At 71.9% G+C, this 57,671-nt stretch carries 47 protein-coding genes and 1 tRNA gene (2 of these 48 running past the window's edge); 28 read left to right on the forward strand and 20 right to left on the reverse strand.

Going from position 1 to position 57,671, the window contains the following annotated elements; genetic code table 11:
- A protein-coding gene (locus ACWIX3_RS12050; protein WP_448612302.1) for a DinB family protein crosses the window boundary here: on the reverse strand, nucleotides 1-482 show its 5' portion. The gene continues 91 nt to the left of window position 1, outside the view; 482 of the gene's 573 nt are visible here — the first part of the coding sequence; it begins with the start codon at nucleotides 480-482; its stop codon lies off the left edge, out of view.
- Nucleotides 483-650: 168 nt separating this feature from the next.
- On the reverse strand, nucleotides 651-1,301 hold the full coding sequence (locus ACWIX3_RS12055) for a class I SAM-dependent methyltransferase (protein ID WP_448612303.1): 651 nt from the start codon (nucleotides 1,299-1,301) through the stop codon (nucleotides 651-653).
- Between the two features lie 57 nt (nucleotides 1,302-1,358).
- On the opposite strand from ACWIX3_RS12055, the gene dusB reads away from it, so the two are divergent.
- The 7 genes from dusB to ACWIX3_RS12090 all read left to right on the forward strand — a co-directional run bounded on the left by dusB (nucleotide 1,359) and on the right by ACWIX3_RS12090 (nucleotide 9,669).
- On the forward strand, nucleotides 1,359-2,531 hold the full coding sequence (gene dusB / locus ACWIX3_RS12060) for a tRNA dihydrouridine synthase DusB (protein ID WP_448612304.1): 1,173 nt from the start codon (nucleotides 1,359-1,361) through the stop codon (nucleotides 2,529-2,531).
- A 5-nt stretch (nucleotides 2,532-2,536) separates the two neighbouring features.
- Complete coding sequence (locus ACWIX3_RS12065) at nucleotides 2,537-2,983, forward strand: hypothetical protein (RefSeq protein WP_448612305.1); 447 nt, start codon at nucleotides 2,537-2,539, stop codon at nucleotides 2,981-2,983.
- 326 nt (nucleotides 2,984-3,309) lie between these two features.
- Nucleotides 3,310-6,021, forward strand: coding sequence for a pyruvate, phosphate dikinase (ppdK, locus tag ACWIX3_RS12070; protein ID WP_448612306.1), 2,712 nt, complete (start codon nucleotides 3,310-3,312; stop codon nucleotides 6,019-6,021).
- Between the two features lie 66 nt (nucleotides 6,022-6,087).
- Nucleotides 6,088-6,717, forward strand: coding sequence for a YdcF family protein (locus tag ACWIX3_RS12075; RefSeq protein ID WP_448612307.1), 630 nt, complete (start codon nucleotides 6,088-6,090; stop codon nucleotides 6,715-6,717).
- A gap of 5 nt (nucleotides 6,718-6,722) precedes the next feature.
- Nucleotides 6,723-7,205: a hypothetical protein gene (locus ACWIX3_RS12080; RefSeq protein ID WP_448612308.1), complete on the forward strand. Its 483-nt coding sequence runs from the start codon at nucleotides 6,723-6,725 to the stop codon at nucleotides 7,203-7,205.
- Nucleotides 7,205-9,091: a DNA primase gene (gene dnaG / locus ACWIX3_RS12085; RefSeq protein WP_448612309.1), complete on the forward strand. Its 1,887-nt coding sequence runs from the start codon at nucleotides 7,205-7,207 to the stop codon at nucleotides 9,089-9,091. Before ACWIX3_RS12080 ends, dnaG begins: the two co-directional genes overlap by 1 nt.
- The gene (locus ACWIX3_RS12090; RefSeq protein WP_448612310.1) at nucleotides 9,088-9,669 is read left to right on the forward strand and encodes a hypothetical protein; all 582 of its coding nucleotides are present in this window, start codon (nucleotides 9,088-9,090) and stop codon (nucleotides 9,667-9,669) included. The genes dnaG and ACWIX3_RS12090 overlap by 4 nt, the downstream gene beginning before the upstream one ends.
- 22 nt (nucleotides 9,670-9,691) lie before the next feature.
- Here ACWIX3_RS12090 and ACWIX3_RS12095 read toward each other — a convergent pair whose 3' ends face one another.
- Entirely contained in the window at nucleotides 9,692-10,012 is a 321-nt protein-coding gene (locus ACWIX3_RS12095; protein WP_448612311.1) for a hypothetical protein, read from the reverse strand.
- Nucleotides 10,013-10,151: 139 nt separating this feature from the next.
- On the opposite strand from ACWIX3_RS12095, the gene ACWIX3_RS12100 reads away from it, so the two are divergent.
- Nucleotides 10,152-10,224 (forward strand) — tRNA-Asn (locus ACWIX3_RS12100).
- 249 nt (nucleotides 10,225-10,473) lie between these two features.
- Here ACWIX3_RS12100 and ACWIX3_RS12105 read toward each other — a convergent pair.
- The gene (locus tag ACWIX3_RS12105) at nucleotides 10,474-11,616 is read right to left on the reverse strand and encodes a site-specific integrase (RefSeq protein WP_448612312.1); all 1,143 of its coding nucleotides are present in this window, start codon (nucleotides 11,614-11,616) and stop codon (nucleotides 10,474-10,476) included.
- 487 nt (nucleotides 11,617-12,103) lie between these two features.
- Nucleotides 12,104-12,487, reverse strand: a complete 384-nt coding sequence (locus tag ACWIX3_RS12110; protein WP_448612313.1) for a PIN domain-containing protein — start codon at nucleotides 12,485-12,487, stop codon at nucleotides 12,104-12,106.
- A gap of 1,017 nt (nucleotides 12,488-13,504) precedes the next feature.
- Between ACWIX3_RS12110 and ACWIX3_RS12115 the strand changes: the two genes are divergently transcribed.
- The 5 genes from ACWIX3_RS12115 to ACWIX3_RS12135 all read left to right on the forward strand — a co-directional run bounded on the left by ACWIX3_RS12115 (nucleotide 13,505) and on the right by ACWIX3_RS12135 (nucleotide 20,003).
- Nucleotides 13,505-14,110: a transposase gene (locus tag ACWIX3_RS12115; RefSeq protein ID WP_448612314.1), complete on the forward strand. Its 606-nt coding sequence runs from the start codon at nucleotides 13,505-13,507 to the stop codon at nucleotides 14,108-14,110.
- A gap of 448 nt (nucleotides 14,111-14,558) precedes the next feature.
- Nucleotides 14,559-15,980, forward strand: a complete 1,422-nt coding sequence (locus ACWIX3_RS12120; RefSeq protein ID WP_448612315.1) for an N-6 DNA methylase — start codon at nucleotides 14,559-14,561, stop codon at nucleotides 15,978-15,980.
- A gap of 524 nt (nucleotides 15,981-16,504) precedes the next feature.
- Nucleotides 16,505-17,515, forward strand: a complete 1,011-nt coding sequence (locus tag ACWIX3_RS12125; RefSeq protein ID WP_448612465.1) for a restriction endonuclease subunit S — start codon at nucleotides 16,505-16,507, stop codon at nucleotides 17,513-17,515.
- A complete protein-coding gene (locus ACWIX3_RS12130; protein ID WP_448612316.1) occupies nucleotides 17,512-19,116 on the forward strand; it encodes an AAA family ATPase in 1,605 nt (534 codons plus the stop codon). Before ACWIX3_RS12125 ends, ACWIX3_RS12130 begins: the two co-directional genes overlap by 4 nt.
- On the forward strand, nucleotides 19,113-20,003 hold the full coding sequence (locus ACWIX3_RS12135; protein ID WP_448612317.1) for a hypothetical protein: 891 nt from the start codon (nucleotides 19,113-19,115) through the stop codon (nucleotides 20,001-20,003). The genes ACWIX3_RS12130 and ACWIX3_RS12135 overlap by 4 nt, the downstream gene beginning before the upstream one ends.
- Before the next feature lie 328 nt (nucleotides 20,004-20,331).
- Here the strand turns inward: ACWIX3_RS12135 and ACWIX3_RS12140 are convergent, their stop codons facing one another.
- From ACWIX3_RS12140 to ACWIX3_RS12150, 3 genes are all read right to left on the reverse strand, one after another.
- Entirely contained in the window at nucleotides 20,332-20,571 is a 240-nt protein-coding gene (locus tag ACWIX3_RS12140; RefSeq protein WP_448612318.1) for an excisionase family DNA-binding protein, read from the reverse strand.
- Nucleotides 20,572-20,850: 279 nt separating this feature from the next.
- Complete coding sequence (locus ACWIX3_RS12145) at nucleotides 20,851-22,032, reverse strand: site-specific integrase (RefSeq protein ID WP_448612319.1); 1,182 nt, start codon at nucleotides 22,030-22,032, stop codon at nucleotides 20,851-20,853.
- An 81-nt stretch (nucleotides 22,033-22,113) separates the two neighbouring features.
- On the reverse strand, nucleotides 22,114-23,394 hold the full coding sequence (locus ACWIX3_RS12150; protein WP_448612320.1) for a site-specific integrase: 1,281 nt from the start codon (nucleotides 23,392-23,394) through the stop codon (nucleotides 22,114-22,116).
- Between the two features lie 260 nt (nucleotides 23,395-23,654).
- On the opposite strand from ACWIX3_RS12150, the gene ACWIX3_RS12155 reads away from it, so the two are divergent.
- The 9 genes from ACWIX3_RS12155 to ACWIX3_RS12195 all read left to right on the forward strand — a co-directional run bounded on the left by ACWIX3_RS12155 (nucleotide 23,655) and on the right by ACWIX3_RS12195 (nucleotide 33,151).
- Nucleotides 23,655-25,136, forward strand: coding sequence for an epoxide hydrolase family protein (locus ACWIX3_RS12155; RefSeq protein ID WP_448612321.1), 1,482 nt, complete (start codon nucleotides 23,655-23,657; stop codon nucleotides 25,134-25,136).
- 25 nt (nucleotides 25,137-25,161) lie between these two features.
- Nucleotides 25,162-25,905: an SDR family oxidoreductase gene (locus tag ACWIX3_RS12160; RefSeq protein ID WP_448612322.1), complete on the forward strand. Its 744-nt coding sequence runs from the start codon at nucleotides 25,162-25,164 to the stop codon at nucleotides 25,903-25,905.
- A 14-nt stretch (nucleotides 25,906-25,919) separates the two neighbouring features.
- The gene (locus ACWIX3_RS12165) at nucleotides 25,920-26,258 is read left to right on the forward strand and encodes a PhzF family phenazine biosynthesis protein (protein ID WP_448612323.1); all 339 of its coding nucleotides are present in this window, start codon (nucleotides 25,920-25,922) and stop codon (nucleotides 26,256-26,258) included.
- Nucleotides 26,259-26,454: 196 nt separating this feature from the next.
- Nucleotides 26,455-27,582 carry a YihY/virulence factor BrkB family protein gene (locus tag ACWIX3_RS12170; RefSeq protein ID WP_448612324.1) on the forward strand — a complete coding sequence of 376 codons (1,128 nt, stop codon included), beginning with the start codon at nucleotides 26,455-26,457 and terminating at the stop codon, nucleotides 27,580-27,582.
- A 224-nt stretch (nucleotides 27,583-27,806) separates the two neighbouring features.
- Complete coding sequence (locus ACWIX3_RS12175; protein ID WP_448612325.1) at nucleotides 27,807-27,965, forward strand: RGCVC family protein; 159 nt, start codon at nucleotides 27,807-27,809, stop codon at nucleotides 27,963-27,965.
- Nucleotides 27,966-28,170: 205 nt separating this feature from the next.
- On the forward strand, nucleotides 28,171-28,560 hold the full coding sequence (locus ACWIX3_RS12180) for a hypothetical protein (protein WP_448612326.1): 390 nt from the start codon (nucleotides 28,171-28,173) through the stop codon (nucleotides 28,558-28,560).
- Nucleotides 28,561-29,067: 507 nt separating this feature from the next.
- The gene (locus ACWIX3_RS12185) at nucleotides 29,068-31,062 is read left to right on the forward strand and encodes a S8 family peptidase (protein WP_448612327.1); all 1,995 of its coding nucleotides are present in this window, start codon (nucleotides 29,068-29,070) and stop codon (nucleotides 31,060-31,062) included.
- Entirely contained in the window at nucleotides 31,059-31,589 is a 531-nt protein-coding gene (locus tag ACWIX3_RS12190) for a dioxygenase family protein (RefSeq protein WP_448612328.1), read from the forward strand. The genes ACWIX3_RS12185 and ACWIX3_RS12190 overlap by 4 nt, the downstream gene beginning before the upstream one ends.
- The gene (locus tag ACWIX3_RS12195; protein WP_448612329.1) at nucleotides 31,586-33,151 is read left to right on the forward strand and encodes a hypothetical protein; all 1,566 of its coding nucleotides are present in this window, start codon (nucleotides 31,586-31,588) and stop codon (nucleotides 33,149-33,151) included. The genes ACWIX3_RS12190 and ACWIX3_RS12195 overlap by 4 nt, the downstream gene beginning before the upstream one ends.
- Before the next feature lie 327 nt (nucleotides 33,152-33,478).
- On the opposite strand, the gene ACWIX3_RS12200 is transcribed toward ACWIX3_RS12195, so the two are convergent.
- The gene (locus ACWIX3_RS12200) at nucleotides 33,479-34,369 is read right to left on the reverse strand and encodes an SMP-30/gluconolactonase/LRE family protein (protein WP_448612330.1); all 891 of its coding nucleotides are present in this window, start codon (nucleotides 34,367-34,369) and stop codon (nucleotides 33,479-33,481) included.
- Nucleotides 34,366-35,382, reverse strand: a complete 1,017-nt coding sequence (locus ACWIX3_RS12205) for an LLM class flavin-dependent oxidoreductase (RefSeq protein ID WP_448612331.1) — start codon at nucleotides 35,380-35,382, stop codon at nucleotides 34,366-34,368. The genes ACWIX3_RS12200 and ACWIX3_RS12205 overlap by 4 nt, the downstream gene beginning before the upstream one ends.
- 860 nt (nucleotides 35,383-36,242) lie before the next feature.
- On the opposite strand from ACWIX3_RS12205, the gene ACWIX3_RS12210 reads away from it, so the two are divergent.
- The gene (locus ACWIX3_RS12210) at nucleotides 36,243-36,866 is read left to right on the forward strand and encodes a hypothetical protein (RefSeq protein ID WP_448612332.1); all 624 of its coding nucleotides are present in this window, start codon (nucleotides 36,243-36,245) and stop codon (nucleotides 36,864-36,866) included.
- Between the two features lie 163 nt (nucleotides 36,867-37,029).
- Here ACWIX3_RS12210 and ACWIX3_RS12215 read toward each other — a convergent pair whose 3' ends face one another.
- From ACWIX3_RS12215 to ACWIX3_RS12225, 3 genes are all read right to left on the reverse strand, one after another.
- Nucleotides 37,030-39,510, reverse strand: coding sequence for a heavy metal translocating P-type ATPase (locus ACWIX3_RS12215; protein ID WP_448612333.1), 2,481 nt, complete (start codon nucleotides 39,508-39,510; stop codon nucleotides 37,030-37,032).
- A 236-nt stretch (nucleotides 39,511-39,746) separates the two neighbouring features.
- A complete protein-coding gene (locus ACWIX3_RS12220) occupies nucleotides 39,747-42,365 on the reverse strand; it encodes a PEP/pyruvate-binding domain-containing protein (RefSeq protein ID WP_448612334.1) in 2,619 nt (872 codons plus the stop codon).
- 263 nt (nucleotides 42,366-42,628) lie between these two features.
- Nucleotides 42,629-44,230: a flavodoxin domain-containing protein gene (locus tag ACWIX3_RS12225; RefSeq protein ID WP_448612335.1), complete on the reverse strand. Its 1,602-nt coding sequence runs from the start codon at nucleotides 44,228-44,230 to the stop codon at nucleotides 42,629-42,631.
- A 129-nt stretch (nucleotides 44,231-44,359) separates the two neighbouring features.
- On the opposite strand from ACWIX3_RS12225, the gene ACWIX3_RS12230 reads away from it, so the two are divergent.
- The 3 genes from ACWIX3_RS12230 (at nucleotide 44,360) to ACWIX3_RS12240 (ending at nucleotide 47,594) form a co-directional block, all read left to right on the forward strand.
- A complete protein-coding gene (locus ACWIX3_RS12230) occupies nucleotides 44,360-44,626 on the forward strand; it encodes a hypothetical protein (RefSeq protein WP_448612336.1) in 267 nt (88 codons plus the stop codon).
- Nucleotides 44,627-44,866: 240 nt separating this feature from the next.
- On the forward strand, nucleotides 44,867-46,435 hold the full coding sequence (locus ACWIX3_RS12235; RefSeq protein ID WP_448612337.1) for a DUF4389 domain-containing protein: 1,569 nt from the start codon (nucleotides 44,867-44,869) through the stop codon (nucleotides 46,433-46,435).
- A 487-nt stretch (nucleotides 46,436-46,922) separates the two neighbouring features.
- Nucleotides 46,923-47,594 carry a response regulator gene (locus ACWIX3_RS12240; RefSeq protein WP_448612338.1) on the forward strand — a complete coding sequence of 224 codons (672 nt, stop codon included), beginning with the start codon at nucleotides 46,923-46,925 and terminating at the stop codon, nucleotides 47,592-47,594.
- Nucleotides 47,595-47,607: 13 nt separating this feature from the next.
- Here ACWIX3_RS12240 and ACWIX3_RS12245 read toward each other — a convergent pair whose 3' ends face one another.
- The 4 genes from ACWIX3_RS12245 to ACWIX3_RS12260 all read right to left on the reverse strand — a co-directional run bounded on the left by ACWIX3_RS12245 (nucleotide 47,608) and on the right by ACWIX3_RS12260 (nucleotide 50,923).
- A complete protein-coding gene (locus ACWIX3_RS12245) occupies nucleotides 47,608-49,341 on the reverse strand; it encodes a GAF domain-containing protein (protein ID WP_448612339.1) in 1,734 nt (577 codons plus the stop codon).
- A gap of 109 nt (nucleotides 49,342-49,450) precedes the next feature.
- The gene (locus ACWIX3_RS12250) at nucleotides 49,451-49,873 is read right to left on the reverse strand and encodes a pyridoxamine 5'-phosphate oxidase family protein (RefSeq protein ID WP_448612340.1); all 423 of its coding nucleotides are present in this window, start codon (nucleotides 49,871-49,873) and stop codon (nucleotides 49,451-49,453) included.
- A 20-nt stretch (nucleotides 49,874-49,893) separates the two neighbouring features.
- Nucleotides 49,894-50,244, reverse strand: coding sequence for a universal stress protein (locus ACWIX3_RS12255; RefSeq protein ID WP_448612341.1), 351 nt, complete (start codon nucleotides 50,242-50,244; stop codon nucleotides 49,894-49,896).
- Nucleotides 50,245-50,254: 10 nt separating this feature from the next.
- Nucleotides 50,255-50,923, reverse strand: a complete 669-nt coding sequence (locus tag ACWIX3_RS12260; RefSeq protein ID WP_448612342.1) for a CBS domain-containing protein — start codon at nucleotides 50,921-50,923, stop codon at nucleotides 50,255-50,257.
- Between the two features lie 225 nt (nucleotides 50,924-51,148).
- Here ACWIX3_RS12260 and ACWIX3_RS12265 point away from each other — a divergent pair, with 225 nt between their 5' ends.
- Together ACWIX3_RS12265 and ACWIX3_RS12270 are read left to right on the forward strand one after the other, a co-directional pair.
- Complete coding sequence (locus ACWIX3_RS12265) at nucleotides 51,149-51,685, forward strand: universal stress protein (protein ID WP_448612343.1); 537 nt, start codon at nucleotides 51,149-51,151, stop codon at nucleotides 51,683-51,685.
- A 20-nt stretch (nucleotides 51,686-51,705) separates the two neighbouring features.
- A complete protein-coding gene (locus ACWIX3_RS12270) occupies nucleotides 51,706-52,704 on the forward strand; it encodes a zinc-dependent alcohol dehydrogenase family protein (RefSeq protein WP_448612344.1) in 999 nt (332 codons plus the stop codon).
- A gap of 345 nt (nucleotides 52,705-53,049) precedes the next feature.
- Here ACWIX3_RS12270 and ACWIX3_RS12275 read toward each other — a convergent pair whose 3' ends face one another.
- The 3 genes from ACWIX3_RS12275 to ACWIX3_RS12285 all read right to left on the reverse strand — a co-directional run.
- On the reverse strand, nucleotides 53,050-54,222 hold the full coding sequence (locus ACWIX3_RS12275) for a heparan-alpha-glucosaminide N-acetyltransferase domain-containing protein (RefSeq protein WP_448612345.1): 1,173 nt from the start codon (nucleotides 54,220-54,222) through the stop codon (nucleotides 53,050-53,052).
- Nucleotides 54,223-54,360: 138 nt separating this feature from the next.
- On the reverse strand, nucleotides 54,361-55,320 hold the full coding sequence (locus tag ACWIX3_RS12280) for an aldo/keto reductase (RefSeq protein ID WP_448612346.1): 960 nt from the start codon (nucleotides 55,318-55,320) through the stop codon (nucleotides 54,361-54,363).
- Nucleotides 55,321-55,340: 20 nt separating this feature from the next.
- A protein-coding gene (locus ACWIX3_RS12285) for a beta-glucosidase (RefSeq protein ID WP_448612347.1) crosses the window boundary here: on the reverse strand, nucleotides 55,341-57,671 show its 3' portion. Its footprint extends 138 nt past the window's final position; only the last 2,331 of its 2,469 coding nucleotides appear in the window; its start codon lies beyond the right edge, outside the window — the gene reads right to left on this strand; the stop codon is at nucleotides 55,341-55,343.

Here is a 57,671-nt window from a genome sequence, read left to right on the forward strand (position 1 = left end):
ACGGGAGCGTCGGCCCAGGGCCCCTCGGCCGGCCCGCACCGCCGCCGCAGGCCCTCCTCGTCCAACCCGCGGACCCCGGTGGTCCAGGCGGCGTAGGCAGTGTCGAGCTGGGCCAGCGCGGTGGCCGCGTCGCCGGGGTACTCGTGGCTGTCGTAGTCCATCGGGGGCGCGCCGAAGTGGCTGGCCGCCCGGGCGCCGAGGACGCCGACGACCAGGTGCCCGATCCGCCAGGCGATGGTGGTGACCGGTGCCGGGTCGGGCTCGGGCACCGCGAAGTCGATCGTGAAGTCGCCCCGTCCCGCCTGGATCGGCGCCGAGCCGGTGCCTCGCGGGCGGACGTTCCACGCGCCGCGGACCGGCTCCCACCGGTACTCCTCGTCGGTGAGCCCGTCCAGCCGCGGGCGCAGCTGCGTGCGCCAGTGCCGGTCCAGCTGCTCGACCAGTTCGTGCGTCCAGTCCACCGTGGTCCGTGTCGTCTCCATGCCAGCACGCTAGGGACAGATGCGGTCAAATCCGGTCCGCATGGGGGCCACCGTCCGCACCGTGCGCCGTGACGTCGAGCGGCTGCGCGTGGTGGATCCGGCCGCCTGACGGCGCTCGGTCCGGGACCGGGCCGAAGGTGGGCCGGGCGGGCCGCTGCTGCCCGGCCGTCACGGAGCGGGGAGGTACGCGGCAGGCCTGCGCCAGAGGAGCAGGTAGCGCCAGAACAGCAGCCGCCGCACCCGGGCGCCGGGCAGCAGGCGGGCGGCTTCGGCGCGGACCTGCCGGATGGTGCGATCGGGCTCGGCCACCGGCATGGCGGCGTGCGTGGCCTCCGGCCGGAACAGGTCCGCCCCGGTGAGCGGCCGCAGCGCGGCGAACCCCAGGCCCAGCGCGGAGTGCGCCACCGCCGCCGCCAGCTCCACCCCCAGCTCCCGGGGCAGCTCGACGCGGGGGAGGGCCACGGCGGCGAGCACGCCTCCCGGGCGCACCCAGCCGGCCATCCGCGGCAGGACGTCGGAAAGCGTCAGGTGGTGGAGCAGGGCGGAGCTCAGCACGGCGTCGTAGTGCCCGGCGGGGAGGTCCGCCGTCCGCAGGTCGGCGAGGTGCAGCGTCAGGTTGGGCGGGGCCGCGTGCGCGGCGGCGGCCACCATCGCGGGGGAGCGGTCGACCGCGTCGACGTGGTCGACCCGCGAGGCGAGCCGGCGGGCTAGCGTCCCGGCGCCACAGCCGACGTCCAGCACCCGGGTGGCGTCCGGGGCGACCTGGGCGAGGAGCAGGCGGTGGTACCAGCGGTTGTGGTCCCAGTCGGTTCCCCGCACGGGGCACCCCTCCCGTCGCGCGCCGGGTGACGTGGCTCGCCACCTACCCTGGGGATCGTGAGCAGCAGCGTCCTCGAGCGGCCGTCGTCCCCCGTGACCGGCCCCGCTCCGCTGCGCCTGGGCGCGCTCACCGTCGACCCCGCCGTGGTGCTCGCGCCGATGGCCGGCATCACCAACCCGGCCTTCCGCACGCTCTGCCGCGAGTTCGGTGCCGGCCTCTACGTCTGCGAGATGATCACCACGCGGGCCCTGGTCGAGCGCAACGAGAAGACGCTGCAGATGGTCCGGGCGACCCCCGACGAGGCCGACGCCTTCTCCGTCCAGCTCTACGGCGTCGACCCGGCCACGGTCGGCCGCGCGGTGGAGATGCTCGTCGACGAGGGCGTCGCCGGCACCCGCCCGGCGCACGTCGACCTCAACTTCGGCTGCCCGGTGCCCAAGGTGACCCGCAAGGGCGGTGGCTCGGCGCTGCCGTGGCGGCGCGTCCTCTTCCGCGGCATCGTGCGGGCCGCCGTCCGCGCCGCCGGCGACGTCCCGGTCACCGTGAAGACCCGGATCGGCATCGACGCCGACCACGTCACCTACCTCGACGCCGGCCGCATCGCGCAGGACGAGGGCGCCGCGGCGATCACCCTGCACGGGCGCACCGCCGACCAGCTCTACAGCGGTACCGCCGACTGGACGCCGATCGCCCGGCTGGTCGAGGCCGTCGGCATCCCGGTGCTCGGCAACGGCGACATCTGGGAGGCCGACGACGCGCTGCGGATGGTCGCCGAGACGGGCTGTGCCGGCGTGGTCATCGGCCGCGGCTGCCTGGGCCGGCCGTGGCTGTTCGGCGACCTCGCCGCCGCCTTCGCCGGGCGGACCAGCCGCGCGCTGCCGACACTGCGCGAGGTGGCCGCGGTGATGCACCGGCACGCCACGCTGCTGTCCGAGGAGCAGGACGAGCTGCACGGCTGCACCGACTTCCGCAAGCACGTCGCCTGGTACCTCAAGGGCTTCTCGGTCGGCTCCGACGTCCGCCGCGCGCTGGCGATGGTGAGCTCGCTCGACGAGCTGGCCGAGCTGCTGGCCGGCATCCCCGACCAGCCCTACCCGACGGCGGTGCTCGGCGGGCCTCGCGGGCGCACCAGCCCGCCGCGTCCGGTGGCGCTGCCCGAGGGCTGGCTGGCCGACCGCGACGACCCCCGGCCGCCGGCCGGGGCGGAGCTGCTCGTGAGCGGCGGGTGAGTGTCATGAGCGACGGTCCCTACCTGTACGACGACGACCCGGCGCCGCTGCACACCGGCACCCCGCGCCCGGCGCGGGCACTGATCCTCGCGGTGATCGGCGGGACCGTGGCCGTCGCCGTCGGCATGGCCGTCGGCCTGCCGCTGGTCAAGGGCAGCCCCGAGGAGCAGGCCCGCGAGGTCTCCGGGGTCTTCCTCGCCGCGCTCGCCCAGGACGACCTCGAGACCGCCCACGGGCTGCTCTGCGCGGAGGAGCGGGCGCGGCTGGCGCCGCAGGCGGTGTCCACCGAGTACGCCCGCGGCGGCAGCGGCGAGGTCACCGGCACCATCGCCGACGAGGTGGGCGGCGCGCCGGTGCAGCGGGTCGAGGTCGCCTGGAGCGACGGCAGCACCTCCACGCTGACCGTCGTCAGCGAGCAGGGCACCCGCGTCTGCGGGACCGCCGCCGGCTGACGGAGAACCACCCCTCCGCGCCTCCCCAGGCCCGGCGCGGGTCCCTGGAGGGTGGCCGTTCGGTCCGTCACCAGGCTCGCGGCGGTGCCCCGGACGGGGCCGCCCTGCCCCGTCGCGCGCGGGCTCGCGGGACCCAGAGGGCCGCGTTCCCGGTGGCCGTCGGTCTGGCGCCCACCCGGGAGGTGGGCCACGATCGCTGTCTGGCCCTGAGCGGACGTATGAGACGTCTACCTCTGGGCCGGGCTCGCCGGGGCGGCGACGGGGGACCCCGGGGCGCCGTCCCCGGCACGCGGGAACCAGCCGGCGGACGAGCGCGGAGGTGCACGGTGGGCAGCGGTACCGGGACGGCCACCTGGGTCTACGACTTCAGCGAGGGCAACAAGGACCAGAAGGACCTGCTGGGCGGCAAGGGCGCCAACCTGGCCGAGATGACCAACCTCGGGCTGCCGGTGCCACCCGGCTTCACCATCACCACCGACGCCTGCCGCTTCTACCTCGAGCACGGCAGCACCCCGCCGGAGCTGACCGACCAGGTGACCGAGCACCTGACGGCGCTGGAGAAGGCGATGGGCAAGACCCTCGGCGACCCGTCGGACCCGCTGCTGGTGTCCGTGCGCTCCGGCGCCGCCGCCTCGATGCCCGGGATGATGGAGACGGTCCTCAACGTCGGCCTCAACGACGAGTCGGTCCGCGGGCTGGCCGCCCAGTCCGGCAGCGAGCGGTTCGCCTGGGACTCCTACCGCCGGCTGATCCAGATGTTCGGAAAGACCGTCCTCGGCCTCGACGGCGAGCTGTTCGAGCACGCCCTCGACGAGGTCAAGCGCGAGCGGAGAACCGAGTCCGACCTGGACCTCGACGCCGAGCACCTCGAGGACGTCGTCGGCCGGTTCAAGGCCATCGTCCGCGAGCAGTGCGGCCGCGACTTCCCGCAGGACCCCCGTGAGCAGCTGGACCTGGCGATCAACGCCGTCTTCGACTCGTGGAACTCCGAGCGGGCCATCCTCTACCGCCGCCGCGAGCGCATCCCCAGCGACGCCGGCACCGCGGTCAACGTCTGCTCGATGGTGTTCGGCAACCTCGGCATGGACTCCGGCACCGGTGTCGCCTTCACCCGCGACCCGGGCACCGGCGAGCAGGGCGTGTACGGCGACTACCTGCAGAACGCGCAGGGCGAGGACGTCGTCGCCGGCATCCGCAACACCGTGCCGCTGCCCGAGCTCGAGCGGATCGACGAGGGCGCCTACCGCGAGCTGCGGTCGATCATGAGCACCCTCGAGTCGCACTACCGCGACCTGTGCGACATCGAGTTCACCGTCGAGCGCAACAAGCTCTGGATGCTGCAGACCCGCGTCGGCAAGCGGACGGCGGCGGCGGCCTTCCGGATCGCCACCCAGCTGGTCGACGAGGGCCTCATCGACATGGACGAGGCCGTCCGCCGGGTCACCGGCGACCAGCTGGCCCAGCTCATGTTCCCGCGGTTCGTCTCCGGCGGGGACGCCACCCAGCTGACCCAGGGCATGAACGCCTCGCCCGGCGCCGCCGTCGGCAAGGCGGTGTTCTCCTCCGAGACCGCCGTCCAGTGGGCCGACCGCGGCGAGAAGGTGGTGCTCGTCCGGCGGGAGACCAACCCCGACGACCTCTCCGGGATGATCGCCGCCGAGGGCGTGCTCACCAGCCGGGGCGGCAAGACCTCCCACGCCGCCGTCGTGGCCCGCGGCATGGGCAAGACCTGCGTCTGCGGCGCGGAGGAGCTCCAGGTCGACACGAAGAACCGCCGCTTCACCGCGCCCGGGGGCGTCACCGTCGAGGAGGGCGACGTCCTCTCCATCGACGGCTCCACCGGCAAGGTCTGGCTCGGCGAGGTGCCGGTCGAGGCCCCCGCCGTCGTCCGCTACTTCGAGGGCGAGATCGACCCGGACTCCGCCGAGGCCGACGACCTGGTGCGCAGCGTGCACCGGGTCCTCACCCACGCCGACGAGGTGCGGCGGCTGGACGTGCGCACCAACGCCGACACCCCCGAGGACTCCGCCCGCGCCCGGCGCTTCGGCGCCCGCGGCATCGGCCTGTGCCGGACCGAGCACATGTTCCTCGGCGACCGGCGGCAGCTGGTCGAGAGGCTGATCCTCGCCGAGGACGACGCGGGCAAGCAGGCGGCCCTCGACGCGCTCGCGCCGCTGCAGAAGCAGGACTTCCTGGAGATCTTCGAGGCCATGGACGGGCTGCCGGTGACCGTGCGGCTGCTCGACCCGCCGCTGCACGAGTTCCTGCCCGACCTCACCGACCTCTCGGTGCGGGTCGCGGTCGCCGAGGCCCAGGGGCACCCGGACGAGGCCAACCTGCGGCTGCTGACCGCCGTCCGCCGGCTGCACGAGCAGAACCCGATGCTGGGGCTGCGCGGCGTCCGACTGGGCCTGGTGGTCGGTGGGCTGTTCGCGATGCAGGTGCGTGCGATCGCCGAGGCGGCCAGCGAGCGCAAGCGGGCCGGCGGCGACCCGCGGCCGGAGATCATGATCCCGTTGGTCGGGGCCGTGCAGGAGCTGGAGGCGATCCGCGAGGAGTCCGAGCAGGTGCTCGCCGCGGTGTTCGAGGAGTGCGGCGTCGAGCTCGACGTCCTCATCGGCACCATGATCGAGGTGCCCCGCGCCGCGCTCACCGCCGCCGAGATCGCCCACTCCGCCGAGTTCTTCTCCTTCGGCACCAACGATCTCACCCAGATGACCTGGGGCTTCTCGCGGGACGACGTCGAGGCCGCCTTCTTCCACGCCTACCTCGACAAGGGCATCTTCGGGGTATCGCCCTTCGAGTCGCTGGACCGGCCCGGCGTCGGCCGCCTGGTGGAGGTCGCTGCCCAGGAGGGCCGGTCGGCGCGGCCGGACCTCAAGCTCGGCGTCTGCGGCGAGCACGGCGGCGACCCGGACTCAGTGCACTTCTTCCACGAGGTGGGGCTGGACTACGTGTCCTGCTCGCCGTTCCGCGTGCCCGTGGCCCGGCTGGAGGCCGGCCGTGCCGCGTTGGGAGCCGACCGCGCCGACTCCTGATCGGGTGGCCCGGGACACCCGGCGCAGCGGCTCCGAACCGACGGGCCCGCGTGGTACCCATGACGGGTGGGTGTGCGCGCGGGGAGCCTGGTGGGCCGGGTGGCCGGCGCCCTGCTGCTCGCCGTCGTCCTGCTCGTCGTCTCCACCGCGACGGCGATCTGGTGGACCGCGCGGCAGGACTCCCAGCCGCCCTCCGACGCGATCGTGGTGCTCGGGTCGGCGCAGTACAACGGCGTCCCGTCGTCCATCTTCGAGGCGCGGCTGGAGCACGCGCTGGAGCTGTTCGAAGCCGGGGTCGCGCCGGTGGTCGTGACCGTCGGCGGCAAGGCCGACGGCGACCAGTTCACCGAGGCGGAGTCCGGCCGCGCCTACCTGGTCGAGGCCGGGATCCCCGAGGGCGCGCTGCTCGCGGTCGAGGAAGGCGTCGACACGCTGGAGAGCATGCGGGCCGTCGGCGACGCGTTCGACGAGCGCGGCTGGTCCTCGGCGGTCCTGGTGACCGACCCGTGGCACGCGATGCGTGCTGAGCGGATGGCCGAGGACGCCGGCATCACCGCCGACAGCTCGCCGACCCGGCAGGGCCCGGCGGTGCAGACCCGCACCACGCAGTTCCGCTACATCCTGCGCGAGACGGCGGCCTACCTGCTCTACCGCGCGACCGGCGAGAGCGTCGCGGGCGCTCCGGGGATCGGGTGAGGCACGTGCTCGAACTGGGCAGGGCCGGCACGGCCGGGACCGAGAAGGGCGTCCGCCCCGTGCTGCGCGACGCCCTCGTCGTCGCCACGTTGCGGGCATCGAACTGGAGGGAGGCGGCCACGGCCGTCGTGGACGGACGCGAGTGGGTGCTGGCGAAGGACGGGCGCGAGCTCGTCGGCCGCTGGCCGGTGGACCCGGCGGGGACGGCGCGACTGCGCGCCCGGCAGACGTCGTGGTGGCGCGGCACGTGGGACGTCGACCTCGAGGGGCTGGTGCTGCAGGCGGCGCGGGCGTCGATCTGGCGCAGCAGCCTGCGGTACAGCGACGACGGCCGGCAGGTGGCGCTCGGCGGGTCGACCGGCGGCTGGTCGCCCCGGCCGACGCTGAGCGCCGACGTCGCGCTGCCGCTGCACCAGCAGGTCTTCCTGCTGTGGCTGGAACTGGTCATGGACCGGCGCACGCAGGCCGCCGCGGCAGGAGGCGCCTGATGGCCGGGCGGGGACGAATCCGGGCCGCCGACATCGCGCTGGTCCGCGAGCGGTCGCGGATCGACGAGGTCATCGGCGACCACCTGCAGCTCAAGCGCGCCGGGGGCGGCAGCCTCAAGGGGCTCTGCCCGTTCCACGACGAGAAGTCGCCGTCGTTCCACGTCACGCCCAGCCGCGGGCTCTACCACTGCTTCGGCTGCGGTGTGGGCGGCGACGTCATCCGGTTCGTGCAGGAGATCGACCACCTGTCGTTCACCGAGGCCGTCGAGCTGCTGGCCGGGCGGGCCGACGTCGACCTGCACTACGAGGACGACGGCGGCCGCCCCACCGGCGCCCCGGACCGCTCGCAGACCGGGCAGCGGGCGCGGCTGGTCGCGGCCAACACGGCGGCGGCGGCCTTCTACGCCGAGCAGCTGGGCAGCCCGGAGGCGGCGCCGGCCCGGCAGTTCCTCGCCGACCGCGGCTTCGACCGCCAGGTGGCGCTGGACTTCGGCTGCGGCTTCGCCCCCGGTGGCTGGGACACCCTGACCCGCCACCTGCGCGGGCAGGGCTTCACGCAGCAGGAGCTGGTGACCGCCGGGCTGGCCAAGGAGTCCAGCCGCGGCACGCTCATCGACCGCTTCCACCGGCGGCTGGTGTGGCCGATCAAGGACATCACCGGCGACGTCATCGGCTTCGGCGCCCGCAAGCTGATGGACGACGACCAGGGCCCCAAGTACCTGAACACCCCGGAGACGCCGCTCTACAAGAAGAGCAGCGTGCTGTACGGCATCGACCGGGCCAAGCGGGACATCGCCCGCCGTTCCCAGGCCGTCGTCGTCGAGGGCTACACCGACGTCATGGCCTGCCACCTCGCCGGCGTGACCACCGCCGTCGCCTCGTGCGGGACGGCGTTCGGGCCCGAGCACATCGGCGTGCTGCGCCGGCTGCTCATGGACCAGGACGAGTTCCGCGGCGAGGTGATCTACACCTTCGACGGGGACGCCGCCGGGCAGGCCGCGGCGATGAAGACCTTCGCCGAGGACCAGCGCTTCGTCGGCCAGACCTACGTCGCCGTCGAGCCCGACGGCCGCGACCCGTGCGAGCTGCGGCAGGCGCACGGCGATGCCGCCGTCCGCGACCTGGTGGGCCGCCGGACGCCGCTGATCGCCTTCGTCCTGAAGACCACGCTGGCCGGCTACGACCTCGACACCGTCGAGGGCCGCGTCGCCGCGCTGGAGAAGACCGCGCCGCTGGTCGCGCAGATCAAGGACCACGCGCTGCGTCCCGCCTACGCCCGCCAGCTGGCCGGGATGATCGGCAACACCGACGAGGCCGAGGTGCTCGAGCGGGTGCGCCGGTTCACCGGGGACAGCGGCGGCCAGCCCGCGCGCGGCCGGCCGCGGACGCCGAAGAAGAGCCCGGACGACGTCGCGGTCGAGGTCGAGCGGGAGGCGCTGAAGGCCGCGCTGCAGGTGCCGGAGCTGGCCGGGCCCTCCTTCGACGCCATCCCGGTCGCGGCCTACACCGACCCGGACTACGCGGCCGTCGCCACGGCGGTCGCGCAGGCCGGGGGCGCGGCCGCCACCCGGGTCACCGGCCCGGCCTGGCTGGACGAGGTGGCCGCCCACTGCACCCGGGAGAGCGCCACCGCGCTGCTGACCGCGCTGGCCGTCGAGCCGATGCGCTCGACGGGCGAGGCCGACGCCGGTTACGTCAACGCGGTGCTGGCCCGGCTGGAGGAGATGCACACCGTCCGCCAGGTGGCCGCGCTCAAGGGTCGGCTGCAGCGGATGAACCCGGTCGAGGCCGGCGACGAGTACATGAAGGCGTTCGGCCGGCTCATGGCGCTGGAGCAGCAGGCGATCTCGCTGCGCAAGCGCGCGATGGGCGGGCTCGGCGCATGACGCTGCTCGACCGCGTGCGGCAGCGGTTCACCCGGCCGCCGGAACTCGTCCGCGCGGTGGTGCTCGCCTCGCCCGACCCCGATGAGCGGGTGCTGGCCTGGGGGACGCTCGTGCGCGACGAGGGCTGGTTGGTCGCGACGTCCCGCGGGCTACGCCGGGTGCCGGCCGGCCTGCCGCTGCCGCAGGCCGGCGAGGTCGACGTCCTGCCGTGGCACCACGTAGGCACCGCACGGTGGACGGCGACCGGCGACGGCGGCGGCCGCTTCGAGGTGACCCCGCTGACCGAGGTCGAGCCCGGCGTGCAGGCGCGGCTGCCCGTGGAGCGGCACGCGCTGGCCGACGCGGGAGGCCTGCCGCCCGTCGTCCGCCGGCGGGTGGACCAGACGGTGGTCGCCAGCCGGCGCGCCCCGCTGCCCGGTGGGGGAGGGGTCGTGCTCGTCGCGCGGCGGCTGCCCGGTCAGGCCGAGCGGGAGTGGACCGTCGTCTTCGACGACGACACCGACCGCAGCGACCCCACCGCGCGGGAGGTCGCCCGGCAGAAGCTGGCCGAGGCGGTCGCGGCCGACCAGCCGGACTGAGCCGGCCGCGAGCGCCCCGGGATCAGAGCCCGCCGGCGGTGTCCGGCGGCGGCAGCGGCGTGTCCGACGCCGCGGTCGTGCGGGTGGCCGTGCGGGCCCGCGGGACCGAGCCCGGACGGGACGCCGTCGAGCGGTCGCCGGAGTCGCCCAGGCCGACCCGGGCACGGGCAGAGTTCAGCACGCCGTCGGCTCGGGCCTGCGCCATGCCGGCCAGACCCTGCAACTGCGGGTTGTCCTTGGCCTGCTCCCACGCCCGGCGGATCTGCTCGTAGCGCTCCGTGCCTGCCTTCGCGCCGAGGACGTAGCCGGCACCGAAGCCGACGAGGAAGGACAGCTTCGCCATGGAGAACCTCCAGGTAGGACGCGGGGACCGGACGATCACGTTAGCCGCGTTCCGGTGTGGCGCGCGACGCGGAGGGCCCTGCGCGGCTCCGCGGACGGCGTGGGGTAACCTCATCCCTGCGCGCGGGCACGCCCGCCGATCCCCCGTAGCTCAATTGGCAGAGCATGCGACTGTTAATCGCAGGGTTATTGGTTCGAGTCCAATCGGGGGAGCAAAGCTCCAGGTCAGCGGCTCGCGGGCGCCTTCAGGCCCGAACCAATATTCGCCGGACTCGCAAGAAACCCGTGACTTTGGGGTGCGCGACGGCGCTGGGGGAGCCCTCGGGTGGGACCTCGCCGTGAGCCCGGCCGGCGTCGCGGGGCCCTGTCGGAGAGCCGACCGGGGGAGTGGCTGCCGTCGGCACGGACTCCCTGCAGCGGTGATCGGCGAGGAATCCTCGCGGGCGCGGAAGGCGCAGGGCGTTACAGGGTCCGCTGGACGACCGCGGCGGTCCTGGGGCTGGCGGTCCCGCGGCCGAGGTAGACGTCCTGGGTCAGGCTCGGGCGGCTGTGACCGAGGTGGTCGGCGATCTGGCGGGCGGACAGCCCGGCCTCATCGAGCCGGGTGGCCACGGTCTTGCGGAACGTGTGCGAGGTGACCCAGGGGAAGCCGGCCCGGTCGAGGGCCTTGCGCAGGTCGCCGCTGGTGTTGCTCGGGTCGCGGAGGCGCCGCTGCGGGCTTGGAAAGATCACCGGCGGGTCCTCGGCGGTCGCCGGGGCGGTGAGGCGGCGGCGGAGCAGGTCCACGGTCAGCGGTGGCAGGGCGATGGTGCGCCGGCCGGCGGTGGTCTTGGGGACGTCCTGGATGAGCAGGCCGTGACCTCGCTCGCGGATGACGGTGCCGGTCACGGTCAGCGTGGCGGCGGCGAGGTCCACATCCAAGGGACGGAGCGCGCAGGCCTCGCCGATGCGCAGGCCGGTGCCCAGCAGGAAGGCGACGAGGTCGGGCAGGTCCTGGCGGGCTGCCGCGACGTCGGTGGCCAGCCGTGTCTGCAGCAGATGCGTTTCCTCGACGGTGAGCGCCCGGGGGCCGCGGGCGGCGCGTGCCGTGCGCCGGGCGGTGGCGTCGCGGACCGGGTTGGTGGTCAGCAGGCCATGGCGCACGGCCAAGCCGAGGATGCCCGAGAGGACGCTGCGGGTGGACTTGGCCGCGCCGGGGCCATGCTCGGTGTGAACCGAGGCGAGCAGCCGGTCGATGGCCGGGACGGTGACCTCGCGCAGCCGCAGCTCCCCGAGTCCGGGCAGGACGTATGCGTGCACGGCGAACCGGTACAGGCGCTTGGTGCCGGCGGCCAGCTCGCTGTCGTCGACGTCGGCCAGCCAGAGGGCGGCCATGGCGCTGAGCCGGCTGTCGGCGGGCACGGGTGGAGATGAGGCGGTGCCGCGGTCGCGGAGGGCTTCGCGCAGCCGCCGCTCGGCCTGCGCCCGGCTCTGCCCGAAGCGGACGACGTAGCGACGGCGGCCGTCGAGGTCGCGGAAGCTGGCGCCAGCCTGCACCCGATGCCTGCCGAGCACCTCGAAGCGGATCCTCCCGAAGGTCCCCACGGGCAGTGGCGGCCTTCCCATGAAGACTCCTCGGGCCTCCGCTCCGCACTGCGGTCGTCGGTGCCGCAGCCCGGTCAGCTTCCGAGGCAGCGCACGCCGTGGCGACCGATGCGGCCGAAAGCTGGGGATGGACGGAGACCTGTGGAAACCCGGTCAGGCAGGGCGGGATCGCCCTTGCAGGCTCTTCCGGTCCCGGATCCTCGGCGGTCACCTCCTCGGTACCCACGCTGCCGACGAGGCTCCGGTCGTTCTCCAGGTGGGGGAGTCGTTCGCCGGCGCGGTTCACGGCGCGCCCGGCCTGAAGCGGGCTCTTCGACGTTCGGGCTCGGCAGGTCTCCGCGGCCCTGCCTCGAGGAACTGGAGCCCGACCGGAGAAGGACTGGAGCCTCGGGCAGGGAGATCGGTGAACATCGAGAACGGTCGACAGCGCGCGCGTGAGGTGAACGCCCGCACGAGGAAGGACTGCAGCTCGCTGTCGTGGGAGGCGACCAGCGCGTCGTCGTCCGTGTCAGCGGATGACAACCACGGTGACACCGAAGTCGTCGGCCCAGTCCTCCCAGTTGCGGTCGCTGGTGTAGACCGGGCTCGACAGGCTCCGTCCGAGGGCCAGGCAGACTCGATCCGCCAGGCTCAGGTTCGACCTGTGCCGGTAGAAGGACGCCGCGAGTCGGGCGTCGAGCCGCCCGAAGGGCGTGACGGTGATGTCCAGCTCGTCGAGTCCGCGGTCGATCTCCTCGGCGGCGATGCCGACCCGGGCCGTCTTCTGCAGTACCTCGGAGTAGTTGACCGCGCTGATCGTGGCATCGTCGCTGGCAGCGGCGCGGGCCACGACCTCCCAGCCGGGCTCCTGGTTGACCAGGGCGAGCAATGCAGAGGCATCCAGGACGATCACTCGCCGCGTGGCCCGCCGTCTTGCGACGAGGGACCGGCGCCACCCTTGCGGACGACCTCATCGCGGAGGCCGGCACGGTCGGCCGCAGCAGCTTCCAGGTGGCGTTCGGCTACCAACTCGTCGCTCAGGCGGACCTCGCCCGCAGCCCCTCTGAATCGCTCCCACAGGCGCTCTAGGGAGGCGCGGCGTCTCGGGTCCCACCCCGCGAGGGGATCCTGCACCGTGCCGCTCTCGCTCATGAAGCGGACAGTAGTCGCCACCACAGGGCTTGATCCTTGCTGCAGCGACCGCGCCGCCCATGAGCTCAGCGGTGCGACGGCGCACCGAGATCAGCGGGGATGAGCCGGTGCCCTTGCTCCGGAGCCCACGTCGGCCTGAGCACATCTCGGGAGGCGCGTTGCTGAGCGGTCCGGCTCACCGGACTGTTCCGGCGAGGCATGAGGTGTGATCCTTTGCGATCTTGATCGCTGTCCGTGCGGATGAGAGTGCTCCGGTCGCCCGGCGACGCCGTGACCCAGTGGCGTGGGAGAGCCCGCTGAGGTGTATGGCGCGGGGTCCTCGGGTGCCCGTGATTGCTGCCGTGAGCGCGTGGGTCTGTGTCCTGGCAGAGGGCCCTCCGGACGACGCCTGTCGGTCGTCGACCGGAGGAGGTATCGAAGCGCCCCGGCGAGTCACTACTGCTGATGCCGCCGGCTGGTTCGCCCACGCCGGCTACCCCACCCGCCAAGCCACCCAAAATCGCTGTCAGAATCCAGTAACCCGGCAACGGGAAACAGGAGGCACACCAGAGCCTCCACTGAACTCGGGGCGGTTCAGGGGCGCCCGCGGTATTCGCGGTCGAGGCCTGCACGGCTGGCGGTTCGTCGTGGAGGAGCCGCACCGTGCCGGAGTGGAGGCGCATCTGGCCGAGCCGGCCGACACCGCCGCCGCCCGCGGGCCGAAGCGGCGGGCCAAGACCGACCGCACCGATGCCCGGCATCTGCGCCAGCTGCTGGCCGTCGGGCGCCTGCTCGAATCTTGGATCCGCCGGAGCAGGTGCCGGAGATGCGGGCAAATCTGGAGCTGTTCAAGGACTTGCGCGAGGAGCACACCGCCTGGGTGCAGCGCATTTACGCGATCTTGCTGCACCAGGGCGCTCCGGCGATCGCAGGCGACCTGCTCGGAGCCGGCAACCGTCGCCGGCTGGCGTCCGGCGAGCAGCTCTCCGAGGCCGGCCGGCAAGCGGTGGCCACCGCGCTCCGCATGCTGGACGCGCTGGACGCCGAGCTGGCGCCGCTGCGTGAGCAAACCTCGGCCTTCGCCCGCCGCCAGCCCGGCTGCAAGGCGCTGCAGGCCCAGTACGGCGTCGGCGAGATCACCGCGGCCGCGCTGTGGGCCGAGCTCGGGGACACCCGGCGGTTCACCTCCTCGCGCAAGACGGTGCGCCACACCGGGCTGGACATCACCGTATACTCCTGCGACGGCAAGCGGACCCCGGGCAAGCTGTCCCGGCAAGGCTCGCCGCTGCCGAGCAGACCGACGGCCAATGCCCGTGTCGGCATACCGACCGCTTCATCCCATGGTGACTCTGTTCGCCGAGAGACTCCAACGCGCGGCACGACTCCAATGACGCAAGGCTTCTGATGTCCAACCCTTTGGAGAGCGCCGCGCCGGACGGATGTCTATCGCGCCCGTCCGGCGCCTAGATCAAGAGTGGGAGCAGCTTCGTGTCTTGAATAACCGCGATTGCGTCCCAGTCTTAGGACGAGTCTGGCGTCCCACGTTCGTCCCATAAACCGGCGAAAGATCCGCGGCTCGATTTTCCTCGCGGGTCAACCCGTCGTGTGAGAACGAGGCTGCTGAGCCCAATAGCGGCTTCCTGTGCATATAATCAAGTCATTTAGGTCCGCGCAAAGCAGCAAGATCCAAAGACTCAATCGGACGAGCCGACTCCAGGGGCCTCACGATCCGGGCAAGCGTCACGATCAAGTATCGCCCAGCTATGAGGAGTGTCGCGTTTGGTCACCCAGCGCGAGCGGGCGCCTTGCCCGTACACTCTTGTGCTTCGAGCGATCCTAGGAGCCCCACCGACATGTCAGTGCCAGTCAGGCCGCCCAGTGCATCCGCGCTGACCAATCAACTGTGGACCTACTGCCACGTTCTTAGGCATGACGGAGTTGACTATGGTGATTACATTGAACAGCTGACCTATCTCATATTTCTCAAGATTGCCCGAGAGCGAGGAGTGCGACTGCCCGAGGGCTGCTCTTGGGAAGACATCAAGACGATCGACGCCGAGCACCTGTCTCGTTACCAAGAAATACTCTCGCGCCTTGAACACGAGACAGGGATGCTCGGGGAGATATTCCATGAAGCCCGGAGTAAGTTGACACACTCCTCCAGCTTTACTCGACTGGTTCAAGTTATAGACGAAGTGGACTGGTCCAGCCTAGGCATAGATGTCCAAGCCGCTGTCTTCGAAGGCCTTCTCGAGCGTGCCGCCGCCGAAGGTAAGAAGGGGGCCGGTCAGTACTTCACTCCTCGCCCCCTAATTCAGTCCATAGTCCGATGTGTCAAGCCGGATCCACGAGGTCACGCGTCCTTCAGGATCGGAGATCCAGCATGCGGCACCGGCGGCTTTCTTGTGGCGGCTTATGAATGGCTTTTGGAGCAGGAGCGGATTGACCGCAAGTCGATCACGCCTAGGATCAAAAGCCAGACTTATGCAGGCGTTGAATTGGTCCAGCGTCCGCGCCGCTTGGCGCTAATGAACCTGCATCTCCATGGCATAGACCCCGACATCATCCTCGCTGATGCAATCTATGGACCTCCTGACCGGCGCAAATGTGATGTGATCCTAACCAACCCGCCTTTCGGTACTAGGGGGGCGGGTGAGCGACCTCCTCGCCCTGAATTTGCCATCGCAACTAATAACAAGCAAATAAACTTTGTGCAGCATGCGGTTGCCACTCTAAGGGACGGAGGACGGGCAGCGATCGTGGTGCCTGATAACGTCCTCTTTGGAAGCCAGGCCACTCTGCTCTTCGAGCTGCTGACGCAACACTGCGACATACACACGGTCCTTCGCTGCCCAGATGGCACCTTCAGCCCTTACACCGAAGGCACGAAGACTAACGTCGTCTTCTTGACTAAGGGACCTCAGACTAAAAAGACGTGGATCTACGATGCCCGCACCGGCGTGCCCCGCCTGAACAAGCGCACGCGCCCACTTCTTCACGACGCCTTTCATCAATTTGAGAAATGCTTCGGCAGCGATCCGAACGGTCTCGCCGAGCGCACCATCTCTGATTCTGCCGAAGGACGTTGGCGGGATTTTGATATTGACGAGCTCAGAGCGCACGAATACAAGATCGCATCCCTGCGTTGGCTCGAAAGTGAGCCGGAACTACCGGCCTCGTCCGCCGACCACCTTGCGGAAGCAGCACGCAACGTTGAGAGCCTCTTGCAAGGGATACGCTCTCTGCGGGAAGTGCTTGACGGGCAGCGCCCATGACTTCAGTGTCAGAATGGGAGGTTCGCTCAATTGAAGAACTGACCAAGCCCTTCCAAGTGGCGTACGGAGTGGTAAAGGCCGGCCCGCATGTGGCGTCGGGAATTCCAATGGTTCGCGTGGGCGACATCCGAGACGGCACGATAGACACGTCGCAGATTTATCGCATATCGGAAGCGGTTGCAGGACAGTATCCGAGGTCTCAGCTCGACGTCGGTGATGTATTGATAACGGTGCAGGGCAGTGTCGGACGCATAGCCATAGTGCCTTCCGAACTAGCGGGGGCGCAAATCTCGCGGACCGTTGCCGTTCTCCGTTTCGATGACACGGGTCTAGCGAGGTGGGTCTCTGCCGCTTTGCAATCCGGTCCGTTGCAACAGCAGATTAAGCAACTCGCTATGGCGAGCACGAAGGACCTACTCAATCTTCGAGACTTGCGTCAGATCCGCGTCTTCATACCACCGCCGGAAGTGCGAGACGCTATCCTCACACAAGTAGAGGCGGCGACCACGAGTTACCGTCGGGCCATGGCTGCCGCTACCAGGGTCAGAGAATCGCTAGAACACTTTCTTGAACAGCTGCCGGTAGACGCATACAAGGGTCGGTTGGGTCACCCCGCTGAGTCCTTGGAGAGTGATGTTCCGGTGCGTCGGCTCGCGGAAGTGGCGGAATCCGCTCTGGGTAAGATGCTCGACCGGTCCAAGAATCAAGGCGTCCTTAGACCATACCTCCGGAACGCGAACGTTCGCTGGGGGGAGATCGACACATCGGAGGTTCTCAGTATGAGAATCTCGGCGAAGGAGGCCTCCCGCTATCGCCTCTCGATTGGAGATGTGCTGGTTTGCGAGGGAGGTGAGCCTGGGCGTGCCGCGGTGTGGCGAGGTGAAGAGGAGATGTACTACCAAAAAGCGCTTCACCGAGTGCGATGCAAGCCTGATCTCGACCCTGAGTGGCTCGTCCTTGCGTTACAGGCCAGTGCCGTGGACGGTTCCCTCGCACGCCACTTTACAGGCACTGGGATCATGCACCTTACGGCGGCGTCTGTTGCTAAACTGCCGATAGCCCTACCGCCAGTGGCCGTCCAGCGGCAAGTCTTGGACCTCATGATGCGCCTAAGGCGGGATGGGCAGCAGTTGATGCAGAACGTTGCCCGAGGCGTGGAACACTTAACGGCGGCATACGAAGGCTATTTGGCGCGGCAGTTGTTTCCGCCCGATCATGAACCGGAAGACGTAGAGGTAACGTCGCGAACGAGCAAGCCTCAACGGGTGAGTGAGCGGGAGGCGCAGCGCATGGAGTACCCCAGATTGGCCGGGCACGGTGGACGAGATGAGGCGGCTGAAGCCGTTCTAGTTAGCATTCGCTCTATTGTTGAGTCCTTGGGTGGATCGGCCACCGCGACCGAAGTCTTAGGTGCGTCGCCATATACAACTGACGTCGACAGCTTCTATATGCGATTGCGTGCCGAGATAGACGCTGGGTCTATCCGGGAGGTCGTTCTTAGTGACCATGAACGAGTAATCAGGTTGGCGACATGAGAATCGACTGGCTTTCCTTGCCCAGCTATCGGAATCTGGTTGATTTTTACATCGACTTTGATGAAACGCAATTTGCAACGGTTCTGATCGGTGAGAATGGTACGGGCAAGTCCAACCTTTTTGAAGCAATCGTTCAAATCTTCGGCGGTCTCGACCTGGCGGAGAAGCCTAAGTTTGACTATGAGATTGTGTATCGCTGTCGCGGCCGGCGTGTGCATGTTACAGGGGAGAAGGGCCAACGTCAGAGAATCAATGTCGGGCCGGAGGGTGACGAGAAGCTGCTGACCTGGGCCGGGTTTGAGCGTCGTAAGGAAGAGTTGCTTCCGCGTTATGTCTTCGCATATTACTCAGGGCCTTCTGAGCGCCTTCAGTCGTACTTCCTACAGCACCAGCGTCGCTTCTATGATTTGCTAATCAACGACACATCGGGGGAGCCACCGCCGATTCGACGACTTTTCTATTGTTTGCCGGAGCATAGTCGTTGGGTTTTGCTTGCGTATTTCTTGCGCCAGGAAGAGCCCGCTCCCTTCTTGAAAGAGCTGTTCGGCATTGACGGGTTTGATTCGGCTCTGCTGGTCTTAAGAAAACCTACGTGGGCTTACAAGTGGACGGCAAAGCGGCCTCCCGTGGCCGCTATCGCCGCCCTGGGCGATGACAGATTCTGGTGGTCTCGGGGAGTCGTCAAAACGTTCCTGCAGCGTCTTTGGGACCTTGCCTTGGCGCCGATCTCCGTGTCGGAGACGCATCGTCAAGACTACCGAAGCAGAGATGTACAAGAAGAAAGACTCTACCTTTTCATACCTAATGTTGCGGCTCTGCAGCAGTTGAACGCAGCGTATCACGACGAGGCCGCGCTATTTGCCGCCCTGGAAAGCACGGAGATTTCGGATCTTGTGCGGGATGTCCGGGTGCGGGTGCGAAGAGGTGAGCGCTCGATCGCTTTCTCGGCACTGAGTGAAGGTGAACGCCAACTACTCACGGTCATAGGTCTCATGCAATTTACGCGGCATGAGGAATCGCTGTTCCTCTTGGATGAGCCCGATACTCACTTGAATCCTAAGTGGAAGCTTCGATACTTGCGTGAGTTGACGCGTCAATCCGGTCTTGCGGTTGAAGGTGGAGAGGAAGATGAGTGGCTGGATCGGACGAGCCAGATGATCCTTGCTACTCATGATCCGTTAACTATCGCTGGCCTTGTGTCGAGCCAGGTTCAAATCTTCGAGCGGACCCAGGGAAGCACCGTCGTGCGAGCACCTGATGAGGATCCACGTGGTATGGGAGTGGCCGGCGTCCTAATCCAACTATTTGGCTTGCCTTCGACGCTTGACCTTGCGACGCAGGAAAAGATTGACTTGCGCAACGATTTATCTCGTCTCACTGACCGAAGTGAGGCACAAGAAGAAGAACTCAAAGCTCTAGCTTCAGAGCTGAGCGACTTGGGGCTAGCGTACGAGTCGAGGGACCCCGATTATAGGCGTTACCTGCAGGCGTTGCATAGGTGGGAGCGAGGTAATGAACGTAGTATCGCCACGTTGCCGCCTGCAGAACAGGAGAGCATTGTAGATTCTATCCTCGACGAAATATTCGGAGAATCTGCATGATCCACGTCAAGCCACGACCGGAGGAAATTCCGGCGGATTGGATAAGGCGGGCGCGAACCGTTACCGAGCAGTTGGACGCTTGCGAGGATGACGGCGAGGATGTTGAGGAGAGTAAGCGTCTAACCGCGCATGAGAAGCGAGCCAAGATTGTTGAGCGGAATTCGACGCTTTGGTCAGAACTTAAGATCATCCTACTTTCCTGGTCGCACAACAAGTGCTGGTACTCGGAGTTGCGGGACGATGGCTCCGACTATCACGTCGATCACTTCCGGCCAAAACTTCGCGTAAGAAACTTCGGGGAGCCGGAGCGGGATGGGTACTGGTGGCTTGCATTTGAATGGACGAACTATCGCATCGCTGTGTCGTGGGTCAATTCGGCGCACAAAGGTGTGGATGGTGCGGCTAAGGGCAAGCAGGACCAGTTCCCCTTGCTTCCCGGTTGCACGGTTGCCGTCTGCGGTGGAGATATAAGCCAAGAGGTTCCGGTACTGCTCGATCCCATGTGCGAAGACGACACCCTGCTCCTCGACTTTGACGAAACGGGGCTTCCCAGAGCAACTGCAGGCGGCTGGAACGCGGAGCGCGTGCGCATTAGTACGCATATCCTGCACCTTGATTGTCAGCGAATGGTAGAAGCGCGTCAAGACATGTGGAGGAGATGTGTCCGGCTGCTCGGCAATGCGGCGGAGGCTTTGAATGTGCCTAGTAGTGAATATCGACCTCGAGACGGGAAGACGGCGAAGGATTGGATAGAGGAGATCTGCGATCTCCTAAAGCCGGACTCGCCGCTGTCGAGTGTCGCTGTGGCATGCGTGTCCAAAAGTGAGCATGCGTGGGCTCGCCGATTGCCGCAAAGGGTCGCTGCTGCGCAAATGGCGAGCGCTTGAGTGTCGCAGGTCAGGTTCGTCGCGCTACCTGTTGTTCATGGCGTAGCGTTCTGCGATGAGCTGGGTGGACATACGAGGAGGGGCTTGGTGGAGTGCGAGTAGGAAGCGAGCAGCTCCACTCGGGGTGCTCCTGCGCTCGGTGGGGGCGCCCGCACCGTGCGCTAGGTCGCGGAGGCTCGCTAGCCGAAGCCGCGGACCGCAACCGGAACCGGAACGCGACTTGGACTCTTACGGACGGTCGCGTATGTCACCGGACGCCGCACCCCTTGCCACCTGCGTAGATGGCACGCAGGCGAACGTCCATGGACGGGAAGAAGTTGTCTGGGGGTCAACGGATGTCCGGCGCGCGGGGAACTCGGCCGGCCTGGATGAAGCCGTCCAGGACTGAGCGCTGCACACGGACGTGCTTGCCGAGCTTGACGTAGTTGATGCGGCGCTCGGCGATGAGGCGGCGGACGAACCGTTCACCGGTGCACAAGTAGTCGCCGGCCTGGCTGGGGGTCAGCAGCTCGTTGGTACCGGCGTGGGGGATGCCGATGGTCTGGTCGGCCACGACTCGGGTCTCCATGCAGGAACGATGCACGGGTGGCCTCCTGCTCTCCTCCTGTCCGCTCGTCGACGGCCACGGTCTCCAACGGCAGGACGCGCCGCTCCAGCTCTGCGCTGCGGACTATGCGCGAACCGGAGCTGCACCGGAGGACCACTGCGGGGCCGTCGTCTCGTCACCGCATGCGGTGTCGTGTCAAGAACCCGAGGATGCGGTCGCCTCCTGCGTACAAGAACCCACCCGATGCCCCGCGTCGGTCGTGCGCATGACGCGATCGATGCCGTAGCGCGCCCGGCCCTCTCAGTCTCGACCGTCGTCCAGCCACTGGGCGGAGCCCGTGGGTCGTAGTGCTTCGAGCGCCGCCGCGGCGCCGGTGGAGGCGACCTGGCGACCGAGGTAGACGTCCTGGGTGAGGCTCGGGTTGGCGTGGCCCAGTTGATCGGCGATGGCACGGGCGGACAGGCCGGCGTGGTCGAGCACCGTAGCCGTCGTCTTGCGGAGCACGTGGCTGGTGACGTGGCCGAAACCGGCGTCGGAGAAGGCGGCTCGCAGGTCGGCCTGCGTGTTGGAGGGATCGCGCCAGCGCCCGAGCGGCGCGGCGAACACCGGTCCCTCTGCTCCTGCACCCTGTCCCGAAGCGCTCGGACGGGCAGCCCTGCTCCGCAACCTCTCGACACACCAAGGCGGGAGCAGGAGCGTGCGGGCGCCGGAGGCGGTCTTGTTGCTCTTGCGGATGAGGCCCTGCCCGGTCACCCGGACGATCGTCGCCCTGACGTCCGCGGTGCCGGCGTCGAGGTCGAGGTCGCCCCAGGTCACGGCTGCGGCTTCGCCGATGCGACAGCCGCTGGCGAGCATGAACGCCACGAGGTCCGGCATGCCCCGACTGCGGGCTGTCTCGTCGGCGTCGAGCTGTGCCAGGAGCTTGCGGGCCTCGTCTGCGGTGAGCGCCTTCGGCGCCTTCTTGGTCGGGGCCTTGAGACTGCCGGTGTCGCGGACGGGGTTGCGGTCCAACGCGTCATGACGAGCGGCTAATCCGCAGATGCCGCTCAGGACGCTCTTCGTCATCTTTCCCATGGCCGGGCCGTGCTTGTCGGAGACGAGGCGCAGGTGCCGCTCCACCGTGCCCACGCTGAGCTCTCGCACCCGGAGGTTGCCCAGCCCAGGGAGGATCTGTTGGTCGAGGCGCTTGCGGTATGCCTGCAGCGTCGTAGGACTGAGGTTTTCGAGACCGGAGAACCACGCTTCCGCCAGAACGTCCACTCGCGTGTCCGGAGTGATGTCCCCGTCGACATTAAGGCGGGCACGGTCGCGTAGGGCAAGCCGCAGCGCCGCCTGCGCAGCAGCCTTGGTCTTCGCGTGTCGCTCGACCTGCCGGCACTTGCCGTCGTAGTCGCGGTACCAAGCGACGGCGCGATGCCCGGACGGCGTGGCGTGCACGCGGATCTTGCCTGCCGTGCCGAGTGCCAGACCGGGCCTGCCCATGATCTACCCCTGATAAACAGCGGATGGCGGTGGGGCGTCACGGTATGACACGGACCACCCTGAGCACTACATCCGCGCACGTCAGGGGCAAGTACGGCTACCTGCGGTAAACCACGGTAAGGCTCTACCCGGCAATCGCAGGGTTATTGGTTCGAGTCCAATCGGGGGAGCAACGCCGCAGGTCAGCGGCTCGTGGATGCCTCCGGGCCGCAACCAAAATTCTCCCGAGTCGCAAGAAGCCCGTGACTTTGTGGTGCGTGACAGCGCTGGGTGAGACCTCGATGGGCTGCGGACACGGACCTGGCCAGCTCCACGAGACGCTGCCGGAGCGCCGGTCAGGGGAGTGACTTCCGTCGCGTGGACACCCGGCAGTGTGAGTCGCCGGAGAAGGCTCGGACTGCGGGGCCCTAGAGAGTCCGGCGGATGACCGCGGCGGTCCTGGGGCTGGCGGAGGTCGCCGCTGGTGTTGTTGGGGTCGCGCAGGTGTCCGTTCGGGCTAGGGAACACCACCGGGTCGCGGTCGTGTGGCGGCAGGGCGGCGAGGCGGCGGCGGAGCAGCTCAACGGTCCCTGGCGGGATTGGGATGGTGCGTCGCCCGGCGCCGGTCTTGGGCACGTCCTGGATGGGCAAGCCTCGACCGGGCTGACGGATGACGGTGCCCGTGACGGTCACTGTGCCGGCGGCGAGGTCGACGTTGGCGGGGCGGAGGGCGCAGGCCTCACCGATGCGTAAGCCAGTGCCGAGGAGAAGGTCGACGAGCCCGGGCTGGTCCCGGCGAACCGCGGCGGCGTTGGCCGCCAGCCGGGCACGCAGGAGGTCGACGTCGGCGACGCTCAACGCACGGGGACGCCTCGAGTTGCGACCGGTGCGTCTGGCTGTCGCGTCGCGCACGGGGTTGGTGGGCAGCAATCCGTGGCGCACAGCAAGCCCGAGAATGCCCGACAGCACGCTGCGGGTGAATTTGGCTGCGGCCGGGCCGTGGTCGGCGTGGACGGTGGCGAGCAGCCGGTCGACGGCGGAGACGGTGAGTTCGCGCAGCCGCAGCTCACCGACGGCGGGCAGGACGTAGGAATGGACGACGAAGCGGTACAGGCGCGTGGTGCCGGAGGCTAGTTCGCTGGCGTCGACGTCGGCGAGCCACAGGGTTGCCATGGCGCTGAGCCGGCTGTCGGCCGGCAGGGGAGGGGAGCCGGCGGTGGCGCGGTCGCGGAGGGCTTCGCGCAGCCGCCGCTCGGCCTGCGCGCGGGTGGGGCCGGTGCGCAGGACCTGACGCCGTCGACCGTCGGAGTCGCGGAAGCTGGCGGCGGCCTGCACGCGGTGCTTCCCGAGCCCCTCGAAGTGGATTTTCCCGAAGGTCCCCACGGCCAGCGGTGGCCTTCCCACGAGATCCCCTTCCTGTCGCCCGGACGCACCGATCGCCCGGTCGCGGGAAGCCTGAGTGGGGAGCGAGCTGGTTCGGGGGTCGAGCTCCGGATCTGAGGAAGGTGCCGAGGGCCAAGCTCGCCGAGGGCGCCATGCCCTCGCTCGGTTGATCACGCCGCGCCGGACCCACCGAGGCTCCCACCCGCCGGGCAGGGGCGGAGCGGGGGTCCATCGGCCCTTGACAGTTCCTGCTGAGAGCCGTGCGTGACTCGGGGTGCCAACAACGAGCCGGCATCCGTCCGTTCCACGTGGAGGTCCCGGAGGAGGCGCTGGCCGACCTGCGCCGTCGCCTCGCCGCGACGCGCTGGCCGTCCCGGGAGCTGGTCGAGGACCGCTCGCAGGGCGTGCAGCTGGCGACGATGCAGGCGCTCGCCCGCTACTGGACCACCGACTACGACATGCGCCGGGTCGAGGCGAGGCTGAACGCGCTGCCGCAGTTCACCACCGAGATCGACGGGGTGGACATCCACTTCATCCACGTCAGGTCACGGCACGAGCGCGCGTTGCCGTTGATCATGACGCACGGCTGGCCCGGCTCGGTCATCGAACTGCTGGAGACCGTCGGACCGCTCACCGACCCCACCGCGCACGGCGGCCGCGCCGAGGACGCCTTCCACCTGGTGCTGCCGTCCCTGCCCGGCTATGGCTTCTCGGGCGAGCCCACCGAGCTCGGCTGGGAGAACGGCCGCATCGCGCGCGCGTGGGCGGAGCTGATGAACCGCCTCGGCTACATCCGCTACGTCGCCCAGGGTGGCGATGTGGGCAGCGACGTGACCGATGCGATGGGACGCCAAGCACCCGAAGGACTGCTCGGCATCCACGTCACCCTGCTCGACGGGGTGCTCCCTCTGTTGCCCCAACTGCCGAAGGACACCGAGCAGGAACGCGCCGCGCAGAAAGCGATCGAGACGTTCCTGGCCGAGGGTTTCGGCTACTTCCTGGAGCAGTCCACCCGGCCGCAGACGATCGGCTACTCCCTGCTGAACTCACCCGTCGGGCTGGCGGCCTGGATGCTCGACCACGACACGGACGCCTACTACAAGATGTCCCGCGCATTCGTCGACGGGCAGCCGACGGGCAACCTCACCCGGGACCACATCCTCGACAACATCACGCTGAACTGGCTCATCGGCACCGGCACCGGCGCCTCGTCCGCCCGGTGGTACTGGGAGACCAGGCAGGCCCAGGCGGCCGGCCAGGCTCCTCCGCCGATGGCGGTTCCGGTCGGCTTCACCACCTTCCCCGGCGAAGTCTTCGCTGCCCCGCGCAGCTGGGTCGAGGCGGTCTACCCAGGCCTCGCCTACTTCAACGAGGTCGACAGGGGCGGCCACTTCGCCGCCCGGGAGGAGCCGGAGCTCTTCTCCGCCGAGGTGCGGGCCGCGTTCCGCCCGTTGCGCACACCGGAGATCCCGTGCGGCCGAGGGAGACGTCGGTGGTCATGGAGGTGTTGGCGTGGCCGGGCTGGTCGGCGGTGGCGCGGGGGATGCCCGGCCTGGTCCATGAGGGTGGCCACGGTCTTGCGGAGGACATGGGAGGTGACCCCGGTGGCCGAGGTCGGCGTCGAGGCCGAGTGGGCCACGTACTTCCAGGCGTGCACCTTCTTCCAGGCGTGCACCTTGACCTGCTACCGCCCGGAGCTCAGGGGTCGGCTCCGTCACGCGCAGCCCTTCGACGACAGCTGAACCGAAACAGAGAGGACGGCGTGCGATGCGGATCGCGGTGGTCGGCGCGACTGGCCTGGTGGGGGCGTCGACGGTCAGCGCCTTGGAGCACGGAGGCCATGTCGTCGTCCCGGTGTCCCGCTCGACGGGCGTGGACCTCAGCACCGGAGAAGGCCTCGACGCAGCCCTGGACGGCGTCGAAGCAGTGGTGGACGTGACGAACACGGTCGCTGCCGATCGGGCGGGGGCCGAGTCGTTCTTCGCATCCGCCACCGGCAACCTCCTCACGGCCGAGGAGCGTGCCGGCGTCCGCCACCACGTCATCGTGTCGATCGTGGGGCTCGACCGGATCCGCGGCAACGGCCACTACCACGGCAAGCGGCGACAGGAGGCCCTGGTGGAGCGGGGGCCCGTGCCATGGACCATTCAGCGCGCGACGCAGTTCTTCGAGCTCCCTGCCATGGTCGTGAGCTGGCCCGCCAGGCAGGGGGCCGCGACGATCCCGCCGCTGCTGGTGCAACCCGTGGCTGTCCACGACGTCGCCGCCGTGCTCGCAGAGGTGGCCACCGGTCCGCCACGTGGCCGGACTCGGGACCTCGCGGGGCCGGAGCCGCACGACTTCGTCGACATGGCGCGGCGCATCCTCACCACCCGCGGGGACCACACCCGCTTGGTGCCGAGCTGGCGCGACGGTCCCTTCGGCGTGGAGGCGGCAGGCGAGGTGCTCCTCCCCGAGCCGACGGCGCGGCTGGGGTCCACGACGTTCGACTCCTGGCTCGCCGGGCAGTGACGGAGGAGGTGGACATGGCCGCCCCTGCCCGTCATGCGGCGCGTGCCTCAAGCGGCGACGTCGGAGCCGGCGTGCCCTTCGCGATCGTCGACGTCTTCGGCACCGATCCGCTCACCGGCAACCCCGTGGCCGTCGTCGACCTGGCCGGCGTCGACGCACCCGAGCCGCAGCAGGTGCTGTGGATGCAGGCGGTCGCCCGGGAGTTCAACCAGGCCGAGACGACCTTCGTGCTGCCCCCCACGGACGAGCGCGCGCACCGGCGCCTGCGCTCCTTCACCGCGGCCGGGGTCGAGGTGTTCGGCGCCGGCCACAACGCACTCGGCGCATGGTGGTGGCTGGTGCACTCCGACTGATCGCGTCATAGTCCAGCCCGCAGAAGACCGCCCACGGCGAGCTACAACACCGGGCGGCAGGTCACCGGTGGCTCCAGCGCGGGATGACAGCCCCTTCCCCGCAGGTGCTGCGCGAACTGGTCGAGCCGGGGGCAGGCCCCGGAGTTCCGGCGAGCGGCCACCGTGGTGGATCGGCGGACAGGCACCGCCCGCAGTTGTGACCGGCGAGCGGGTTGGGGACGACTGCTGGTGGCGCGCGCATGCTGGGACGATGCCGGAGAAGCGCAGCGACGGGACAGGCAACGGCGCTGAGTCCACGATCCCCGCGCCCGCGCCCGCGTTGCGGCGCAGCGCCGCCCGCCGGCTGCTGATGCGCACGATGGGCAACGCCTGGACCGACGACATCTTCACCGAGTCAGCAGCGGCGGCGTTCTGGCAGACGCTCTCACTGCCGCCGTTGCTCCTCGGCCTCTTCGGCATTCTCGGCTACGTCGGCGGCGCATTCGGGCCCGACACCGTCGCAGCGGTTCAGCAGTGGATCATCGAACTCACTGGCGGGGTGTTCAGCCGCAACGCCCTCGAGGAGATCATCGTCCCGACCGTCGCCGACGTCCTCGGCACCGCCCGTGCAGAGGTCATCTCGGTCGGGTTCGTCCTCTCGTTCTGGTCCGGCTCATCGGCGATGGCCTCGTTCGTCGACGCCATCACCCGCGCGTACGACCAGTACGAGGTGCGCAACCTCGTCTGGCAACGAATCCTGTCGGTGCTCCTGTACCTCGTCAGCCTCGTCACCGGGATCCTCGTCCTGCCGCTCCTCGCGCTCGGACCCGAGCGGGTGCTGCCGGTGCTGCCCGCCTCTTGGCAACGCGGCGCGGGCACAGCCTTCGACACGCTCTACCACCCAGTGCTCGGCGTTGTGCTGTTGCTGGTGCTCACGACGCTGTACAGGGTGGCGTTGCCGCTCAAGCCCCCGTGGTACCGCGGACTACCCGGGGCGATGCTCGCCGCGCTCGTCTTCCTCGCCGGGTCGACCGGACTGCGGCTGTACCTCGACTGGATCACCGGCAGCGGATACACCTACGGCGCGCTGGCCGCGCCCATCGCGTTCCTGCTGGCCACCTTCTTCATCGCGTTTGCGATCATCTTGGGGGCACAGCTGAACGCCGCCATCCAAGCGCTGTGGCCGGTCCCGTTGCGTGACCGCCGCGGCCGGCTCGCGAGGTCCGGACCCGGGACGCCGGAGCTGCGGCGAACGGTGCGCGACGACCCGGAGGCGGCCGCCGCGGTGCTCGAGCAACTCGCCTACACGGTGGAGCGTCCCGCATCGTCGGCACGCCGGGACTGATGGGCGGTGCGGTGCATTCGATGGGCCGCTTCCGGAGCGTGGCCTGTGGCAGGGTGGGCGTAGCGTGACGGTGTCGGTCCGCCTCTGCGCAGCTTCGATGCGGTGCCGGATCCGACGTTCCTCTACCCGCCTCTTCACGGCGGAGTCAGGCGGCCGCCATGACCCCCCTCGCACGGGCACGCGCGACGAGCGCCACCCCCGACGCCAGGTCCCCTGTCGAGCGGATGCAGCAGCTCGCTGATAACGCACCCCAACCGCTGGAAGCCGCAGATTGCGCTGTGTGTCCGCACCCGGTGGCCCGCCACGACTCGATGGGGCTCCGGTTCTGCCACGCCACCCTCAAGGGCGCCATCGCTCGAGGCTGCATCTGCCGATCCTCCTGAGCCGGCTGGCGTGATGTGCCGCCGTCCGGGTGATGAGACCGGCTCGGTAGCGCCAACTGTCCCTACGCAGTCCGGCCAGTCCAGCCGATTGCCGCTGTCCCTCTGCTTCGCTTCCGGTGTCCAGCGCGTCCTGCCACGGTCGCGAACACCTCCCAAGCCGTCGGGCACCGGGAGGCCGACATCATCGATCACGTCGAGGACCGCTGTGACGGATCACCAGGTCCTGTCCGGTGAGCTCTTTGCCTCTGCCGTCTCGCAGGCGGTGCTGTCACGGTCGGAGGCGTCGACCGGCAGGTGGACCGACCCGCTCACCCAGAAGTCGGCCACTCGACGGGAGGTGGTCTCGGTGGACCTCGCCTGGAGGGTGCGGATCGCGGTCTTGCGGCTCGTCGTCGCGGTCTGCCAGTCAGCCGGCATGACGCTGGTCATGTTCGAGCAGGGAGCAGCTGCACGGAAGCTCGTCGTCGGCTGCCATGACGGCTGCTCCGACTCCTCGGCGCACGATGCCGTGCTCGTCGAGGATGTTGTGCCCGGTACCCGAGGACCTGACCGGATTGATGAAGGCGTCCAAGACCCCAGCGCCGCCTATCAGTGACAGCCCCGCGCCCGCCGCCGACCTCGGGTACCTCGTCGGCGTCGCTCGGCGGCCGGCAGTCCCGACACGCACTGCACGGTGTTCGCGGAGACCGCCAGCGCGGCGGTGCAGGTGGCACGACCGGGCACAGCGGGATTCCCGGTGGCGAAGCGATCCGTGAGAAGACGCCACTCCTACCGGGGTCCTGCACTGACTCCCCGCAACTGCCGGCCGTCGGCGTGTCCACCTGATCTGCGCAGCCACCCGCTACCGGGACGACTCCGTGGGCGCTGATCAGGCCGCCCCTGCCGGTGCGCAGCAGCCGCGGCGGCACCCGCAGTGGGCGCCCGCCTTCGTCGAATCACCGCCCCTTGAGGGTCTTCGACCTCCGGCACAGCGGTTTGACGTTTCGGTGATGACGCGGTGATGCCGTCACAGCCACCTTGGGGGCACGAGAACGGGCCAGGGCAGGCCTGGCTGTGCCGATGGCTGGTCACTTCGTCCAGATCGCCACTGAGGAGGAGTCAGGTGAACCTCGATCCGCGGCTCGACTGCCTGATCAAGATGAGCGACCCTGAGCGACAATACGCGCGGGAAATGGCCCGCCACCGCGTCGGCCTCCTCACCGACTCGGCGGAGGCGGTCACCGCACCGGTCACCGTCCGCGTGTTCGTCCAACTGACCGACGCTGCCGCAAACCGTCCGGGCGGACTCGGCATCACCGGCGTCACACCACGCTCGCGGCTGGGTGACCTGCTGACCGCCGACGCCACCCCGGAGGGTCTGCAGGCACTCGCGGATCACCCTGACGTGCTGTTCGTCGAACAGGCCGCGCCGCTGCTCAGCGCACACCGCGACCCCGAACCCGGCGGAGAATTGGCACCTGGGGTCACCCTGGACATTCCGTCGGGTCCGCTGACGCACACCGGCAAAGGGGTCATCGTCGGGATCATCGACTGGGGTTGCGACGTCACCCACGACGACTTCCGCGACGACGCCGGCAACAGCCGCCTGCTGCGGTTGTGGGACCAATCCGCCAAGCCCGGCCCCGGGCGGCAGCCGCCGGCCGGATACCGCACCGGCGTGGAGTTCACCAACGAGCAAATCAACGCCGCCCTGCGCGAACCCGATCCGTTTGCCGCTCTTGGCGTGGAACCGCCCGAGCTCGCCGCGCACGGCACACACGTGCTCGGCATTGCTGCCGGCAACGGTCGCGGCGACCCGCAGGCGGGCATCAAAGGGATGGCTCCCGACGCCGATCTCATCTTCGTGCAGCCCGACACCAGCGACGTGAACATCGTCGGCGGATTCGGCGACTCGGTGCACCTGGCCGAAGCGGTCAAGTACATCTTCGACCAGGCCAGCGCACGGGGCCGGCCCGCCGTGGTGAACCTGAGCATGGGCACCAACTCCGGGCCACACGACGGCTCCACGCTGGTCGAGCAGTGGATCGACCGGTTGCTCGGCGTCCGGGGCCGGGCGGTGGTCCTGGCGCTGGGCAACGAGCACCACGAACGATTCAACCGCACCCACTCCGAGGGTCGGGTCGGCCCCGCCGACCCCACGGTGCTGTATTGGCGGGTGCTACCCAATGACCGGTCTCCGAACGAGGTGGAGGTCTGGTACAGCAGCCGGGACCTGTTCGAGCTGGAGGTCGTCCTGCCCGACGGGCGGCGACTTCCGACGGTCGCGCCCGGCGAGTCCACCATCACCGAGATCCCGGGCTCGACGACCCGGGTGTATCAGTCCAGCGTGGTGTGCTCGCCCCTCAACGGCGACAACCAACTCAACGTGATCGTGATCGGCTCGAACACCCAGCCGATCGAGGCGGGCGCCTGGCAGCTGCGGCTGACCGCGCGGGTGGCCCGCGAAGGAACCTTCGACGCCTGGATCGAGCGTGACAGCATGCGCACCCCGGCGCGGATGTCGAGTTTCCTCGGCGGGTCGTATGTGCGGCGCAAGACCCTCGGCAGCATCCAGTCGGCCCGGTTCGCGATCACTGTGTCCAACTACGACACGTTGACCACCACGCTCGCCGACTCCACGAGCTTCGGTCCGACCCGCGACGGGCGGCGCGCCCCGACCCTGGCGGCGCCGGGTGTGGACATCCTGGCCGCCAAGGCGATGTGGCGTACCGACCAGGCCGATCGGACGCCGTACACGCGCTCGACCGGCACCAGCATGTCGGCGCCGTACGTGGCAGGTGTCGTCGCCTGCATGCTGCAGAAGAACCCCACGCTGACTGCCGCCCAGATCCGTGGCCTTCTCGTCAGGGCGGCGAAGCCGGCACCGGGGTTCAGCGATGAGTGGCGCATCGACTGGGGGCACGGACGCGTCGACCCGGTCGACACGCTCACCACGACGCCGGCGCTGGCCGCCCCGTCCCCGGACCGGCAGCCACAGGAACAGCCGGCCGCGGCGGCGGACGGCTGCCCACCCACCGACGACCACGTGGAAAGGTCGTTCCACCGGCCAGGCACTGCTCCGACCTGTACCCCGCCGACAGCCAGGGTCCGGTCTTGACCGTCGAGGGCACCGTCCCCGGCGCGAACTGCCAGCCGCTGCCCGGCGCCGAGCTCGAGGTGTGGCACGCCGACGACCTGGGCCGCTACGACAACGATGACCCGGACGACCCGCCGGCGGCAGATGAGTGTCGCTGCCGCGGCCGCCTGCGCGCCGACGCCGAGGACTGCTTCCGGCTGCGCACGGTTCTGCCGGCCAACTACCGCCCGGTGCCCGACGCCTCGTGCAACCGGGTCGAGCACCTGCACGTCAGGCTCTCCGCCCCCGGCTACACGCCGTTGACCACCGAGATCGGACTGCTGCGCGACGAGCACGTGCACGACGACGTCCTCTTCGATCCTGATCTGGTGGTTGGGCCGGAGCCGGTGCCCGAGGGCGACGGCGGGCGGCCGGCGTATCGGGCCCGGTGCGAGTTCGTGCTCACCGCAGTGTCCGGCGCCGGGTACGCGCAGGCGGCCGCCCGCCTCGGATGCGCCGTCCGCGCGCACCGGCCGAACCACGATCGACGGAGTGGACCTACGCCATGACACCCAACCCGTTCACCGGAGCATGGACGTACCGCAGTTTCCACAACAAGCCCGAGGTGGTCGACAGCTTCGATGACATCCGCCTGGCCGAGGCGGTGCTGACCCTGGAGGAGGTCGGCCCGGACCTGGTGAGCGGCCGGTTGGCGTTCGGGGACGCCTACCTCGCCATGTCCGGCACGGTGCAGGACGCCGATCCGCCGACAGTGCGACTGCGCGCCACCGGCGTGGACGGCACGCCGACCGCGGAGTGGATGTACGACTACGTGGGGTACCTGGCGCCGTCCTGGCCGGACGGAGACGCCCAACGCCCGGCGATCGTCGGCACCGTCCTGCGGACCGTGCCGCACGAGCCGCGGCGCCCGGCCGGATACAGCGCTTCCTTCGTTGCGGTGTCCCGGGACCGGCCCGTCGACGCGTACCGGCTGCCGGAGACCGTCGTGACGCACTTCGCCGACCGTTTGCACCGACTGCACCACGCGGTCTGGCACGGGCTGCGCAACACGTGGGACAACACCTCCCCCGGCAAGCAGGCCGCCATCGAGGAGCTGGGCTGGCGGCCGGCCCGCCCCGCGCGCCAGTACGCCAACGGTGCGTACAAGCGCCCTCACATCACCAACGGCAGCGGCGAGGACTTCCTGTACTTCCACCGCGAGATGATCGTTGCCTATCGCACGTTGATGGACGCGGCCGGACTGCCGCCGGTCATCTGGGTGGAGATCCCGCAGCCGGGAGACAGCCGCCCCGGCAACGAGGTGCCGCCCGCATGGGCGATCCCGCAGGACCCGATGTTCGAGCGGCGGATCGCGGCCGTCAAGAGCGACGAGTTCTACTGGAGCCGGATGCGTTGGTGGGACCAGCAGTACAAGGACCCGACCTACCTGGCCACCCTGACGCTGGGTGAGCTCGGCGCGCTGCTGGAGTTCAGCGTTCACAACGACATGCACATCCGCTGGTCGTCGCTGCCGCGTGACCCGGACACGAATGCCGCGCTGCCGCTGGGGCGGCCCATCACCCCCCAGGTCTCCGCGAAGTGGGACTCGCCCCGCTACGACACGCTGCTGGAGTTCTACTCCTCGCACGTGCATCCGGTGTTCTGGCGGTTGCACGGCTGGATCGACGACCGGATCAACGACTGGTACGAGGCCCATGAGCGGATCCACCCGGGCGAGGTGGTCCGCCGGCAGTGCGGCGACGTGTCGTGGTTCGCCCCGGGCCGCTGGGTACAGGTCGCCGACCCGTGGGTGTGGCCGGACGACTTCACCAGCGGCCATCCGGGCGGGCCCGCCGAACCCCGATCGCCCACCCGCCATGACGGGCACGGCGGGCACGAGGGACACGGTGAGCACGAGGGACACGGCGGGCACGAGGGACACGGCGGGCACGAGGGACACGGCGGGCACGGTCCCCTCGACCCGCGGGAGCGGCAACGCCGCATCGAGTCGATGGAGAAGGTCCTCACCGTGCTCTACGGGCCCGAGCCTGAGCCGGCCCGCCGGGACGCAGCAGCGGTGGCGGCGGCCCCACCGGACGGGTTCGACCCGGCGCTCACACTGCCCGTGTGACCGCTCCCTGGGGTCGCCGGGCCGGTATCACCGGGCCGGTCGCTGGACACGAGCAGGTCGGCCGGATGCTGCCGGGCCCCGCGCCGTCGCGGTGCCCATGACCACATCACCCGCGGGTATGTCAACGCCGTCGTCGAGGCCGTGCTCATCCCTGGCCCGCGTCCGCCTCGGGCCGGCATCCCGCAAGCCGTCCTCGACCACGGGCCCGGGCTGCGGCCGTGACTTCCCGAGGTCGGGGCGGTCGAGGCCAGCCCCGAACCGCCGAACACCAGCGTGGCGCCCGGAAGACCTCCCGGCGCCACCCCGGTGTTCGGCGTGAGTGGTGACTCAGGGCAGGCCGGCGTGCGGAACGTCGACGTCGACGGCCAGCAGCCGGCCCTCGCGGGCGTTCTTGCGAGCCTCCTCGTGGAAGTCCGGGGCGGCGCACAGGAAGAGCGTGCGTCCGTCGTCGCCGCCGAGCATGCAGGCGAAGACCCCGGTGCCCGGCTGGACCGACCGCTCGATGGTGCCGCCCTCGAGGACCCGGATCGCCCGGCCGCCGATCGCGTCGGCCACCCACAGCGCGCCCTCGGCGTCGAGGCCGCAGCCGTCCGGCCCGACCACGAGCTGTGCCAGCGCCGGCTCCAGGTCGCGCTCGGTCGGCGCCGGGCCGAACTCGGCGAATGCGCGCCGGTTGCCGAGGCTGCCGTCCTCACCGATGTCGAACGCGGTCACCCGGTTGCCGAAGGTCTCGCAGACCAGCAGCCCACCGTCGTCGGTGATCACGCTGCCGTTCGGGAAGAGCATCTCCTCGGCGACGACGCGCACCGTCCCGTCGGGCTCAACGCACAACAGCCGAGCCGCCTGGACCGGCGCCCCGGCCATCAGGTCGAAGCCGAACTCGCCGACATAGGCCCGCCCGCTGGGGTGGATGACCATGTCGTTGGGATAGCCGCCCACGTGGCGCGAGAGGTCGGCGTACTCGCTGAGGCTGCCGTCTTGCTCGACCGTCACGAGCCTGGCGTCCCGCATCGAGACGATCAGCAGCCGGCCGTCGGGCAGCCACCCGATCCCGGACGGTTGCTGCGGCACCTCCACCTCGACCCGCAGGTCGTCACCGTCGGCGGCCGCCGAGTAGACGGCGTCGGTGTAGAAGTCGGAGAACCAGATGCGGCCCTCGTGCCAGCGTGGGCACTCCAGGTAGGTCAGGCCGTCGACGATCGTGCGGTGCTCGCTCATGCGTCCACCTTCCTGGCGCCCGCGGGATCGGACGCCACGTCATAGAAGCGCTCCAGCTCGCGGTCGATCTCGGGTCCGCAGGGCTGATAGACGATCTCGGTGATCCCTGCGGCGCCGAGCTGCGCGAGCTTGCTGCGTACCTGCGCCCGGTCGCCGCTGAGAGTGACGTCGCGCAGTGTCACGTTGCCTCCGGCATCCCAAGCGGCGTCGTCCGCGTCGTTGAGGCCGACGCAGTGCTGGAGGTGCACGGCGAGGTGCCGCTCGCCCTCCGGCATCCGCTCGACCACCTCGAGCCACTGCGCACCGCCGGGCAGCTCGCGTACGGCGTCCGGCCCGCCGAACTCGAAGGCGCCGTGCAGCGACAGCGCCCAACCCGGCCCACCGGCCGCCCGGGCATGGTCGGAGTCGTCCGACTCGTCGTCGTCGAGCACCGTGCCCCACGCCAGGTACGCCGACCAGGAGTAGTCGCCGGCGAAGTCCGGCACCTGCAGCGTGGAGAAGAGTCCGTCGCCGAGCTCCTTGGTCACCACGTTGCCCTTGGGGCCGAGGGCGCTGATCAGGATCTGCACCTCCACGGGACGCTCGGGGGCATGGCCGTCGGGGTGGAGCATCTGCATCCGCGCTCCCTCCCACTCGATCACCTGGCCGCTCAGCAGCCCTCGATAGGCACGGATGTAGGCGTCCATGAACGCCCAGGTGAGCGCGCCATAGCCCATACCACGCCGGCCGGTGAACCCGGTGCCGAAGGCCACCGCGACCCGGCCGGGTGCCAGGTCGCACAGGGTGGCGGTCGCGGCCGCGTTGACCATCGGGTGCCGCAGACTCGGCACCAGCACGCCCGGTCCGATGCCGATCCTCTCGGTCCGCTCGGCCGCCAGGGCCAGGGACATCCAGACGTCCGGACTCTGCTGGGGAGTGTCATAGATCCACGCCCGCTGGTAGCCGATCCGCTCGGCGACGGCGATCTTGTCGGGCGTGTCCGAGGTCGTGGGGAGCGCACACGAGATCTGCATCGCTACCTCTTCTCTCCGGCGCCTCGGCCACCCTCCGGGGATGGCGGCGGAGCGCTCAGCTGGTGACCCGGGTCATGAGCGCAGTGAGCAACTGTCGGCCGGTGGCTGCAGCTCGGCGGCCAGTCGCAGGTGCTCCCCCTCACTCGATCGACGTGGAGAAGCGGTCAGGCCGCAGGAATGGCGAGGGCGATCACACCGCCTCGGCGTGCCATCCTGCGTGCCTCCTCGTGGAAGTCCGTTGCGGTGCCCGAGCGAACCTCAAGCGGGAGACGGTAACGACACCGACCGGATCGACCGGCACATCGTGACCCGGTTGGTCCGCGACTGGCTACGCCTGGAGCAGCGGTGGAGACGAGCACGGGCAGGTCGCCGCCCGGATCGCCGGACGGCCGGCGCAGCATCCGCTGCGCCGGCTCGAGGAACTCGCCCGGGTCGGGCCGGTCGGTCGCCATCCGTTCGCCGCTCGGTCGGTGGTCAGCACGTCGTGCGGACCGGAGGATGGCCGTTACCGGACGACGCGACCGACTCACGGCCGACAACCGCCCTCCTCAGCCAGCGACACCCGATGACGTCCGGTGATCGAGGACCCGGCTGACCTGCGCATCCATCTCTCCTCGGTGAACTACCGTGCAGCCGGCCAGGCTCCGTCCGCGCGTCATCGGGCAGGGGTGCCGGTCGTCGTTCCGAGGCAGCGGAGGCCGGGCAGGTCCCGTGCGATCCGTGCGTCGCTACGATCGCCCCACCACCGCCGCTCGGCGGAAGGGGCAGCCATGACATCGGCGACCGGCACTCGGGGGGACCGTCAGCTCCTGAGGGAGAGCGGTGCCCTGTTGCTCGGCGGATTCGTCCTCGCGACTGCCGTGACGGTGTTGTTCCATCCGGGCGGGGACGAGGACGTCCACGAGGTGATCTTTACGGAGTACGCCGCGAGCGACTCGTGGGAGTGGGTCCACTTCGCCCAGTTCGTCGGAGTCCTGGCCGCCCTGGGCGGGTTGATCGTCCTGCACCGGGTGCTGCGGTCGCGGGCGCCCGGGTTGTCGGCGTTCGCCGCAGGGCTGACCGTGGCCACGGCCGCGGTCTGGGCGGTACTGCAGGCCGTCGATGGGATCACCCTCAAGCAGGCCGTCGACGCCTGGGTTGCCGCCGACGGGCCCGAAGAGGCCGTCCGGTTCGCCGACGCGGAGATCGTGCGGTGGACCGAGTGGGGCGCGCAGAGCTACTTCCGCCTGCTGCTGGGCGGGGCTCTGCTGCTGTTCGGGGCGGCGATCCTGACCACGCACGTGCTGTCCGCCTGGGTGGGCTGGATCGCCGTGCTGGCCGGGGGCCTCTCGGTGGCGGTCGGGGTGGACATGGGCTACAGCGGCCTGGACAGCGGGATCCAGCGGATCGCCGTACCGGCCTTCCAGGTCGTCATCCTGGTGTTCGGGGTCGGCGTCCTCGTGGCCGCCGACCGCGGACGGGTGGACGAGCCGGCCGTCGGCTGACCACACGCGTCATCGGCGGCCGAGCCGCACCGCACCCCGTGCGTGACGAGGGCCGCGAACAGCAGCAGCACCGCCGTCCGGCCTCGCCCTGCCATGTCCCCACTCCCCTTTCCGAGGCCGCGAGCCCTCCCCGGCGGCCGCCGGGGAGGGCTCGGTGCCGAGCTCAGCGGGACACCGGCTCCGGCTCGGGCGCCACGGCGGTGGTCGCCGCAGGCGTGTCCGGGGCGGGCAGCCGGAGCCGCTTGAGCAGCAGCGCGTTGACCGCGACCAGGAAGCTCGACCCCGACATCGACAGGGCGGCGATCTCCGGCCGCAGGACGAGTCCGAAGGCGGGCTCGAACACGCCGGCGGCGATCGGCAGCGCGATGGCGTTGTAGCCGATGGCCCACGCCAGGTTCTGCCGCATCTTGCGCAGCGTCCCTCGGCCGATGGTCAGGGCGGTGGGGACGTCGAGCGGATCGGAGCGCATGAGGACGACGTCGGCGGTCTCGATGGCGACGTCGGTACCGGCGCCGATGGCGATGCCCAGGTCGGCCTGCGCCAGCGCCGGGGCGTCGTTCACCCCGTCGCCGACCATCGCGACCCGCTTGCCCGCCCGCTGCAGCTCGGCGATCTTCGCGGCCTTGTCGCCGGGGAGGACCTCGGCGATGACGGTGTCGATGCCCAGTTGACCGGCGATCCGCCGAGCGGTGGCCTCGTTGTCGCCGCTGAGCATGACCACCTCGACGCCGGCCTCGTGCAGCGCGGCCACGGCCGCGGCCGAGGTCTCCCGCGGGGCATCGGCCAGCGCGACCACACCGACGGCACGCCGGTCGACCGCGACCAGGACGGCGGTGCGGCCGCTGCTGGCCAGCTCGTCCCGGCGCGCGCCCAACGTGCCGAGGTCGACGCCCTCGTCGGCCATCAGCGTGGCGTTGCCGACCAGGACCCGGCGTCCGGCGACCTCGGCGGACGCCCCGTGACCGGGGACGTTGCGGAAGCCGCCGGCGGCCAGCGCCGGCACGCCGACGGCGTCGGCGTGCCGGGCGACGGCGGCGGCCAGCGGGTGCTCGGACTCCCGCTCCACGGCGGCGGCCAGCGCCAGGACGTCGTCGCGCTCCATCCCGTCGACGACGACGTCGGTGACCTCCGGCTCGCCCTTCGTCAGGGTGCCGGTCTTGTCCATCACCACCGTGTCGATCCGGGCCGAGGACTCCAGCGCGGTGGCGTTCTTGAACAGCACCCCCCGGCGCGCGCCCAGCCCGGTGCCGACCATGATCGCCGTGGGGGTGGCCAGGCCCAGCGCGTCCGGGCAGGTGATCACCACGACGGTGATCGCGAACAGCATAGCCATGGCGAAGGTCGCCCCGGCCAGCAGCCACACGGCCAGGGTGAGGCCGCCGCCGACGAGCGCGACGAGCACCAGCCAGAACGCCGCCCGGTCGGCCAGCCGCTGCCCGGGCGCCTTCGAGTTCTGCGCCTGCTGCACCATCTGGACGATCTGCGCCAGCGCGGTGTCGGCGCCGACTTTCGTCGCCCGCACCCGCAGCGTGCCGGTGGTGTTCACCGAGGCGCCGATCACCGCGTCTCCGCCCGCCTTGTGCACCGGCAGGCTCTCGCCGGTCACCATCGACTCGTCGACCTCGGAGTCGCCGTCCTCGACCACGCCGTCGACGGGGATCTTCGCGCCCGGCCGGACGAGCAGCAGGTCGCCGACCACGACCTCGGCGGTGGGCACCTCCACCGGCTGCCCCTCGCGCAGCACCACCGCGCGCGGCGGTGCGAGCTCCAGCAGGGTGCGGATGGCGTCGTTGGCGCCGCCACGGGCGCGCATCTCGAACCAGTGCCCGAGCAGCACGAAGGCGGTGAGCACGGTGGCGGCCTCGTAGAAGACCTCGCCGCCCCCGGTCAGCGTGATCACCAGGCTGTAGCCCCAGCCCGCGCCGACCGCGACGGCGACCAGCACCATCATGTCCAGCGTCCTCGCGCGCAGCGCCCGCCAGGCGCCGTCGAAGAAGATCCAGGCGCTGTAGCCGATGACCGGCAGCGACAGGAGCAGCGAGAAGACGTCGTCACGCAGCCCGAACGGCGCCGGCGTGGAAAAGCCCAGCACCTCCCGGCCGATCGGCGACCACAGCAGGATCGGGACCGACAGCAGCGCCGCCACCAGGAACCGGTTGCGCATGTCGCGGGCCATGTCGTCCATGGACATGCCGGCGTGGTGGCCGCCGTGGCCCATCGCGTCCTGCGGCGTCATCCCCCCGTGCCCGCGGTGTCCCGCCTCGTGGCCGCCGTGGCCGGCCTCCCCGTGGTGGGCCTCGCCGGCGTCCGCGGCGTCCGCGGCGTCCGCGGCCGGCCGGTGGCCGTCGTGGCCGTGCGGCTCCGTGGCGGGGTCGCACACGTGCTGGGGCACCGACTGCCCGGCGCAGTGGTAGCCGCACTCGCGGACCCACGTGGACAGGTCGGACACCGAGGTCCGTGCCGGGTCGTAGGTGACCGTGGCGGTCTGGTTCACGGGGTTGGACTCGACGCCCAGTACGCCGGGGCGCCGTCCGAGCACCTTCTCGGCGACCGCCTTCTCCGTCGCCCAGTGCGCTCCGGCGACCTCGAGCACGACCGTTCGCTGCTGCATCGACATGACCTGCTCCCCACGGTGTCCGGTCATCCCGGCGACCCGGAGCATATACCCCTGGGGGGTACTAATGCCAGGGCCGTCGCTCGTGGACGCGACGGAGTCGCACACCGTCTCGCGGAGCAGATCAGCGGTGCGGTTCCTCGAGGTCGTGGGGACCGCCGCCCGGAGGCGCTGGGGGAGGAGGTGCACCTGCGCGGGCCGACGGGCCGTCCTCGGAGCGGTCCGTCAGTCCCAGGCCCGTGCCGGTCCGGGAGTTCCTCGAGGGCTCAGGTGCCGTCCACGACGGTGACGGTGCCGGCGCCACCGTCGACCCGCACGCGCTGGCCGGTGCGCAGCCGCCGGGTCGCGTCGGGCACGCTGGCCACGGCGGGGATGCCGTACTCCCGGGCCACGATCGCCCCGTGGGAGACGACGCCGCCGAGCTCCATCACCAGGGCGCCGGCGAGGTGGAACAGCGGCGTCCAGCCGGGATCGGTGCTGGCGGCGACGAGCACCTCACCGGGAGCCAGCGCGGCGCCCACGGGGGAGTCGAGGACCCGCACGACGCCCTCGTGCACCCCTGGTGACACCCCGGTGCCGACGAGGGCGCCGGGCGCTCCCCCCGCGCGTGCGGCCGGTGCGTACACCGTCTCGCCGTCGCTGGTCAGGACCAGCGGGACGGCCCGCCGGCCGAGCTCCCGCTCGTACTCCCGACGCCGGCGGTCGGCGCGTTCGGGCAGGTCCGGCGCCGTGCCCTCCACCCCGGCGCGCAGGTCGGCCGGGTCGAGGAAGAAGACGTCATCGGCGTCGTCGAGACGCCCGGCCGTGACGAGGGCGGCACCGACCCGCTGCAGGAGTTCGCGACCGAGGGCGAGCACCCGCACGAGGTCGAACTTGGGCCGCTCCCGCAGCCCGCCGAGGGCCCGGTACCGGACGAGCACCGCGCGCAGCAGCCGAGCCCGGACCCGGCCGCGGGCGCGGCGCACCGCCGCGACCAGGTCCCGGGAGGCCGCCCCGGCCTGTTCGGCACCCCGTTCCTGCCGGGCGAGCAGCTCGGCGGGGTCGCCGGCGGCGAGGTAGCCGCGGACGAGCTGCACCACGTAGGACGGGTCGTCCCGCAGGCGCGGCAGCCCGAGGTCGATCTCCCGGTCCGGGGCCCGGTGCCCGAAGGTGGCCAGGAACCCGGCCATGCCGGGATCGTCCCGTGACGGCTCGACGCCCGCCTCGCAGCAGGTCCGTGCCAGCCGGGCCAGGGCGGTGCCCATGGCGAGCGTCGGGTCGTGGGGAAGCCAGCGGCGCACCGGCTCGAGCCCGGCCGAGGAGCCCAGCCACCGCTGGCACAGCCAGTCGGCCAGCGCGCCGGCGAGCAGGCCCACGTACACGGGCGGCAGCTGGGCCCAGGCCACGTCGAGGGTGCGCTGCGGCAGGGTCCCGAGGACGAACTCCACCTGTTCCCGCGGCCCGGACAGCGCTGCGGCCTCCCGGTGCAGCCGGGCGACCTGGTCCTCCGCGCGGGCGAGCAGTCTCCGTCGGGCGCGGTCGGGGGCGGCGGCCGCCGCCAGCAGCCCGGGGACCTCACGGCCCACCCACACCGACAAGCCGACCGGGATCGCCGGGCCGCGGGACCCAGTCAGCCGGGTGCCCTCCCGGTCCGACCACTCCCGGAGCGCCGCCGAGGTCGCGGGGTCCTTCAGCGCCATCCGGTCGGCCAGGCGCCGGCCCAGGCGTGGGGAGGCCAGGAGCGGGGTGATGTCGTAGAAGAGGCGTCCGGCCACCAGGGTCACCCACGGCGGGAGCCCGTGCGGCCGGCGGCGGCCGAGGGACCACAGGGACGAGACCGCCGTGGCGAGCCCGGCGAACACGGCGTTGCCTGCCGGGGTCATGGGCTCGCTGATCCCCTGAGCGGCGAGGGTCAGCGGGATGTACACGCGCAACCCCGGTCCCGCCGGTGGGCCGGGGGGCAGGGGGAACAGTGTGGTGATCGGCCGGGACTGCAGGAGCCAGCAGCGCTCACCGATGGTGGCCCACTCCACGTCCTGGGGTCCGCCGGACAGCGTGGCGGCGGCCAGGCCGAGTCCGGCCAGTTCACGCAGGCGCTCGGGGTCCAGCAGGTGCCGGGCGGCGCCGTCGGGTCCGTCCAGGACGGTGCGCGTGCCGGCGTCCAGGACCCACCGCTGCGGGTTCACCCGGCCGCTCACCAGAGCGTCCCCCAGCCCGCGCACGGCCTCGACCACGACGCGGTCGCGGCGCCCGGTCAGCGGGTCGGCGGTGAACAGCACCCCGGCGACGTCCGCGGGCACCATCCGCTGGACGACGACGGCCACGGCGGCCTCGGTGTGCGAGGCCCCCTGGCGGGTGCGGTAGGCCAGGGCCCGCGCCGTCCACAGCGACGACCAGCACTGCCGGACGGCGTCCAGCACCTGCTCGTCGCCGGTGACGTCCAGGACGGTGTCCTGCTGGCCGGCGGAGCTGGCTCCCGGCAGGTCCTCCGTGGTGGCCGAGGAGCGCACGGCCACCGCGCCCCCGCCCAGGCGGCGCCAGGCCGCGACGATGGGGCCCGCGAGGTCCTCGGGCACCGGCGCCGCCTCGAAGGCGGCCCGCAGCCTGGTCGAGGCGGCCGCCGTCCCGTCGACGCCTCGGGTGCCGAGGTCTGCCGTGACCTGTTCGACGAGCGGGGCGAGGCCGGTGGCGACGACGAAGCGCCGGTAGGAGTCCGCCCCGACGACGAACCCGTCCGGCACCGGCAGGCCGGCCTGGCGGAGTCGGGCGAGGCTCGCGCCCTTGCCACCGGCGCGGGCCAGGTCCACCGAGCGCGGGTCGTCCAGCCCGGTGACCACCGGCAGCGACGCACCCGTCGCCCCCGGCGCCGGGGACTGCGTGCGCAGGACCAGGTGCGGTTCGGTCATGACGTCGGCTCCCTGCCGCCCGGCGTTCCGTGACACCCCACCGTGGACGGCGCCCGCGGGGCGTCCACAGGGTCCGAGGTCCATCTCGGTGGATGACCAGGTGCCAGCCGGGGTCCGACGTCCGCCGGCCTCGGGACCGTCGGTCTGCCGGTGGGCGGCACCCCGGGGACAGCCTGGTCGCAACGGGGTGACCGTCCTCCGGCAGACCGAGGAGCAGCCCATGACCGCCACGTCCCGCCCCACCGACGGGCCCGCTCCCGACGTCAGGACCGCCCGGCCGCCCCGGGCGGGCCGCCACCGTCGCGCCGCCGGGCTGCTGCTGTCCGTCGCCGGCGCCGCGTCACCGCGTCGACCGCGGCGTCGGGGAGACCGCACCGGTGAGCGTCGTCGCGATCTCGGTCGCCCAACGTCGAACGGCGTCCCAGTCCCGGAAGTCGCCGACCGGTGCCCGCATCGCCGTCACCACGGCTCGTTCCGGAGCGCTCAGCAGCGTCGGCTCCAGCCGCCCGGGAAACACGCGGTGGCCACGGGGGGGCGAGCAGCGCGGTCAGGGTGGCGGTGTCGTACGGCTCGTCCGGCGGGAACGGCGGCTCCCCGATGGGGCCGCTGGAGAACAACCACAGCGGCCGGGCCCGCAGGACGGCGGCGTGCCGGTGGGCGAGCTCCCGGGCCGGCTCGAGCCAGCTGCCGCCGTAGACCCCGCTGCCGAGGACGACGGCGTCGAACGCGGACGGGTCCGGGCGGTTCTCCGCGTGCAGGGTCGCCGCGGTGAGGCCCCGGTCCCCGGCGGCCTCCTGCAGCCCGCGGGCCAGCGCGTCGGCGATCTCGTGGGTGGACCCGTGCCTGCTCGCCGCCGTCACGAGCACGCGCGGCCGCGCCGGCGTCATCGCCCGCACTCCCGACGCCGTGGTGCGGCCCGGTGTCCTGGGTCGCTGCGACGCGCGCAGGAGCCGGAGGACGTGCTCGGGACGAACAGGGCCGTCCGCGACCCCTCGGCGGGCAGCACGTCCGGCGAGCCGTCCACGGGCGCGACGAGGGGGAGGAAGCGCGATGTCACAGCCACGTCGTCCCCCCGCGGCCGTCGGACACCAGGTGGTGCGCTGACCGGGCCTCTCGCCGTCCTGGCGGCCAGCCCGTCGGTGTCGGGACCGCCTGGGTACGACACGGCTCGGGAGGCCGGGTGCTGTTGCGGACGACGTCGTCGCGGGCCGGCGCGGAGCCGCCACGGGGTCGTCGGCGTGCCCGATCCTCAGCAGCACCTGGGGGTGGGCGTCCCAGGTCAGGGCCGCCCGGAGCTGGGTGCGGGTGAGCGGGACCTCGACGGCCTGCGTGACCGGGCTGGCCACCCACCCGTGCCGGGTCAGCTCGAGCAGCACGTGCTGCAGCGCCTCGCCGCACCGGAGCCAGTCGAGCGGGAGGTCGGTGCGGGTGGCCAGCAGCACCAGCGTGCGCTCGGCGCTGTCACCGGTGTCCGCGGGCAGCCTGCCCTCGCCCCGGGTGTCGAAGTCCCCCTGCGGCAGGTCGTCGCGGGACGGGCCGTCCACGCGGGGGACCGAGCACACCGGCACGCCGTCGCCCTCCTCCGTCGGCCGGGTCGTCCAGTGCCGGATCCCGGCCTGGTAGGCGCGATCGGCGTCCTGCAGCTCGTCGGCCTGCTGGGTCAGCCGGGCGACCAGGCGGCGGTGGTCCTCCCGGGACACGGGCACCAGCACCGTCGCCTCCGCAGCGGCGAGGTCGACGAGCTCGCGGAGCAGGTCGGCCGGGACGGGGTCGCCGCTCAGCGGGCGCCGGTTGGTCCGCCGGAGGGGGATGGCCGCGTCGTACTCGGCGAGGGGGACGTCGGGCGCGCCCTCGACGGCGCGCACCACCGCGAGCAGGTCCGGGTCGCCGGGACGCGGTCCACCGCCACGGCCCACCCGCGCGCCGACAGGGCGACGCGCAGGTTGAACAACGCCGCCCCGACGCTCTGCACCAGCTCGCGGCCGCTGCCGGTCATGGCCGCGCTCTCGGGAGCCGATCTCGTGGTCCTGGTCAAGGACCACGCTGCCAAGAGCTGGTGGCGCAACTTCGGCTCCTCGCCGCAGGAGGTGCAGGTGCTCCTGCGCGGGAGGGACGAGCGCCGTGGTGCACGACGGCTCGTTCCCGGTGACGTCGGCCATGCCGAGGCCTTCGAGGCCTACGTCCGCGAGTTCCCCCGGGTGCGCGTCGACCGGGACGCCCCCGTCGTGCTCCTGTCGGACCGGGGCCGTCGCCCGGGGTGACGGCCGACCGCCGTGCGGGGTGCTGCCGGACTGCCCGAGCCAGGACCGGATCCTGCGGACGGCCGCCACGGTCGCCGTGCCTGGTGCCGCACGCTGCCCGTGGGCGAGGGACCTCCGTCCCGCCGTCCCGTGGACTCATGGCGGTGTCCGGCACCGAGGGAGCCGCCGGAGGCTCGGGACATCCCACCACCGGCCGGCACGACCGCGCGGACGGAGTGGGCGAAGCGGAGGTGGACACCCGTGACCGAGACCCATCCGCCCTACCCGGTGCGGGTCGACGCGTCGCTGGACGCGCCGCTCTCGCGCTGGCTGTGGTTGGTCAAGTGGTTCCTGCTCATCCCGCACTTCGTCGTGCTGGCGTTCCTCTGGATCGCGTTCACCGTGCTCACGGTGGTCGCCTGGTTCGCGATCCTGTTCACCGGGCGCTACCCGCGGGCGCTCTTCGACTTCGACGTCGGGGTGCTCCGCTGGAGCTGGCGGGTGCACTACTACGGGTACGCCGCCCTGGGGACCGACCGGTACCCGCCGTTCACCCTGGCCGACGTGCCGGACTACCCGGCCCGGCTCGACGTCCCGTACCCGGAGCGGCTCTCCCGGGGGCTGGTGCTGGTCAAGTCGTGGTTGCTGGCCATCCCGCACTGGCTGGTGATCGCGGTCTTCGCCGGCGGCGGCCTGTGGATCAGCACGTCGCCCGCGGACGACGTGCGGTGGGACGACAGCTGGGGGGCCGGCGGGCTGGTCGGGCTGCTGGTGCTGGTGGCCGCGATCGTGCTGTTGTTCACCGGCCGGTACCCCACCCCGCTCTACGACTTCGTGCTCGGCATGGACCGGTGGGTGCTGCGGGTCGCGGCCTACGTCGCGCTGATGACCGACCGGTATCCGCCGTTCCGGATGGACATGGGCGGCACCGATCCCGGCACGCGCCCGGTGGGCCCGCACGGTCCGGTGCCGCAGCCCTCGACCGGGACCCCACCGACGGCTGTCCGCGGGCACCCGGGTCGGCAACCGTGGAGCGGCTGGAGGGCGGGCCCGGTGCTCGCCGTGGTCGTCGGCGCGACGCTGCTCCTGGCGGCCACGGGCCCGCTCATCGGCGGCGCCGGGCTGGCGTGGGCCGACACCACCCAGCGCGAGGACGGCTACGTGTGGTCGGAGACCGACGACCTCGCGACCGCCGGGTACGCGCTGACCACCGACGACATCACCCTGGACACCGCGGGGGAGGAGTGGGTGGTCGACGACGTGATCGGCGACGTCCGCGTCGAGGTCACCACGGTCGAGCCCTCGACCGACGTCTTCGTGGGCGTCGCCCGCGCCGCCGACGTCGACCGGTACCTGGCCGGGGTCGGACACGGGCGGGTCGGCGAGCTCGGCCCGGACGGCGGCCTCGGCACCGCCACGGGGATCCGCGGCGGAGCACCGGCGTCCCTCCCCGGGGACGAGGACTTCTGGGTCGCCCAGGTGCAGGGGCCGGGCACCCAGGCGCTGCAGTGGACGCCGTCGGACGGGGACTGGACGGTCGTGGTGATGCGGGCCGACGGCTCGGCCGGCGTGGACGTCGACGCGCGCGCAGGCGTGACCGTGCCCGCGCTCCGCTGGCTGTGGGCCGGGCTGCTCGCCGCCGGCGGGGTGCTGGCCGTCGTCGGGGCACTGCTCGTGGCGCTGGGCGTGCACCGGGCCCGCTCGGAGCCCGCCGGGCCCGTGCACCGGCAGCACGCCCCACCGCCGGGGCTGATCGCACCGCCGCCCTCGCCGCGTCCAGCCCCTGCGGACGCACCGCAGGTCGGCACCGTCCCGGGGAGCGAGCGGTGACCCGCCGCGTCCGGAGGCGGACCCGGCAGCAGGTCGTGCGGGCGGTGGCCTCCGGTCCGCCGCGACGGGGGCGCCGGCCGTCGGCGGGCCGGCCGTCGGGTCCTCCGCCGGGTGAGCTCGGCCGACCTCGCCGTGCAGGCCGTCGACACCGGCGGGACCCTGTCCGCGCGGTTCACCGCGGTGCTCCTGCTCGTGCCCGGCCCCACCCCGGACGACGCGCTCGGCGGGGTGGTGGCCGACCGGCCGGGCGGAGTGCCCCGGTTGCGGCAGCGGCTGGTTCGGGTCCTCGACCTCCCGGTCCTGACCGCTGCTCTGCAGGCCCGGTCCGCCCCGTCCCCGCCCGGCGGGGACGTCCCGGCCCGGGTCCCTGACACAGGACCTCGGTCCCTGCCCCCCGGACCAGGTGCCGCGCCTAGCCTGTCGCGACGGCCTCGCTGCAGCGTGCTGGCGGGGGCGCGGTGCGCTGTCGGGAGGGAGTGGGTGGCCGGTGGCCGAGGGAACCGGGGTGGTCAAGGTCTTCCTGCTGGACGACCACGAGGTCGTCCGCCGGGGGGTGGCCGACGTCCTGCAGAGCGACCCGGGCATCACGGTGGTCGGCGAGGCGAAGAACGCCTCGGAGGCCCTGTCCCGGGTGCCCGCCCTCAAGCCGGACGTCGCGATCCTCGACGTCCGGCTGCCCGACGGGGACGGCGTCTCGGTCTGCCGCGAGCTGCGGTCGAGGATGCCGGAGCTCAAGGTGGTCATGCTGACGAGCTACAGCGACGACGAGGCGCTCTTCGAGGCGATCATGGCCGGCGCCTCGGGCTACCTCCTCAAGCAGATCCTGGGCCAGGACCTGGTCACCGGTGTCCGCACCGTGGTGGCCGGAGGCTCGCTGCTGGACCCCACGGCCGCGACCGCGGTCATGGCGCGACTGCGGCAGGCCGCGGAGCCGGCCGGCCCGCTGGCCGAGCTCAGTCCCCAGGAGCGCACGGTGCTGGAGCTGATCGGCGAGGGGCTGACCAACCGGCAGATCGGCGAGCGGATGTTCCTCGCCGAGAAGACGGTGAAGAACTACGTCTCCCACCTGCTCGCCAAACTGGGCCTGGAGCGCCGCACCCAGGCGGCGGTCCTGGCCACCGAGCTGCGCGGCGGGACGGCGACCACCCGCCAGAGCTGACCCCTGCTCCGGGTCACCTCAGCGGCGCCCACCAGCGCAGCCGGGTGCCGCCCTCGGGCAACGCCGCCACGCTCGCCCCACCGCTGCGCCGGACGGCGCGCTCCTCGAGGTTGCGCAGTCCGCTGCGGGCGGCGCGGGAGTCGATGCCCCGGCCGTCGTCGGTCACCTCGAGCACGACCTCGTCGGTGACGTCGAGGGTGACCGTGACGTGGTCGGCGCCGGAGTGCCGGGCGGCGTTGCTCACCGCCTCCCGGGCCACCGCCTCGACGTCGGCGGCGAGGTCGCCGGTGACCAGGTTGTCCACGGCGCCGGACATGCGCACGGTCGGGTGCAGGTCGGGTCCTGCCGTCTCGGTGACGACGTCGAGCACCCGCCGCCGCAGACTCGTCGACCGGTCGACGTCCTCGGTGCTGTGCAGGTCGAAGATCGTCGTCCGGATGTCGCGGACGGTCTCGTCGAGCTGTCCGACGACCTCGCCGATCCGCCGTCTGGCGTCCGGGTCCTGGATGCGGAGGACGACCGACTGCAGGCTCAGACCAGCGGCGAACACGCGCTGGATGACGTGGTCGTGGAGGTCACGGGCGATCCGGTCGCGGTCCTCGTACACGTCGAGCTGGCGCGCGAACCGCTGACGGGCCGCGAGGTCGAGCGCGGCGGCCGACTGGTCGACGAAGGCGGCGATGAGGGGAGCCGTGGTCCCGTCGAACACGGGGGCCCCGGCGCGTCGGGCGGCGACGACGACGGCGTGCTCGCTGTGCGCAGCCCGGAGGGGCACCGCGATGCAGTGCCCCCAGTCCACGTGGGCGTTGGGTCCCCGGTAGTCGGTGCCCCGCAGGTCGACGGTGACGACGCCGTCGGTTCCCGCCACGGCGTCCAGCACCGGGTTGTCCTCGGTCGTCAGCCGTCGGCCGGTCAGGTCGTCGAGCCCCTCGGCGACCTGCACGCGGACGTCGAAGGTGCCGTCGGCGGGGGAGGGGCCGACCACGATCCACACCCCCTCGGCGCCGGTGAGCTCCTTGACCCGCGTGGCCACCAGTCGCAGCGCGTCGTCGGGCGACGGGGCGTCGAGCAGGCCGGCCCGCACCTCGGAGATCGCGGTCGTCCACCGCCGCCGCTCCTCGGCCTCCTCGTACAACCGGGCGTTGTCGATGGCGATGCCGGCCGCCCCGGCGAGCGCGGTGAGGACAGCCTCGTCCTCGGCGGTGAACTCGCCGTTCTGCTTCTCCGTCAGGTAGAGGTTGCCGAAGACCTCGCCACGGACCAGGACCGGGACGCCGAGGAACGTGTGCATCGGCGGGTGGTGCGGGGGGAAGCCCACGGAGGCCGGGTGCCGGCCGAGGTCGGCGATGCGCAGCGGGTAGGGCTCGGTGATCAGCTGACCGAGCACGCCCTTGCCCTCGGGCAGCGACCCCATCCGGGCGGCCAGGTCGTCGTCGATGCCCACGTGGGTGAAGGCCGCCAGCCCGCCCCCGGGCGCCAGCACGCCCAGTGCCCCGTAGCGTGCCTCGACGAGGTCGGTGGCCGCCTCGACGATGCGCCGCAGGGTCGCCTCGAGGTCCAGCCCGGTCGAGACGGTGAGGAAGGCGTCGAGCAGGTGCTGGACGCGGGCCTGGCTCGCGGCCACGGTCGCCAGGCGTTCCTGGACCTCCTCCAGCAGCTCGCCGAGCCGCATGCCGGCCAGGGGCGAACTCGTGGACGGGGCGTTCGGGCGAGTGGCGTGGTGCCGGGTCGGCATGGTGCGGGTCACCCCCTGCCGCCCGAGGGTGGCACGCAGCCCCGCGCGGTGGAACCGGGTTCGTCCGCGGACGGTGGGACGCCGCTCCCCGGTGTGTCAGAGCGACCCCGGCGGCGTCGCCTCAGCCGGCACGGGTCTCGGTGCGCCACCCGCTCAGCATCCCGATCCGTACCGCCACGTAACGGTGACCGCACGTCGCCCCCGGGGCCGGCCAGGGGAGGGTGTCGAGGACGGCCACCGCGGCCGGGTCGTGGACCGAGCGGGAGGGGCCGACCACGGTGACGCTCCACCCGGTCGGGGTCGAGTCGTCGTAGGAGTCGACGCCGAAGGCGACGACCGCTCCCCAGGCACGGGGCGCGAAGGGGCTGTCCGGCAGGGCCGGGATGACGACCTCGCCGTCGTGCATGCGGTAGGACACGGGCTGGATCGCGGGAAGGGCGTTCCGGGTGAAGGCCAGCCGGCCGATCCGGCCGCCGAGCAGCAGAGCCCGGCACTCGGCGTCGCCGAGCGGCACGACCACCCGGTCCGGGCCGGTGGTGGGCATGGTGGTCCGGCCGCCCGACGTCAGCGGGGGGTCCCGGCGGCGACCGGGACGACCGCGACGGGGCACCCGGGCCGGTGCAGGACGCCGTGGGTCGTCGACCCGAGCCAGTCCCGCGCGCGGCGGTGGTGGTGCCCCACCACCAGGAGCTCAGCGGTCAGCGCCACCGACACCAGCGCCCGTGCGGTCCGCTCCCGCAGCACGACCTCGCGGACGAGCACGTCGGGTTCCCTCTCCCGCCGGCCGGCCACCGCCTCGGCGAGCAGTGGCGCGTGCCGCCGCCGGGCCTCCTCGATCGCGAACGTGAGAGCCGCCCGGCTGCCGTCGGAGCCGCCGACCCCGACGACCACGGGACTGGATCGCAGCGTGGTCATGGTCGGCCCCTCAGGCGTTGGTGGGCTGAGATCGGACCTCGCCCTGGGGCTGCAGGTCCGCAGCGGGGAGGACCCGCACACCCACGACCCCGCCGACCGTCCGGGCGAGCGTGGAGAGCGCCCGCTGCTCGACGTCCGCCGACGGCTCGGGGCGGCCGCGGGTGCGCCGGATGGTGGCCACGCCGTCGCCGACCACGACCTCCCACGCGTCGAGCTCACCGGTGTAGCCCTCCACCAGCCGGAGCAGCTCGTGCCGGATCTCCTCGTCCGGGCGGACCAGTGCCCGCAGCAGGTCTCGACGGCTCACGATGCCGACCAGCCGGCCGCCGTCGACCACCGGCACGCTGCGCAGCCGCTCGTCGACGAAGACCCGCGCGACGTCGGCCACGTCGGCCGCAGGCTCGACGCACCGGACGTCGGACGTCATCACCCCGCGCACCAGGAGGGACAGGGCCCGGTCGTCGGCTCCGTCGTCCCGGCGCAAGTGGAGCCGGGGGTCCGGTGGCATCCGGTCCCGCAGGACGTCGGCCTCGGCCATGATGCCGACGAGCTGGTCGTCCTCGTCGACGACCGGCAGGGCCGCGAAGCCGTGCTCGGCCATGACCTCTGCCGCGTACTTCGCGGGAGTCTCGGGTCCGACGGTGACGACCTCGCGGGTCATGACGTCTCTGGCCTGCACGGTTCCTCCTCCACGGCGGGTTCCTGCGCCGGACGCTAGGAGACGGGCCGGCGGGCCCCCAGGGTCGCCGGGCGCACCTCGGACGGGACCTCCGTCCCTCCTCCTGGGCCGAGGGACCAGCGGCCCTGCCGGGCGGGACGCACGACCCGGGACGGTGCCCGCTGCCGCGTCCAGAGTCGCAGGCGACGACCCGGCGACCCCGCCGGGCAGGACCGAGGAGGACCCATGGACGTCGGTGCGGACCCGGCTCTCCCGTCGGCGGGCGGCACGGTGGTGGTGGGGGTGGACGGTTCCCCCGGTTCACGGGACGCGCTCGGGTACGCCCTGACGGCGGCCGCGCGCCGTGGCGCCGTCCTGGAGCTCGTCGCCAGCTCCGCGGGCGAGCTGTACTGGATGAGCGGCGCCCCGTTCGCCTTCCGGGACCTCGCCGAGATCCGCGGGGACACCGAGAAGCGGGTCCTGGACCTGCTGCACGAGGTGGCCGGACAGCTGGGCATCCCGCTGGACGGCGGCGCGGGCTCCGTGCGGACGCAGGTGGTGGCCACTGTCGACCCGGCCGCCGTCGAGCTGACCCAGCGGTCCGGGGACGCCGCCCTGCTGGTGGTCGGCAGCCGCGGGCGGGGCGGCGTCCGCAGTACCCTGCTCGGCTCGGTGGCCCTGCACTGCGTGGTGCACGCCTCCTGCCCGGTGCTGGTGGTCCGTCCGGAGCCGTCCGGCGTGGTCGTCCCCGAGCAGGCTTCCCGCGTCCCGGCCCGCGTCTGACCCGCCGGCGGGGAGCAGCGGTGCGGGCCTGGGCGGTCGGCGTGCCGGGCCCGGTCGACACCGGTCCCCTCCGGCGGGTCGACCGGGACGAACCGGTGCCCGGGCCGGGTCAGGTGCGGGTCGACGTGACCTGCTGCGGCGTGTGCCGCACCGACCTGCACCTGGCCGAGGGCGACCTGCCACCCCGGCGGGCCTCGGTGACGCCGGGGCACGAGGTGGTCGGGCGCGTCTCCGCTCTCGGCTCCGGCGCGAACCGGTTCGCCGTGGGAGAGCGGGTCGGAGTGCCCTGGCTCGGTGGCACCGACGGCAGCTGCCGGTTCTGCCGGCGTGGCGAGGAGAACCTCTGCACCGCGCCGGTCTTCACCGGCTGGGACGAGCACGGCGGCTACGCCGACGCCTGTCTGGTCGACGAGGCCTTCGCGTACCCGCTGCCGGACGGGCTGGCCGACGAGCAGGCCGCGCCGCTCCTGTGCGCCGGGATCATCGGCTACCGGGCCCTCCGGTGCGCCGACGTGCCACCCGGGGGGCGGCTGGGCGTCTACGGCTTCGGCGGGAGCGCGCACCTCACCGCCCAGGTCGCGCTCGCGCAGGGGTTGCGGGTGCACGTCCTCACCCGCGGCGAGCACAACCGGCGGCTGGCCGAGGAGCTCGGCGTGGACTCGGTGGGGGCGGCGACCGACCCGCCACCCGAGCCGCTGGACGGCGCGATCCTGTTCGCCCCGGCCGGCGAGCTGGTCCCGGTCGCGCTGCGGGCCCTGGACCGCGGTGCGACGCTGGCCGTCGCCGGCATCTGGCTCCCCCGCATCCCGGCGCTGGACTACGCCAGCGAGCTGTTCGGCGAGCGCCGGCTGCGCAGCGTCACGGCCAACACCCGCCGCGACGGCGAGGAGTTCCTCCGGTTGGCCGGCCGGCTCGGCGTCCGGGCCACCACCGTCGCCTACCCCATGGACGACGCCCCGCGGGCGCTGTCGGACCTGGCCCACGGACGGTTCGGCGGTGCGGCGGTCCTGCACACCTGAGCTCCGGTCATGGAGCCGGGCCGCCGCACGGAGGTTCTGGTCCCCGCAACCGAGGTCCCGGAGCGAGGGGTCCTCCGGTCACGGGACGTGCCTCTCGGCGACCGTGCGTCCGGCTCGTCGCCGACGTCCCGCACCCCGCTTCACCGCCGTCTGCCCGCGAGCCAGAGCGTGAACCCGAGCACGAGGATCAGCGCCGCGATGAGGATCAGGACCACGACGTCTGTCTGTGTCATCCGTTGCTCCCAGCCTCTCGGTCTCGATGGATGCGGTACGTCCCCCGCTCATGGCCGGCCGGCGTGCGGGTCATGGCATGCGGCCACGTGGACCTGGAGGGCACGGGTCGGCTCAGGGCGTGTCGGCGCGACGCGCGGTCCGCGCCATCCCGGAGGACATCCCCTGCTCCGCCGCTCGCATGGCGCTCCACGTCAGGAGTCGCTCCAGCGGTCCCCTACCGAGGAAGAGGCGCCAGAGCGTGGCGGTGGCGGTGGTGACCACGACGAAGGCGAGCCACGCGTGGTTGGTGGTGTAGTCGAGGGTCCCGTTGACGGCCACGGCGACGATCCCGCCGGCGTACGCGGTCAACGCCATCGATCCCACCGCTGCCATCGGGAAGACGGTCCCCGGCAGCCGGTCGGCGACGACGAGGCACACGGCGATGACGGCGAGGGCCACGCCGACCGAGCCGACGATCTCGAATGTCGTGCCGCTGTGCGGGAACGCGCCGGTGAGCAGAGCGGGATCCGATGTCTCCGGGCGTGCGGTGTCCTCGACCGGCCAGCGCTGCGGCTGCCCGTCCGCCCAGGCCTGCGTGGACAGCCAGCCGCCGCCGTACCCGAGGACGGCGAGGGCCGCACCGGCGGCCACCAGCTGCCTCCGGACCCGCGCGGTGGTGAGGTCGCAGCGGCCCACGGCCAGGCCTACGAGGATGAAGGTCCACCAGATCAGCGCCGGGTAGGGGCCGGTCACCGCCAGCCAGGCGAACGGGGTGCCGTAGGCGTCGGTGGCCACGACGACCTGCGTGAGGACCAGATCAGCGGGTGGCGTGACCACCGCCAGCACACCGGCCGCCAGCAGCAGCCGCTGGGGTGTCCAGCGCAGGAACGGCAGGGCGAGGACGAACAGGACCGCGTAGACGCCGAGGATGACGTCGATGCCGGTGCCGAGGGCCTCGAGCACGCCGCCGATGGCGAAGACCCACGCGGCCCGGACCAGGATCCGCACGCGGGCGCGGACCAGGTCGTCGCCGGTGACCGGTGCGGTGCGCCCCGACAGCAGCGCCATCGAGATCCCGGCCAGGACGGCGAACAGGATGGACGACCGCCCGTTGACCAGGCCCGGCCACGTCGACGGCGACGCCCCCACGTCGGGCGTGACGGAACCCAGGTGCGCACCGAGCATCCCGAACACCGCCAGCGCGCGGGCGACGTCGAGGCCGACGATCCGGCCGCGCCGGTCACTCGGAGGTCGTGGGGGCAGCGACGGAGCGGCGGTACGGCCCGGGCTGATGGCGGGGGTCATGGCCGGGCACGGTAGGCGGCACCGCAACGGGGGGTAGCGCCCGCCGCGATGCTTTGCCCCCTGCTAACCGTTCGATGGCGTCCGCTTGGTCCGGGGCCCGGCACCTCCCCGGCCGTCCAGCAGAATCGCGTCCCGGCCTCACTGCCAGGGCAGGCGGCTCCGGGTCTCCCAGTAGTCCTTCGGGGCCTGCGGCTCGACCAGTCCGCCGACGTCGAGGTCGGCCACCCGGGTCGCCTCGGCGTTGCTGGTCAGCTGGGCCACGGTCACCGCGCCGCTGAGCACGACGTCGCACCACGGCTGCGCGAGCGCCGCCCCCAGCGCGACCGCGTCGACCCCGACGCCGGAGTCCCGCGCGGCCGTGGCGAGCGGGCTGCCGGCCGGCAGCCCGTGCTCGGTGAGGCGCCCGTTGGCGACGCCTTCCTTGACGATCACCCGCAGGCCGGCGGCGTGCGCCTCGGCCAGCGCCCCGGCCGCGGACGTCTCGAGCAGGTTCCAGGTCGACTGCACGCTGGAGAACAGCGGGAGGCCGTCGACGGTGAGTTGCAGGCCGCGGCGGACGGCGGCGGCCTGCTCGGGCCCGGACGTCGAGAAGCCGATCCCGGTGCCCGCGTCCCGGACCTCGGCCAGCCGGCGCTGCAGCGGCTCGTCGTCCCACAGCGGGCTCTCCGAGGTCAGCGAGTGCACCTGGTAGAGCCGCAGCCAGGGGCCGAGCAGCTCGGTGCTCTCCCGGAACTGGCGCTCGAACGCCGCCGCGGTGTGCTCCTTGACCTCGTGGCGTTCGGCATCCGTGCGCCAGCCGGCCGTGTACCGGTAACCCCACTTGCTGGCGACGAAGGGCACCTGCTCGCGACCGTGCAGCCAGGCGGCGAGGAACTCCTCGGCGCGCCCGTAGGACCGGGCGGCGTCGACGTACCGGATGCCCAGGGACGCCGCGGTGTCGAGCAGCTCGTGGGCACGGGCGCGCAGCGCCGCCGGGGAACGGTCGGCGGGCAGGTCGCGGTCCCGGCCGAGGGTGAGGTAGCCCGGCCGCCCGATCGCCGCCAGGCCGAGCCCGAGCACCGCGGGGGGACCGGACGCCGGCGGAGGGCCTGGGGTCATCGTCGTCCTCCCCTGGGGGGTCAGCCCGCGACCTGCACGTCGAGCTCCACGGGCAGGACGCCGGACGACGGACCCACGTGCAGCCGGAACCGGCCCGCCTCGGTGGCCCACCGGTGCCCGGCCTCGTCCCAGTGCTGGTAGGTGTGCCCGGGCAGGTCGACCGTCACCGCGACCTCCTCGGCGGGGTCGGCCTCCACCACGGCGAAGCCGGCCAGCCAGCGGACGGGGCGCTCCACGGCGCTGTCCGGGCGGCTCGCGTAGACCTGGACGACCTCCCGTCCCCGCCGGCCGCCGGTGTTGCGCAGCCGCACGGTGACCGCCGAGCCGTCGTCGGCCTCGGCGGACAGGTACTCCCACGTGGTGTAGCCCAGGCCGGAGCCGAACCGGAACCGCGGCTCCCGCCCGTCGCGGTCGTGGCCCCGGTAGCCGACGAACAGGCCCTCGTCGTAGCGCAGCGTCCCCTCGACCGGCCGCGGGGAGGGCAGGCCCTCCTCGGTGGCCGGCCAGGTGACCGGCAGCCGGCCACCGGGCTCGACGGCCCCCAGCAGCACGTCGGCGAGCGCGTTGCCGCACTCCTGCCCCGGGAACCAGGTCAGCAGCACCGCCGGCACGTCCTCCGCCCACGGCAGCAGCACCGGGGCGCCGGAGTTCACGACGACCACCGTTCGCGGGTTGGCCTCGACCACCCTGCGGACCAGCTCGTCCTGCCGGCCCGGCAGCGCGAGCGAGGTGCGGTCGAAGCCCTCGCTCTCCACCTCCTCGGTGGTCCCCACGACGACGACGGCGACGTCGGCGTCCCGGGCCAGCGCCACGGCCTGCTCGAGCTCGGCGTCGTCATCGGCCTCACGGGCGACGTTGACCTGGAACGTCACCGAGTCCACCTCCGTGTCCTCGAAGCCCCCGGCGGGCTCGGGCACGTGGCCGACGACGACCTCGACCTCCTCGCCGGCCCGCAGCTCCACGGCCACGGACTCCTGCGGGGGCCGCATCATGCCCTCCACCGGGTCCGCGCCCGGCGGCAGGCTGATCCTGGTGTCGAGGCGGACCTCCCCGCCGATCGTGACCCGGAACGGGCCCACGCCGGACGCGCCGATCCGGTGGGGGCCGTCCTCCTCGGCCCGCACGCGCGTGTGCACCTCCACCGACCGCACCCGGTCCATGGGCAGGCCGGGACCGTAGGAGCTCTGCCAGGTGAAGGCCGCCGCCTCGCGCTCCTCCGTGCCCAGCACGGCGCCCTCCGCGTCGAGGAAGCGCACCTCCACGCCGCGTCCGCCGTCGGGGCGGCGCAGCAGGTCGGGGCCCGCCGGCGGCAGGCGGTGCGTGCTGCGGCCGCCCCGGCCGTGCACGACGTCGACGTCCGGGCCGAGGGCGGCGCGCAGCCCGGCCAGCGGGGAGACGGTGTACGGCGGGAACACCGTCGCGCTGCCGCCGCCGAGGGTGCGGGCCTCGACCGCGTTGGGCCCGAGGACGGCGACCCGCCGCAGGGTGCCGCGCTCGAGGGGTAGCACCGGGCCCTCCCCGGCGACGGCCGGCTGGTTCCGGGCCAGGACGAAGCCCGCCGCCGCGGCGGCCCGCAGCTCCGCGCTGACCTGGTCCGCGGTCCAGGGGGTGGCGTCCCCGCCCGGGACCCCCTCCAGGGCGCCGACCCGCGCGGCCAGCCGGAGGATGCGGAGCACCTTGTCGTCGACGGCCGACTCCGGGACCTCCCCGGCGCGCACCGCCGCGACGAGGGCGTCGCCCCAAGGGCCGCGCGGGCCGGGCATCACCAGGTCGAGCAGGCCGCTCCCCGCCGCGGCCGGCGACCGGGCCGCGAACCAGTCCGACACGACGATCCCGTCGAAGCCCCACTCGCCCTTGAGGACGTCGCGCTGCAGCGGGCTCTCGGTCATCGTCGTGCCGTCGACGCCGTTGTAGGCGGCCATGACCGCCCACACGCCGCCCTCGCGCACGATCGCCTCGAACGGCGCCAGGTACAGCTCGCGCAGCACGCGCTCGTCCGCCCGGACGTCGGCGGAGAAGCGCTCGGTCTCCTGGTCGTTGGCGACGAAGTGCTTGACGGTGGCGCCGACGCCCTCGTCCTGCAGCCCTCGCACGTAGGCGACGCCGATCCGGCCGGTGAGCAGCGGGTCCTCGCTGAAGCACTCGAAGTGCCGCCCGCCGTAGGGGGTGCGGTGCAGGTTCACCGTGGGGGCGAGCAGCACGTCGACACCCCGGCGCCGGGCCTCCGCGGCCAGCAGGTGGCCGAGGCGCTGGATCCGGTCGACGTCCCAGGTCGCGGCCAGCGCCGTGGGGGAGGGGACGTTCGCGGAGGTGTCGCGCTCGTCCCAGCGTTCGCCGCGGACGCCGGCCGG

The organism is Geodermatophilus sp. URMC 60 (genome assembly GCF_053502585.1).

Coding starts and splice junctions, on each gene's coding strand:
- ACWIX3_RS12065 (WP_448612305.1), top strand. CDS start 2,537: ATGAGCGACGGTCCCTACCTGTACGACGACGACCCGGCGCCGCTGCAC.
- dnaG (WP_448612309.1), top strand. CDS start 7,205: ATGGCCGGGCGGGGACGAATCCGGGCCGCCGACATCGCGCTGGTCCGC.
- ACWIX3_RS12090 (WP_448612310.1), top strand. CDS start 9,088: ATGACGCTGCTCGACCGCGTGCGGCAGCGGTTCACCCGGCCGCCGGAA.
- ACWIX3_RS12095 (WP_448612311.1), bottom strand. CDS start 10,012: ATGGCGAAGCTGTCCTTCCTCGTCGGCTTCGGTGCCGGCTACGTCCTC.
- ACWIX3_RS12105 (WP_448612312.1), bottom strand. CDS start 11,616: ATGGGAAGGCCGCCACTGCCCGTGGGGACCTTCGGGAGGATCCGCTTC.
- ACWIX3_RS12120 (WP_448612315.1), top strand. CDS start 14,559: ATGTCAGTGCCAGTCAGGCCGCCCAGTGCATCCGCGCTGACCAATCAA.
- ACWIX3_RS12125 (WP_448612465.1), top strand. CDS start 16,505: ATGGCTGCCGCTACCAGGGTCAGAGAATCGCTAGAACACTTTCTTGAA.
- ACWIX3_RS12130 (WP_448612316.1), top strand. CDS start 17,512: ATGAGAATCGACTGGCTTTCCTTGCCCAGCTATCGGAATCTGGTTGAT.
- ACWIX3_RS12135 (WP_448612317.1), top strand. CDS start 19,113: ATGATCCACGTCAAGCCACGACCGGAGGAAATTCCGGCGGATTGGATA.
- ACWIX3_RS12140 (WP_448612318.1), bottom strand. CDS start 20,571: ATGGAGACCCGAGTCGTGGCCGACCAGACCATCGGCATCCCCCACGCC.
- ACWIX3_RS12145 (WP_448612319.1), bottom strand. CDS start 22,032: ATGGGCAGGCCCGGTCTGGCACTCGGCACGGCAGGCAAGATCCGCGTG.
- ACWIX3_RS12160 (WP_448612322.1), top strand. CDS start 25,162: ATGCGGATCGCGGTGGTCGGCGCGACTGGCCTGGTGGGGGCGTCGACG.
- ACWIX3_RS12165 (WP_448612323.1), top strand. CDS start 25,920: ATGGCCGCCCCTGCCCGTCATGCGGCGCGTGCCTCAAGCGGCGACGTC.
- ACWIX3_RS12175 (WP_448612325.1), top strand. CDS start 27,807: ATGCAGCAGCTCGCTGATAACGCACCCCAACCGCTGGAAGCCGCAGAT.
- ACWIX3_RS12195 (WP_448612329.1), top strand. CDS start 31,586: ATGACACCCAACCCGTTCACCGGAGCATGGACGTACCGCAGTTTCCAC.
- ACWIX3_RS12200 (WP_448612330.1), bottom strand. CDS start 34,369: ATGAGCGAGCACCGCACGATCGTCGACGGCCTGACCTACCTGGAGTGC.
- ACWIX3_RS12205 (WP_448612331.1), bottom strand. CDS start 35,382: ATGCAGATCTCGTGTGCGCTCCCCACGACCTCGGACACGCCCGACAAG.
- ACWIX3_RS12215 (WP_448612333.1), bottom strand. CDS start 39,510: ATGACCGGACACCGTGGGGAGCAGGTCATGTCGATGCAGCAGCGAACG.
- ACWIX3_RS12220 (WP_448612334.1), bottom strand. CDS start 42,365: ATGACCGAACCGCACCTGGTCCTGCGCACGCAGTCCCCGGCGCCGGGG.
- ACWIX3_RS12230 (WP_448612336.1), top strand. CDS start 44,360: ATGGCCGCGCTCTCGGGAGCCGATCTCGTGGTCCTGGTCAAGGACCAC.
- ACWIX3_RS12250 (WP_448612340.1), bottom strand. CDS start 49,873: ATGCCCACCACCGGCCCGGACCGGGTGGTCGTGCCGCTCGGCGACGCC.
- ACWIX3_RS12255 (WP_448612341.1), bottom strand. CDS start 50,244: ATGACCACGCTGCGATCCAGTCCCGTGGTCGTCGGGGTCGGCGGCTCC.
- ACWIX3_RS12265 (WP_448612343.1), top strand. CDS start 51,149: ATGGACGTCGGTGCGGACCCGGCTCTCCCGTCGGCGGGCGGCACGGTG.
- ACWIX3_RS12275 (WP_448612345.1), bottom strand. CDS start 54,222: ATGACCCCCGCCATCAGCCCGGGCCGTACCGCCGCTCCGTCGCTGCCC.
- ACWIX3_RS12280 (WP_448612346.1), bottom strand. CDS start 55,320: ATGACCCCAGGCCCTCCGCCGGCGTCCGGTCCCCCCGCGGTGCTCGGG.